This window comes from Streptomyces sp. WAC07094 (assembly GCF_036320405.1).
GTDB lineage: Bacteria > Actinomycetota > Actinomycetes > Streptomycetales > Streptomycetaceae > Streptomyces > Streptomyces lannensis.
Genome location: NZ_JAVMJZ010000001.1, coordinates 4,866,545 through 4,924,097, shown reverse-complemented (window position 1 = coordinate 4,924,097; position 57,553 = coordinate 4,866,545). Strand labels below are relative to the sequence as shown.

The 57,553-nt window shown below is 70.8% G+C and carries 46 protein-coding genes and 1 pseudogene (2 of these 47 cut by a window edge); 20 read left to right on the top strand and 27 right to left on the bottom strand.

Translation table 11 applies throughout. The features are described 5' to 3' along the window. The 6 genes from RCR19_RS21825 to RCR19_RS21800 form a co-directional block, all read right to left on the bottom strand. On the bottom strand, window positions 1-401 hold the 5' portion of the coding sequence (locus RCR19_RS21825; protein WP_331266660.1) for a nucleoside triphosphate pyrophosphohydrolase. The gene continues 607 nt to the left of window position 1, outside the view; the window shows 401 of its 1,008 coding nt (coding positions 1-401); its start codon is at window positions 399-401; its stop codon lies beyond the left edge, outside the window. Window positions 402-465: 64 nt separating this feature from the next. Further along, on the bottom strand, window positions 466-1,116 hold the full coding sequence (locus RCR19_RS21820; RefSeq protein ID WP_331266659.1) for a SurA N-terminal domain-containing protein: 651 nt from the start codon (window positions 1,114-1,116) through the stop codon (window positions 466-468). 137 nt (window positions 1,117-1,253) lie between these two features. Continuing rightward, window positions 1,254-2,081, bottom strand: a complete 828-nt coding sequence (locus tag RCR19_RS21815) for a glycoside hydrolase domain-containing protein (protein WP_331266658.1) — start codon at window positions 2,079-2,081, stop codon at window positions 1,254-1,256. Window positions 2,082-2,224: 143 nt separating this feature from the next. After that, the gene (locus RCR19_RS21810) at window positions 2,225-3,706 is read right to left on the bottom strand and encodes a serine/threonine-protein kinase (protein ID WP_331269514.1); all 1,482 of its coding nucleotides are present in this window, start codon (window positions 3,704-3,706) and stop codon (window positions 2,225-2,227) included. A 38-nt stretch (window positions 3,707-3,744) separates the two neighbouring features. Beyond that, window positions 3,745-4,302 carry a hypothetical protein gene (locus RCR19_RS21805; RefSeq protein ID WP_331266657.1) on the bottom strand — a complete coding sequence of 186 codons (558 nt, stop codon included), beginning with the start codon at window positions 4,300-4,302 and terminating at the stop codon, window positions 3,745-3,747. Between the two features lie 166 nt (window positions 4,303-4,468). Then, window positions 4,469-6,475 carry an N-6 DNA methylase gene (locus RCR19_RS21800; RefSeq protein WP_331266656.1) on the bottom strand — a complete coding sequence of 669 codons (2,007 nt, stop codon included), beginning with the start codon at window positions 6,473-6,475 and terminating at the stop codon, window positions 4,469-4,471. A gap of 261 nt (window positions 6,476-6,736) precedes the next feature. Between RCR19_RS21800 and RCR19_RS21795 the strand changes: the two genes are divergently transcribed. Continuing rightward, window positions 6,737-6,979, top strand: a complete 243-nt coding sequence (locus RCR19_RS21795; protein WP_331266655.1) for a hypothetical protein — start codon at window positions 6,737-6,739, stop codon at window positions 6,977-6,979. Between the two features lie 174 nt (window positions 6,980-7,153). After that, window positions 7,154-7,903, top strand: a complete 750-nt coding sequence (locus RCR19_RS21790) for a hypothetical protein (protein WP_331266654.1) — start codon at window positions 7,154-7,156, stop codon at window positions 7,901-7,903. A 220-nt stretch (window positions 7,904-8,123) separates the two neighbouring features. On the opposite strand, the gene RCR19_RS21785 is transcribed toward RCR19_RS21790, so the two are convergent. Both RCR19_RS21785 and RCR19_RS21780 read right to left on the bottom strand, forming a co-directional pair. Beyond that, a complete protein-coding gene (locus RCR19_RS21785; RefSeq protein ID WP_331266653.1) occupies window positions 8,124-8,921 on the bottom strand; it encodes an HNH endonuclease family protein in 798 nt (265 codons plus the stop codon). A gap of 227 nt (window positions 8,922-9,148) precedes the next feature. Beyond that, window positions 9,149-10,066, bottom strand: a complete 918-nt coding sequence (locus tag RCR19_RS21780) for a hypothetical protein (protein WP_331266652.1) — start codon at window positions 10,064-10,066, stop codon at window positions 9,149-9,151. Window positions 10,067-10,166: 100 nt separating this feature from the next. Here RCR19_RS21780 and RCR19_RS21775 point away from each other — a divergent pair, with 100 nt between their 5' ends. Continuing rightward, a complete protein-coding gene (locus tag RCR19_RS21775) occupies window positions 10,167-10,880 on the top strand; it encodes a TetR/AcrR family transcriptional regulator (protein ID WP_331266651.1) in 714 nt (237 codons plus the stop codon). A gap of 119 nt (window positions 10,881-10,999) precedes the next feature. Here RCR19_RS21775 and mfd read toward each other — a convergent pair whose 3' ends face one another. The 3 genes from mfd to RCR19_RS21760 form a co-directional block, all read right to left on the bottom strand. After that, a complete protein-coding gene (mfd, locus tag RCR19_RS21770) occupies window positions 11,000-14,539 on the bottom strand; it encodes a transcription-repair coupling factor (RefSeq protein WP_331266650.1) in 3,540 nt (1,179 codons plus the stop codon). A 271-nt stretch (window positions 14,540-14,810) separates the two neighbouring features. Further along, window positions 14,811-17,390: an FtsX-like permease family protein gene (locus RCR19_RS21765; protein WP_331266649.1), complete on the bottom strand. Its 2,580-nt coding sequence runs from the start codon at window positions 17,388-17,390 to the stop codon at window positions 14,811-14,813. Further along, on the bottom strand, window positions 17,387-18,175 hold the full coding sequence (locus RCR19_RS21760; protein WP_331266648.1) for an ABC transporter ATP-binding protein: 789 nt from the start codon (window positions 18,173-18,175) through the stop codon (window positions 17,387-17,389). Before RCR19_RS21760 ends, RCR19_RS21765 begins: the two co-directional genes overlap by 4 nt. 494 nt (window positions 18,176-18,669) lie before the next feature. Here RCR19_RS21760 and RCR19_RS21755 point away from each other — a divergent pair, with 494 nt between their 5' ends. From RCR19_RS21755 to RCR19_RS21745, 3 genes are all read left to right on the top strand, one after another. Then, window positions 18,670-20,163 (top strand): MFS transporter, encoded by a 1,494-nt coding sequence (locus RCR19_RS21755; RefSeq protein WP_331266647.1) that lies wholly within the window; start codon window positions 18,670-18,672, stop codon window positions 20,161-20,163. 251 nt (window positions 20,164-20,414) lie between these two features. After that, window positions 20,415-20,855 (top strand): DUF485 domain-containing protein, encoded by a 441-nt coding sequence (locus RCR19_RS21750; RefSeq protein ID WP_331266646.1) that lies wholly within the window; start codon window positions 20,415-20,417, stop codon window positions 20,853-20,855. After that, window positions 20,852-22,486 (top strand): cation acetate symporter, encoded by a 1,635-nt coding sequence (locus tag RCR19_RS21745; RefSeq protein ID WP_331266645.1) that lies wholly within the window; start codon window positions 20,852-20,854, stop codon window positions 22,484-22,486. The genes RCR19_RS21750 and RCR19_RS21745 overlap by 4 nt, the downstream gene beginning before the upstream one ends. 24 nt (window positions 22,487-22,510) lie before the next feature. Here RCR19_RS21745 and RCR19_RS21740 read toward each other — a convergent pair whose 3' ends face one another. From RCR19_RS21740 to RCR19_RS21730, 3 genes are all read right to left on the bottom strand, one after another. Next, window positions 22,511-23,395, bottom strand: a complete 885-nt coding sequence (locus tag RCR19_RS21740; RefSeq protein WP_331266644.1) for a DivIVA domain-containing protein — start codon at window positions 23,393-23,395, stop codon at window positions 22,511-22,513. Window positions 23,396-23,584: 189 nt separating this feature from the next. Further along, complete coding sequence (locus RCR19_RS21735; RefSeq protein ID WP_331266643.1) at window positions 23,585-26,200, bottom strand: SUKH-4 family immunity protein; 2,616 nt, start codon at window positions 26,198-26,200, stop codon at window positions 23,585-23,587. Between the two features lie 9 nt (window positions 26,201-26,209). Continuing rightward, window positions 26,210-27,220, bottom strand: a complete 1,011-nt coding sequence (locus RCR19_RS21730) for an SMI1/KNR4 family protein (RefSeq protein ID WP_331266642.1) — start codon at window positions 27,218-27,220, stop codon at window positions 26,210-26,212. 264 nt (window positions 27,221-27,484) lie between these two features. Between RCR19_RS21730 and RCR19_RS21725 the strand changes: the two genes are divergently transcribed. Together RCR19_RS21725 and RCR19_RS21720 are read left to right on the top strand one after the other, a co-directional pair. Continuing rightward, window positions 27,485-27,985 (top strand): YwqJ-related putative deaminase, encoded by a 501-nt coding sequence (locus RCR19_RS21725; protein ID WP_331266641.1) that lies wholly within the window; start codon window positions 27,485-27,487, stop codon window positions 27,983-27,985. Between the two features lie 85 nt (window positions 27,986-28,070). Further along, window positions 28,071-28,565, top strand: coding sequence for an SUKH-3 domain-containing protein (locus RCR19_RS21720; RefSeq protein WP_331266640.1), 495 nt, complete (start codon window positions 28,071-28,073; stop codon window positions 28,563-28,565). A gap of 60 nt (window positions 28,566-28,625) precedes the next feature. Here the strand turns inward: RCR19_RS21720 and RCR19_RS21715 are convergent, their stop codons facing one another. Next, window positions 28,626-29,945, bottom strand: coding sequence for a histidine kinase (locus tag RCR19_RS21715; RefSeq protein ID WP_331266639.1), 1,320 nt, complete (start codon window positions 29,943-29,945; stop codon window positions 28,626-28,628). Between the two features lie 167 nt (window positions 29,946-30,112). Between RCR19_RS21715 and RCR19_RS21710 the strand changes: the two genes are divergently transcribed. From RCR19_RS21710 to RCR19_RS21685, 6 genes are all read left to right on the top strand, one after another. Continuing rightward, entirely contained in the window at window positions 30,113-30,970 is an 858-nt protein-coding gene (locus RCR19_RS21710; protein WP_331266638.1) for a hypothetical protein, read from the top strand. Window positions 30,971-31,182: 212 nt separating this feature from the next. After that, a complete protein-coding gene (gene glmU, locus RCR19_RS21705; protein WP_331266637.1) occupies window positions 31,183-32,631 on the top strand; it encodes a bifunctional UDP-N-acetylglucosamine diphosphorylase/glucosamine-1-phosphate N-acetyltransferase GlmU in 1,449 nt (482 codons plus the stop codon). Window positions 32,632-32,763: 132 nt separating this feature from the next. Beyond that, complete coding sequence (locus RCR19_RS21700) at window positions 32,764-33,738, top strand: ribose-phosphate diphosphokinase (protein ID WP_331266636.1); 975 nt, start codon at window positions 32,764-32,766, stop codon at window positions 33,736-33,738. A 184-nt stretch (window positions 33,739-33,922) separates the two neighbouring features. After that, window positions 33,923-34,522, top strand: a complete 600-nt coding sequence (locus tag RCR19_RS21695) for a 50S ribosomal protein L25/general stress protein Ctc (protein WP_331266635.1) — start codon at window positions 33,923-33,925, stop codon at window positions 34,520-34,522. A 66-nt stretch (window positions 34,523-34,588) separates the two neighbouring features. Then, on the top strand, window positions 34,589-35,191 hold the full coding sequence (pth, locus tag RCR19_RS21690; RefSeq protein WP_331266634.1) for an aminoacyl-tRNA hydrolase: 603 nt from the start codon (window positions 34,589-34,591) through the stop codon (window positions 35,189-35,191). A gap of 125 nt (window positions 35,192-35,316) precedes the next feature. Continuing rightward, window positions 35,317-35,805 (top strand): hypothetical protein, encoded by a 489-nt coding sequence (locus tag RCR19_RS21685; RefSeq protein ID WP_331266633.1) that lies wholly within the window; start codon window positions 35,317-35,319, stop codon window positions 35,803-35,805. A gap of 103 nt (window positions 35,806-35,908) precedes the next feature. Here RCR19_RS21685 and ppc read toward each other — a convergent pair whose 3' ends face one another. Beyond that, window positions 35,909-38,641, bottom strand: coding sequence for a phosphoenolpyruvate carboxylase (ppc, locus tag RCR19_RS21680; RefSeq protein ID WP_331266632.1), 2,733 nt, complete (start codon window positions 38,639-38,641; stop codon window positions 35,909-35,911). 358 nt (window positions 38,642-38,999) lie between these two features. Between ppc and RCR19_RS21675 the strand changes: the two genes are divergently transcribed. Together RCR19_RS21675 and RCR19_RS21670 are read left to right on the top strand one after the other, a co-directional pair. Then, window positions 39,000-40,010 carry a fatty acid desaturase gene (locus RCR19_RS21675; RefSeq protein WP_331266631.1) on the top strand — a complete coding sequence of 337 codons (1,011 nt, stop codon included), beginning with the start codon at window positions 39,000-39,002 and terminating at the stop codon, window positions 40,008-40,010. Window positions 40,011-40,017: 7 nt separating this feature from the next. Continuing rightward, entirely contained in the window at window positions 40,018-40,683 is a 666-nt protein-coding gene (locus tag RCR19_RS21670; protein WP_059130705.1) for a TetR/AcrR family transcriptional regulator, read from the top strand. A 15-nt stretch (window positions 40,684-40,698) separates the two neighbouring features. Here RCR19_RS21670 and RCR19_RS21665 read toward each other — a convergent pair whose 3' ends face one another. Both RCR19_RS21665 and RCR19_RS21660 read right to left on the bottom strand, forming a co-directional pair. After that, entirely contained in the window at window positions 40,699-41,085 is a 387-nt protein-coding gene (locus RCR19_RS21665; RefSeq protein ID WP_331266630.1) for a VOC family protein, read from the bottom strand. A gap of 3 nt (window positions 41,086-41,088) precedes the next feature. Beyond that, on the bottom strand, window positions 41,089-41,895 hold the full coding sequence (locus RCR19_RS21660) for a trans-aconitate 2-methyltransferase (RefSeq protein WP_331266629.1): 807 nt from the start codon (window positions 41,893-41,895) through the stop codon (window positions 41,089-41,091). 190 nt (window positions 41,896-42,085) lie between these two features. Here RCR19_RS21660 and tamR point away from each other — a divergent pair, with 190 nt between their 5' ends. Continuing rightward, window positions 42,086-42,583 carry a MarR family transcriptional regulator TamR gene (gene tamR, locus RCR19_RS21655; RefSeq protein WP_115975461.1) on the top strand — a complete coding sequence of 166 codons (498 nt, stop codon included), beginning with the start codon at window positions 42,086-42,088 and terminating at the stop codon, window positions 42,581-42,583. Here tamR and RCR19_RS21650 read toward each other — a convergent pair. Then, complete coding sequence (locus tag RCR19_RS21650) at window positions 42,542-43,309, bottom strand: response regulator transcription factor (protein ID WP_331266628.1); 768 nt, start codon at window positions 43,307-43,309, stop codon at window positions 42,542-42,544. The two genes, tamR and RCR19_RS21650, sit on opposite strands and share 42 nt — an antisense overlap. Window positions 43,310-43,560: 251 nt before the next feature. Between RCR19_RS21650 and RCR19_RS21645 the strand changes: the two genes are divergently transcribed. Further along, window positions 43,561-44,067: a GNAT family N-acetyltransferase gene (locus tag RCR19_RS21645; protein ID WP_331269513.1), complete on the top strand. Its 507-nt coding sequence runs from the start codon at window positions 43,561-43,563 to the stop codon at window positions 44,065-44,067. Here the strand turns inward: RCR19_RS21645 and galK are convergent. From galK to galT, 3 genes are read right to left on the bottom strand one after another with little or no spacing between them, the layout of a single operon-like run. Further along, on the bottom strand, window positions 43,997-45,151 hold the full coding sequence (gene galK, locus RCR19_RS21640) for a galactokinase (protein ID WP_331266627.1): 1,155 nt from the start codon (window positions 45,149-45,151) through the stop codon (window positions 43,997-43,999). The two genes, RCR19_RS21645 and galK, sit on opposite strands and share 71 nt — an antisense overlap. Beyond that, window positions 45,152-46,120: a UDP-glucose 4-epimerase GalE gene (gene galE / locus RCR19_RS21635; protein WP_059130698.1), complete on the bottom strand. Its 969-nt coding sequence runs from the start codon at window positions 46,118-46,120 to the stop codon at window positions 45,152-45,154. It lies immediately after the preceding gene. Then, window positions 46,117-47,193 carry a galactose-1-phosphate uridylyltransferase gene (galT, locus tag RCR19_RS21630; RefSeq protein ID WP_331266626.1) on the bottom strand — a complete coding sequence of 359 codons (1,077 nt, stop codon included), beginning with the start codon at window positions 47,191-47,193 and terminating at the stop codon, window positions 46,117-46,119. Before galT ends, galE begins: the two co-directional genes overlap by 4 nt. 225 nt (window positions 47,194-47,418) lie before the next feature. On the opposite strand from galT, the gene RCR19_RS21625 reads away from it, so the two are divergent. Both RCR19_RS21625 and RCR19_RS21620 read left to right on the top strand, forming a co-directional pair. Next, entirely contained in the window at window positions 47,419-49,098 is a 1,680-nt protein-coding gene (locus tag RCR19_RS21625) for a sodium:solute symporter family protein (RefSeq protein WP_331266625.1), read from the top strand. 21 nt (window positions 49,099-49,119) lie between these two features. After that, window positions 49,120-49,431, top strand: a complete 312-nt coding sequence (locus RCR19_RS21620) for a hypothetical protein (RefSeq protein ID WP_331266624.1) — start codon at window positions 49,120-49,122, stop codon at window positions 49,429-49,431. Between the two features lie 120 nt (window positions 49,432-49,551). Here RCR19_RS21620 and RCR19_RS21615 read toward each other — a convergent pair whose 3' ends face one another. The 5 genes and pseudogenes from RCR19_RS21615 to RCR19_RS21595 form a co-directional block, all read right to left on the bottom strand. Then, window positions 49,552-50,244, bottom strand: coding sequence for a response regulator transcription factor (locus RCR19_RS21615; RefSeq protein ID WP_331266623.1), 693 nt, complete (start codon window positions 50,242-50,244; stop codon window positions 49,552-49,554). Between the two features lie 297 nt (window positions 50,245-50,541). Beyond that, window positions 50,542-52,296 (bottom strand): PQQ-binding-like beta-propeller repeat protein, encoded by a 1,755-nt coding sequence (locus RCR19_RS21610; RefSeq protein WP_331266622.1) that lies wholly within the window; start codon window positions 52,294-52,296, stop codon window positions 50,542-50,544. A 60-nt stretch (window positions 52,297-52,356) separates the two neighbouring features. Next, window positions 52,357-54,111 (bottom strand): PQQ-binding-like beta-propeller repeat protein, encoded by a 1,755-nt coding sequence (locus tag RCR19_RS21605; protein ID WP_331266621.1) that lies wholly within the window; start codon window positions 54,109-54,111, stop codon window positions 52,357-52,359. A 225-nt stretch (window positions 54,112-54,336) separates the two neighbouring features. Further along, window positions 54,337-56,142 carry an ABC-F family ATP-binding cassette domain-containing protein gene (locus tag RCR19_RS21600; protein WP_331266620.1) on the bottom strand — a complete coding sequence of 602 codons (1,806 nt, stop codon included), beginning with the start codon at window positions 56,140-56,142 and terminating at the stop codon, window positions 54,337-54,339. Window positions 56,143-56,165: 23 nt separating this feature from the next. After that, a pseudogene (locus tag RCR19_RS21595) lies at window positions 56,166-57,553 on the bottom strand (acyltransferase) (it continues 75 nt past the right edge of the window).

Genomic DNA, 57,553 nt, shown 5'->3' with positions numbered 1-57,553 from the left:
GCCCCGGGCAGGTCGTACGACGCGGGCAGCAGCTCGAGCTCCGGCATCCGCACCCGCCCCGAGCCCGCCAGCCGGGCCAGGCCGTCGGTGAGCCGGGGCTCTCCCTCGCCGGTCGCGACGACGACGACCGTACGGCCGCCGGCGCAGGCCTCGATCAGCTCCTGTGCGGACGGGGCGGCCTCGTCGACCACGATGCCCGCCTCACGCAGATAGGGCAGCTGGGGGTGCGCGCCGTCCGCGCAGCTGACCCGGTCGGCGTCCCGCAGCACCTGCCAGGCGGGCCAGGACAGCAGACCCGGTGCGACCCGGTGGCTGGTGGTGAGCAGGACGATACGGCCGACGGCCGCCTCGGAGGCTTCGGTCCCGTGCGGACCCTGGGCGCGGGAGCTGGTGGTGTTCACCCTTCGAACGTAACGCACGCCACCGACGGCCCGTACGCGGTCCACGGGCCCCGCACCGACCGTGCTACGCCTGCTGTCCGGGCGTCACGGTGACCTCCTTGACCCACGGCGTCCTCGCGTCCACGCGGCTGCTCTTCTGCACGTCCCAGGTGCCGTAGCGGGGATTGAGCTTGATGCCGAGCTCCTTGGACGCCTGCGCCATCGCCGTCCAGAACGCGGCCTTACCGTCGGTCGTGTTCATGTCGACACCGAGTGACCCTGCCAACTTCTGGGCCTGGACCTCGGTGCGGAGGCTGTCGTCGAGACGCTGGGGTGCGACCCCGTACTGCTGCAGCCACGCCGACTGCAGCGCCTTGCTGCCGCCCGCCTGCTGCTCCAGGCCCTGCCGCATCTGCTCGACGTCACTGCGGGTGACGCCGACGCCCGCCTCCTTGGCGGCACGGTTCAGGACCCGGTCGAGCACCATGGTGTGGAGCGTGTCCCGGGTGAGGCTGCTGGTCTGGGCGAGTGTCTGCTGGTACTGGGCGTCGTCGGTGGCGGCGGCGCGCTGCGCCGTGCGCACCTCGTTCACCCGGCTCTCCAGCTGTGCGACCGTGATCCGCTGCCCTCCGACAACGGCTGCGGCACCCGCATGGGGGGACCCGCCGCACGCGGTGAGGAGGGGAGCCGCGGCCAGGGCGGCGCTGAGGGCGATCGCGGTGCGACGGCGGTGCAAGGTGGCCTCCCGAGGAGATTGTGCGGCGATGCACAAGGTCTTGCGAAGATCGATGGTAGGCAGTGACCAGGCTCTGGCCAACCCATTCGAACCAACGATTCGCCGGGACTTCGGGCACCGCCGCGTCCGCCCCGGGCTCAGCCGGTGATGGCGACCGGCGCGTCCCACGCGTCCCGGTCCACGGTGAGCGTGTAACCGCCCCTGGTCTCCTTGCTGTTGACCATGTACTGATGACCGCGGCTGTGGCCGGTGTACTGGGTCTTGCCCCACGGCCAGTCCGTGGTGGTGGTGTTCTGCTTGTCCCACAGGGCGTACCAGAGGTTGCCCGGAAGGTCCGTCTTGTTCGTCGCGGTCGCGACGGCCTTGGCGCTGGAGCTGCTGAAGCCGTAGAAGCCGGCGCGGTACGTCTTGGCGCGCAGCGTCTTGGTGAAGGAGCGGACGTAGGTGAGCACCGCGTCGTTGCACGACTTGTTGGTGATGTCGTACGGCTCCATGTCGAGGTAGATCGCGCTGCCGGCCTTCATCCCGAGCGCCGAGGCCTTGGCCACCGCGTCCGCGCCGTCCTTCGTGCCGAGGGAGGCGGCCGTGGAGGCGGTCAGCTTCTCGGGGTTGGTACCGGTCTGGCAGGACGGCTGGGCGCCGACGTAGATCGGGATGAGCTTCCAACCGAGCGAACTGACCGACTTCACCCAGGACGCCGTGAGGTTGGGCTGGCTGCAGCCGCGGTTCTTGCCGCCCACGTACACGGCTGCCGCACCGTACAGACCGCCCTTCCATGCCTTCATCGCGGACAGCGAGGGCGCGGTGCAGGTGTCGAAGGCGCGGCCCGTGTAGGTCTTCTGGGCGGGCCAGGTCGTGGCCGCCATCGAGGTCTGCGCGGCGATCCCGGCCCCCGCGACCACGGCAGCGCCCGTCACCCCCCAGGCGATGTATCTGCGCTTCCTGGACAGCCGGTGATTCGACATGAAGGTCCCCACCCATGATCGATCGTGTATGACACAAACGGAGGCAACCTAGTGGTTGGTGCTTCCGTGATCGGAAAACGTAACCCCCCGGGCCCCACAAGATTTCTCCAAAGCCCGGCAAAAGCAAGGGCCTCGGACGTCGCTCAGCCGCGCACCTGCCCCAGCCACTGGAGCGTCCGTCGGACGTCCACGGCCAGCGGATGACCTGGGCCCCGCAGCCGTTCGACCTCGTGCAGGAGCCGTGCGAGCGTGTCGTGGGCGGCCGCCCGGTCGCCCAGTGCCAGCAGCAGATGGCCGATGCGGCGGCGGACGTCATGGGCGAGTTCGGGGTCGCCCGCCACGTACTGGTTCTCGTAGTACGGCAGCAGTGCCCGGTACTCGGCGAGCGCCGCGGCCGGATCGCCCAGTTGCTCGAGGCACTGCGCGGCGTCGAAGCGGAAGCGCAGGGCCTGAGGGTCCGCCTGGCCCACCTCGGCGGCGCGTTCGTCCGCGAGGCGGCGGAGTTCGGGCAGCGCCCGCCGGTACTGGCCGTCGTCCATGAGGGTCGCCGCGTACTGCTTGCGCAGCGTGCGGACGACCGGAGAGTGCTCGCCGTGCTGGGAGGCCGCCGCCGGGAGGATCGCGCCCAGTATGTCGACGGCCTGGGTGATGCGGCCTTCGCCGAGCAGCCGCTTGACCTCGTCGACGGCACCGGCGACATCGGGCTTCTCGACCGCGGGCGCCGCCTGCGGCCGGGGCGCCGGGGTGCGCGCCCGATCGGGCCATGGGGCGTACGGGCGCAGGAAGGGCCGGGTGGGGTCGAGCGGGGCGCCCGTGGGTATGCCGCGCGCCGGGAGCAGCGGAAGCAGGTGCTCGTACGTCTCCTGGGCCGAGGCGGGGCGGTGCTGCGGGTCCTTGGCGAGCAGACGCAGGACGAGCGATTCGAGCGGCTCCGGCACCTCGGGGCGCAGCCGGCGCACCGGAACCGGGGGCTCGTAGAGGTGGCGGTGCAGCACCCCGAGCGCGGTGGCGCCGGTGAACGGCACGTCCCCGCTGAGGAGTTCGTGCATGAGCACACCGAGGGCGTACAGGTCGGTGTACGGGCCGACGGCCCCGCCCATCGCCTGCTCGGGCGCCATGTAGGCCGGCGAGCCGATGGGGGAACCGGTATGGGTGAGGCGGGTGGTGTCGGTGTCCATGACCGAGGCCACGCCGAGATCCAGGACGGTGACCGTACCGTCCTGCTTGACCATCACGTTCCGCGGCTTGAGATCCCGGTGGATGATCGGCACGGCGTGCACCGCGGACAGCACGGCGCACAGTTGGGCGGCGACCGCCACCACCCACTGCCAGGGGTAGGGATCGTGCTCCGCGAGGTGGTCGGCGAGGTCGGCCCCGTCGACGTACTGCATGACGAGGTACAGCTCCTCCCCCTCGCTGCCGGCGTCGTGCACGGTGACCAGCCCCGGGTGGTCGACCTGCGCGGTCACCCGGCACTCCCGCGCGAAACGGCTGCGCAGTTCGTCGGCCTCGTGGCCGGCCACCTTGTCGGGACGCAGCAGCTTGACGGCCACCCGGCGGTCCAGCCGCTGGTCGTACGCCGTCCAGACCTGGCCCATACCGCCTTGGCCGATGAGCGTCGACAGTTCGTAGCGGCCGGCGACGACGCGTCCGGTCGCCACGCTCACCTACCGTCCTCGTGCTTGCGAAGGTAGTCGCTCAGTTCGTCCAGTTCGGCGCGTACCTGGTCGATGCGGGCAGGCGCGGGACGCTGCGGTGGCGGGGTCGGCGGCGTGTACTGCGGCGGATGCTGCGCCGCCTGGTACGGCTGGGGGACCGGTGGATATCCGTAGCCCTGCGGCGGCGGCTGCGGCGGCAGGTAGGCGCCCGTCTGCTGCGGTGCGGGGCCGAGGGGAGGCTGGGCTCGGTGGTGGCGTATGTCGAACACCAAGAAGTAGGCACCGCTGAACGCGCCGAGGATGAGGACCATCGCCAGCGCGACGTCGCCCCGGTGGTCGCTCTCGGGGACGGATCCGACGACGGCGAGGCAGCCGATGGCCACCGGAAGACTGATCCAGGCCAGCAGCCAGTCCGTCCGCCTGCCACGCAGCACTGCCACCCGGAACAGCGGCAGGCAGGAGAGCAGCCCGCAGCTGAGGAAGCCCGCGATGACGAACAGCACCCGCAGGGTGATGACGGTGCCCGACGTGCGGGTGGGCGGCGCCGCGCCGTGGCCGTACATGACTGCTCCTGGGACCGGGTGAGGACGAGCGTACGAGTGTCGAGGTCCGAGCGTATAGCCCGGCTCGGACACACGGTCACGGGTTGCACCGAACCGTTGTCCTTGTGATCCGGTCGAGGCGTCGGGCGGGGCGCGGGATGCGGGTGCGGCGGCCCGGGTGCGCCCGTCAGTCCGGCGCGACCCTGCCGTCCGTCAGTCCGTCGTACAGGCCGCGCACGAGTTGGTCACCTAGGCGGCCCGCGAGGCGCAAGGTGTCCTCGAACGCGGCGAGCGCCCGGAAGCGCGCGCCGTAACGGCGCTGCTTGTCGAGCGGCAGCCTCGGCAGTTGGAGCCGGCGCACGTCGAGCCGGGTCGCGGTGGAGGCGTAGCTGCTGGCCTGGCGGTTGTTGGCGGTGCCGCGCAGGAAACCGGCGAGGAACCAGGGATCGACGGCGGCCGGGTCGGGGCGCAGCAGCGTGAGGTTGCGCCCGAGCGCCGCCCCCGCGGTCGCCTCGTCGATCACCCGCGCGACGGCGCCGCCGCCCAGGACCGGGACGACCACGTCGCCCTCCTCGACGAGGACCGGGTCCTCCCCGGAGTCGGGCAGCGTGCCGGAGGGCGCGACACCGGCGACGACGTCGTGGTCGGTGAGCACACGCGCATGGGGGCCGTGTCCGCCGGTCCGCATCACCAGCGCGCCCGCACGGGCCAGTTCGCCGACCGTGGTGATCGGCCAGCGGCCCTGTTCGGTGGTGTCGGCGGCGGGCGGGGCGAGGTCGGCGGTGAGGCGGAGGGTCTCGTCCAGGCGTGCCCGCAGGGCACCGAGCTCCTCGGCGCCGCCGCCCGCCGCGGCAGGCGGCAGATGGCGGGCGGGGGCCAGATCGACGTCGTCGTCGAGGAGTTCGATGACGGGAACGGACCGGCTCAGGCCCGGCACCGAAGGTGCGCTGCCGTTGCGGGCGAACCGGCGCCAGGCGTCGAGCATCATCGAGCGCACCGCCTGCCAGTCGGGTCCGCCCCGTCCCTCGGCCGTGAGTGCCCCGGCGTCCGCGACCAGCAACTCGGGCTGTACGGCGGCCGATGCGGGGCGGCGCAGCACCCACAGGTGCAACGGGATGTTGTGCGGTGGTGCCGCACCGGCGGGCAGGGCGAGCACGGCCCGCAGGGCGCCGCGGCGCAGCAGATCGGCACGGATGCGGCGGCCGGAGCGCCGGGAGGCGGCAGCGGGCGGCATCAGCAGGACAGCGGTGCCGCCGTCCTTGAGACGGGCCAGCGCATGCTGCACCCAGGCGAGTTCGGACTCCATACGGGCCGGGAAGCCGTACTCCCAGCGGGGGTCGTAGGCGAGTTCGTCGTGGCCCCAGTTGCGCTCGTTGAACGGCGGGTGGCACAGCACGGCGTCTGCCCGGAGGGTGTCGAAGGCGTCGGCCCGGAGGCTGTCGCCCGCTGCGGTGCGCACGGCCGCCTTCGTGTGCAGCGTGAGGCGCAGCGCGCTGAGCGCGGCGAGATGCTGGTCGCTGTCCTGGCCGTGCAGTTCCTGGGCGGGAGCGGGAGCGACGGCCCGCAGCAGGGCGCCCGTGCCGCAGGCCGGGTCGAGAACCGTCCGGGCGGGGCCGGCGAGGTCCGCCATCAGGGCGGCGAGATCGCCCGGGGTGAGCGTGTACTGGCGTGGGTTGGCGTCGAGATGGCGTCCGAGCAGGAACTCGTATGCCCCTGGAGCGCCCAGCTCGGCGGCGAGCTGGGCGGCGGCGCGCAGCAGCGGGGCGGAGGGCAGGAGCTCGGCGGGTGTGGGGACCGGCACGCCCGTGCGGGGGGTGAGCACCTGCTCCAGGGCCGTGGGCAGCAGTTCCGCGAGTCGGGCGTCCGAACCGGCGCTCGCCTCCTTCCAGACCGTCGGCCGGTCGTGGACGAGCACCAGGGCGCAGCCCGCGTGCACCAGGGCCGTGACGGGTCCCTCCGGGTGGCCGGCGGTCTGCTGCCACACGCGCTCCCGCAGGGGCACCTCGGCCAACTTTCCCTGGCGGCGCAGCCATTCCTCGATGTCGGCGAGGGCGAAGGAGGGACTTGTCTCGGTGCCGCCGATCGGCTTGGGGAAGTCCGTATGGCGGCGGCGCCAGTTGCTGACGGCGGCGCGGCCGACACCCGCGAGCCGGGCGATCCCGGCGGCGGTCACCTCTGTCCCGTTGTCCTGCACCCGCCCGGCTCCCCTCTGCCCTGTGCGGTCCGACTGCCCGTGCGACGCCGTTGCCCGCGGTGGTCGTCGCGTGCGGTGCACCCGTCACATGGCGTCGAGCATACCGATACACGCAAGATCCACCCTTTCACGCGCGTGTACTCGACTCAAAAATGAGTTCGTGTTGACTCGGTTCACAAGCTCTGGTCTTATTGACTCATCGGACGAACGGCCGCCCGGGAAAGGCAGCGGCCACAGTCGGTACGGGGGAGGGGGACTGCCGTGGGCATCGGTACAGGCATCGTGTTGAGCGTCGTGACCTGCGACGTCGTCATCGGCAAGGCGTCGGCGAACGCGGATGCCCGAGCCGGCGGGGACGGCAGGGGGCCGTCCGCACCCGCGGGGCGGCGCTCCGGGCCATCACCGGACCGCACCGTGCGGACCTGCGCCCGGCGCTCCCGGCAGTGCGGCGAGAACGCCCCGCACTCCCCCGGGTCCGTCAAGGCGAACGCCGTCGTCACCTGAACCACCGTCGTCACCGTCGGCGTGCACGACGCCTGCTTCCGGGCGACGGACCGCCGGGCCGGGACGACGTCGTCCCGACTCGCCGCCCCACCGGGGCGGGCATGCCATCGCGCACCCGCACTCCTGCGGCTTCCACTCACTTCATTCCACGCCATCTCACCTCGAGGAACTCCCATGCGTCGCACCGCACTTGCCGCTCTCTGCCTCGCCGCCGCGGCCACCGCGGGACTCACCGGCTGCCTGCCCGGCCAGAACACGGCCGACGACAAGCCCAAGGGCCCGTTCGCCGGGATGACCGGGGGCGAGATCGCCGACCGGGCCGTGAAGGCCACCACCGATGCGACGTCGCTGCGTATCAAGGGCGATGTCCCCGACGACGAGAGCGCGGGCACGATCCGGATCGACATGGCCCTGAACAAGAAGGGCGAGTGCGCCGGCACGATGAACATGAGCGGACAGGGCAAGGCCGACCTGGTCAAGAGCGGCGACACCGTCTACATGAAGTACGACGAGGCGTTCCTGCGCGCCCAGGGCAAGGGCGAGTCCAAGGCCGACACCGACGCGGTGGTGGCCATGATGGCCGGCAAGTGGACCAAGATGTCGGCCAAGGGCCAGGACGCCAAGGACATCGCGGGCTTCTGCGACCTCAACACGGTGCTGGCCGACGCCCGGAACGTGAACTCGGACGCGACCCGCGGCCGGACGACCACGGTCGACGGCACTTCGGCGATCGTCCTGGAGGAGAAGGAAGGCAGCGACCGCTACACGCTGTACGTCGCCGCCGAGGGCAAGCCCTACCTCCTGAAGGTCACCAGCACCTCCAAGAAGGACCCGGGCACGATCGTCTTCACGGACTACGAGAAGCCCGTTCCGGCCGCCGCGCCCAAGGGCGACGTCCTCGACCTGGACAAGCTGGGCGGCTGACATGAACCGGGCGGTGCGGTCGGGGCCGAACGGAGGGGGCGGCCCCGCCCGCACCGACCCACGGCGCCCTTCACGACCGGAGCCCTGCCCGCATGTCGCGCCTCGGCGAAGGCACACCGTCCGGCGGTGCGGACACGCGGGCACAGGCGGCCGGACGGGCGGACGGGCGGGCGGCAGGGATCCGGCACCCGTCACACAGGGCACGCGCAGGTGGGAGCGGTCAGCCGCCGCACTGGGCCAGCATCGCCTGCTTGTCGGCGGCCGTGACGGGAAGGTCGTACTTCTGCGACACCTGGGCGAAGCGCACCGCGTAGGAACAGCGGATCCCCTTGCTCGGGGGCAGCCAGGCGGCCGGGCCCGAGTCGCTCTTGGAGCCGTTGGTGGGGCCGTCCACCGGGATCAGGTTGAGCGGGTCGTTGGCGATGTCCTCGCGCTTGCCCTTCGTCCAGTGCGCGGCGCCCATCTGCCAGTCGTAGGAGAGCGGCATCACGTGGTCTATCTGGATCGTGGTGGCACGGGACTTGGTCCACTCGATCGTCTTGCCAGTGTAGGGGTCGTGCAGCGTCAGGGAGGTGACGACGCAGTCCGAGCCCGACCGGAAGCGGACCTGCTCCCCGTCACGCTTCAGGAGATCGTTCCTGGAATCGCACCCGTTGTGCGCGAAGGGAATGCCGCCGGGGGCGGAGTCCATCCAGGCGTACCCGAACTTGTCCCGCTCGTAGCCCGTCTTGGGGCCGCGCCCCTTTGTGGCCACCTTCTCGATCAGCGTGCGCGCCTTCGCCTTGTCCGCCGCCGAGGTGATCGCGGCCAGTCCCGGCTTCGTGCCGTCGGGGTTGTCCAGCGGGCTCACCGCGCGACCGCTCTGTGCCGGGACACCGGCGCCCGAGGCGGAGCCGTCGATGGGGAAGTCGGCGCTGTCGCAGCCCGTGAGCAGCAGCCCGGTGCCGAGCAGGGCCGCGGACGCCACAAGGACGCGCCGGGTTCCGCCGATGTGCCTCATATGCCTCTCGGAACGCATGGCGCCCCGCCCTCCCCTTGCCCGTAGCACTCGTCCGAACCGCCCCCCGTGGGCACGGTTTCCCTGATCTCACCGTAGCGGCCGGGACGTCATGCCCACACCACCGCCCGGCGGTCGACCGGGTGCACGCCGGGCGCGTACGGCCGGCCGGGGCGCGCTCGGCCGGTCCCGGGGCCGGGGACTGCCCCGCCGAACCGTTCGGCCCCCGTCGCCGCCTTGGCGCTTCCTCATACCTTCCCGATGCCGAGCGTCGTCTCGGAGGGGAGCAGACCCGAGCTCAGCGCGGCCACCCAGAACTCACCCAGCAGGTCGGCCAGTTCGGCCGCCGCGGCCGGGCCCGACGCCAGCCAGGGCTGTGCGGCGAGCTCATCGGTGTGCTGCTCGACCCGGCGCCTCAGCTCGCGGCCGGCCTCTGTCGCCGTGCCGTCCTGGTTCACCAGGCCGCGGGCAACGAGCCGGTCCCGGGCCGCCGCCCACTCCTGGGACGTCCAGCCCCGGCTCTCGAAGCGCTCCACCGAAGCCGCGCCTATCGCGGCGAAGGAGACCAGGGACTCGACCGGGTCCAGGCCCGCGACGAGGAGGGCCGCGAGATGGCCGTCACCGCGGTGCTCGCGCAGGATCGTGGCCGCGTGCCACAGCTGCTGGTGCGGCGCTCGGGGCCAGGGCAGTTCGGCGTTGGCGGCGGCGAGGGGGCGGCCGGCGGTGTTCGCGGCCTCGGCCGCGCGACGGGCGAGCGCGGCGGCCCTCGCGAGTTCGGGGCTGTCGACACGGTCGCTCAGTATCGACCGGTAGACCCGGTCGACCGCCCGCTCCCGTGCCTTCAGCACGGCCTCCGGACGCGCGACGCGCCATGCGGGAACGATGTTCTCGGCGACCATGCGCGGGCTGAAGCTGTAGAAGGCGGAGGCCGCACGCTCACCGCCGACGGCACCCAACGGCGCGGCGCGGTACGGGAAGTAGCTCGGCCAGCGCTCCCCGATGCCGTACCCGAGCGCGGCCGCTTCCTCGAAGGCCTCGGGCGCGTAGTAGAGCAGTGCGTGCAAAGGCTCGAGCAAGTGCCACAACTGCCTTACCCGGCCCGGCTCGACCGCGTCGCGCTCCCCCGCGACCCCGGCGCTCGTCGGGCTCTCGACATTCCCGGACATGACCCACCCCTCGTCTCGGCCACCATGGAACTTGACACTGACTAGATTGCCGGACCCCACTGAACTTGTCAATGCCTAGATTCCGCGTACGCTGCTGGACATGACCGCCGCCAGGACCGCGAAGACCACCCGGACCGCGAACGACACCACGACCACGTCGGCCGCCGACCCCGCCGGGACCGAGGAAGCCGTGCGGGACGCGGGGACCGGCCGGGCCGAAGAGGCCGCGCGGCCCGAGGAGGCCGAAGGGCCGCCCTCCCGCCGCTACCACCACGGCGACCTGCGCCGCGCGATCCTGTCCGCGGCCCTCGACGTCATCAGCACCGACGGCCCGTCCGCGCTCAGCCTGCGCGATCTGGCCCGTCGCGCGGGCGTCTCGCACGCGGCTCCCGCCCATCACTTCAAGGACCGCACCGGCCTGCTCACGGCGATCGCGGCCGAGGGTTACGCCCTGCTCGCCGCGGCGCTCGGCGACGCCGACGGCCTGCGCGACGCCGGCGTCCGCTATGTGCGATTCGCGACCGGGCATCCGGCCCATTTCCAGGTGATGTTCACACCGGAGCTGCTGCGCGGGAACGACGTGGAACTGACGGCGGCCCGGGCTCTGGCGGGCGAGCGCCTGCGCACGGCCGTCGCGGACTCGGAGTCGGCGGGCCGTGCCGCCGACGCCCGCCTCGCCGGTGTCGCCGCCTGGTCCCTGGCCCACGGCTTCGCGACACTCCTCCTCGGCCACAATCTCGACGCCCCGATCGGCGACCGGGACCCCGAGGAGGTCTTCCGCACGCTGGCCGGGATGCTGTTCCGCTCCGGCTGAGAAGGCACCGGAGAACAGGGCGCCGACGGAACCGACGCCCGAGGGCGACACACCGGCGGACGGAAGGCCGGTGGGCCCCGGCGGTCCGCCGGGGCCCGCGGCCCGAACCGTACGGGCCCCTAGGACCCGAGGATCGAGGTCAGGAACTCCCCGACCCAGCCCAGCAGTTCCCGGCCGACCAGCGGCTTTCCGCCCACCTTCGCGGTCTTCGGGCGCGGCACCAGGACCTGGTGGGCCGTCGGCTTGATGACCGTGCCGGGGTAGAGCCGCTTGACCCGCAGCTCCTGGGACTCCCTCAACTCCACCGGGGCGAAGCGGATGTTGTTGCCCTGCAGCACGATCTCGCCGACGCCGCAGGCACGGGCGAGCATGCGCAGGGCCGCCACCAGGAGGAGGTTCTCGACAGGCTCGGGCAGCTTGCCGTAGCGGTCGACGAGTTCCTCGCGGACGGACTTGATGTCCTCCTCCGTGTTCACGGAGGCGATCGCACGGTAGGCCTGCAGACGCAGCCGCTCGCCCGGGGCGTAGTCGTGCGGGACGTGTGCGTCGACCGGGAGCTCGATCTTCACCTCGAGCGGCGGCTCCTCCTCCACCCCGCCGTCCAGGGACGCGCGGTAGTCGGCGACGGCCTCACCGACCATCCGCACGTACAGGTCGAAGCCGACGCCCGCGATGTGGCCCGACTGCTCGCCGCCGAGGAGGTTGCCCGCGCCTCGGATCTCCAGGTCCTTCATCGCCACGTACATGCCCGCGCCCATCTCCGTGTGCTGGGCGATCGTCGCGAGGCGTTCGTGGGCGGTCTCCGTGAGGGGCTTCTCCGGCGGGTACAGGAAGTAGGCGTAACCGCGCTCGCGGCCCCGGCCCACACGACCGCGGAGCTGGTGCAGCTGGGAGAGGCCGAAGTTGTCGCCACGCTCGACGATCAGGGTGTTCGCGTTCGAGATGTCGATACCGGACTCGACGATCGTCGTGGAGACCAGGACGTCGTACTTCTTCTCCCAGAAGTCGACGACCACCTGTTCCAGCGTCTGCTCCGACATCTGGCCGTGGGCCGTGGCGATCCGCGCCTCGGGGACGATCTCGCGCAGGCGCGCCGCGGCACGGTCGATCGACTCCACCCGGTTGTGGATGTAGAAGACCTGGCCCTCGCGCAGCAGTTCACGGCGGATGGCGGCGCCGATCTGCTTCTCCTCATAGGGGCCCACGAAGGTCAGGACCGGGTGCCGCTCCTCCGGCGGGGTCGTGATGGTGGACATCTCGCGGATGCCCGTCACGGCCATCTCCAGCGTGCGCGGGATGGGCGTCGCCGACATGGTGAGCACATCGACGTTCGCGCGCAGCTTCTTCAGCTGCTCCTTGTGCTCGACGCCGAAGCGCTGCTCCTCGTCGACGATGACCAGGCCCAGGTCCTTGAACTTGGTCTCCGAGGAGAACAGCCGGTGCGTGCCGATGACGAGGTCGACCGAGCCGTCCCTGAGTCCCTCCAGGACCGCCTTCGCCTGCGTCTCCGTCTGGAAGCGGGACAGCGCCCGCACGTTCACGGGGAACTGCGAGTACCTCTCGCTGAACGTGCCGAAGTGCTGCTGCACCAGCAGGGTGGTGGGGACGAGGACGGCGACCTGCTTGCCGTCCTGCACGGCCTTGAAGGCCGCCCTGACCGCGATCTCCGTCTTGCCGTAGCCCACGTCGCCGCAGATCAGTCGGTCCATCGGGACCGACTTCTCCATGTCGTCCTTGACCTCGGCGATCGTGGTCAGCTGGTCGGGCGTCTCCACATAGGGGAACGCGTCCTCCAGCTCCCGCTGCCAGGGCGTGTCCCCGCCGAAGGCATGGCCGGGTGCCGCCATCCGCGCGCTGTACAGCTTGATCAGGTCCGCGGCGATCTCCTTGACCGCCTTCTTCGCGCGGGCCTTGGTCTTGGTCCAGTCGGCGCCGCCCAGGCGGTGCAGCGTCGGGGCCTCGCCGCCGACGTACTTGGTGATCTGCTCCAGCTGGTCGGTGGGGATGTACAGCCGGTCGCCGGGCTGGCCGCGCTTGGCCGGCGCGTACTCCACCACCAGGTACTCGCGGGTCGCGCCCTGCACGGTGCGCTGCACCATCTCGATGTAGCGGCCCACGCCGTGCTGTTCGTGGACGATGTAGTCGCCCGGCTCCAGGGTCAGCGGGTCGATGGTCTTGCGGCGCCGGGCCGGCATGCGGGTGCCGTCGCGTCCGGCCGCCTTCTGCCCGGAGAGGTCGGTCTCGGTGAGCACGGCGAGTCCGAGCGCGGGGTCCACGAAGCCGTAGTCGATCGAGCCGCACGCCACATGCACGAGCGATGGGGACATCTCCCCGAGGTCGGCGTCCAGACGGGCCGCGATGCCCTCGCCGCCCAGCACCTCGACCGTGCGCGACGCGGGGCCGTGGCCCTCGGTCACGAACACGGCGCGCCAGCCGTCGGCGAGCCAGCCCTTGGTGTCGGCGAGTGCCTTCGCGGTGTCGCCGCGGTAGGTCTCGGTCGCGTGCATGCCGAGCTTGAGGGTGTCCCCGTCCAGGGAGTCCAGCTCGTCGTCGGCCGCGAACGGCGACACCGACCACCACAGCATGCCCAGCTCGCGGCCGCGCTCCCGGACGTCCGCGATGGACCACAGGGAGGCCGCGCCGACGTCGATCGGCGCCTCGCCGCCGCCCGCGGTGGCCGCCCAGGACGCCTGCAGGAACTCCTGGCTGGTGGCCACCAGGTCCGCGGCCCGGGTCCGCACCCGCTCGGGGTCGCAGACGACGGCCATGGCGCGCGCCGGCAGAACGTCCAGGAGGAGTTCCATGTCGTCGACGAGCACGGGGGCGAGGGACTCCATGCCCTCGACCGCGATGCCCTCGGCGATCTTGCCGAGCAGCTCGCCCAGCTCGGGGTGCGCCTCGGCGAGGGCGGCGGCCCGCCGCCGCACGTCGTCGGTCAGCAGCAGCTCACGGCACGGGGGCGCCCACAGGCCGTGCTCGGCGACCTCCAGGGAGCGCTGGTCGGCGACCTTGAAGTAGCGGATCTCCTCGACGTCGTCGCCCCAGAACTCGATGCGCAGGGGGTGTTCCTCGGTGGGCGGGAAGACGTCCAGGATGCCGCCGCGCACGGCGAACTCGCCGCGCTTCTCCACCAGCTCGACCCGGGAGTACGCGGCCGCGGCCAGCGCGCCCACGATCTCCTCCAGGTCGGCCCGCTGCCCGGTGCGCAGCGCGACCGGCTCCAGGTCGCCCAGCCCCTTGACCTGGGGCTGGAGCACGGAACGCACGGGGGCTACGACAACCGAGACCGGTCCGGTCTCCGGGTCGTCCGGCCTCGGGTGGGCGAGCCGTCTGAGGACGGCGAGCCGACGGCCGACGGTGTCGCTGCGAGGGCTGAGCCGCTCGTGCGGGAGGGTCTCCCACGACGGGTACTCCACCACGCCGTCGGGGGGCAGCAGGGAGCGCAGGGCAGCCGCCAGGTCCTCGGCCTCCCGGCCGGTCGCGGTCACGGCCAGCACGGGCCGGTCGGTCTCGCGGGCCAGGGCGGCGATCGCGAAGGGGCGTGCCGCCGGCGGGCCGACCAGGTCGACATGCATGCGGTTGCCGTCTGCGGCCGCCTGGATCGCTTCGGCGAGGGCGGTGTCCTTGACGACGGCGTCGAGCAGACCGTGCAGGCTCATGAAGGGGCATCCCGTCCCGGGTGGGCAACACGAACACCCGGCCGCGAGGTTTCGGGGGCCGGGGTTGTCCAGCGTACGACGCTGCGCGGGTGTACGCCGGGCCTGTGGACAACGCCCGCCGTCGCACGCCCGGCACGGAGTGCAACCGCCCCCCGGGGAATCCGCCGCGGCGGGGGGCTCGGAGCGGCCGACGCGCGAGGCCCGGTGCCGGGGAGCGGTCGCTCCCCGGCACCGGGCCTTCCCCCGTGCCCCCGTTCTCCCCGCCCGATGGCTACTCGGTGGCGATGGCGTTCAGCACGTTCATCCGGCCGGCGCGGAACGCCGGGATCAGGGCCGCGACCAGGCCCACGAACGCGGAGCCGATGAAGACCGCGATGATGGTGCCCCACGGGATCTCCAGGACCTGCAGCCCCTCCAGGGCCAGCAGCTTCTGGGCGGTCGCGCCCCAGCCCATGCCGAGGCCGAGGCCGAGCAGGGCACCGAAGAGGGCGATCACGACCGACTCCAGACGGATCATCCTGCGCAGCTGGCGGCGCGAGAGCCCGATCGCCCGCATCAGACCGATCTCCCGGGTGCGCTCCACCACGGACAGGGCCAGGGTGTTCACGACTCCCAGGACCGCGACGATGATCGCCAGTGCCAGCAGGCCGTAGATCATGTTCAGCAGCTGGCCGATCTGGTCCTTCAGTGCCTGCTTGTAGTCGGTCTGGTCCCGGACCGTGTACTGCGGATAGTCGTGCAGTGCCGACTTCAGCGACTTGTAGGCGGCCGTCTCCTGGCCGTCCTTGGCCGTGGCGAACACCAGGACGTCCAGCGGCATGCTGTCGGCCGGCACGTACTTCGCGGCCGTGGTGATCGACGCGTACATCGCGCCCTTGTCGATCACGACGTCGTCGCTGGTGATCGCGCGGACCGTCAGATCGGCCGTCCTGCCGTCCTTGAAGTCGACCTTCACGGTGGACCCGACCTTGATGCCGTGCTTCTTGGCGAAGCCTTCGAAGACGGACATCGAGTCCGGGCGGTAGGCGTCCGCCAGGTCTCCCGCGACCGTCTCGGTGCGCAGGTCCTGCGCGTAGGTCGGGTCGGCGGCGTTGATCGTCTCGTTCTTGGAGGTGCGTCCGTCGGGCGTGGTCAGTGCGGCGTCGAGCACCTTGTACTCGGTGACCCGTTCGAGATCCGGGGTGGACTTCACGGCCTTGACCGCCTGCGGGGTGATCAACTGCCCGCTGTCGCTCTGGATGATGAAGTCCGTGCCGACGCTCTTGTCGAGCTGGTCGGTCGCGGAGGCCACCATGGAGGAGCCGACGACCGAGAGGCAGGCCACCAGGGCCAGGCCGATCATCAGGGCCGCGCCCGTCGCGCCGGTGCGGCGCGGGTTGCGCAGGGCGTTGCGTTCGGCCATCCGCCCGACCGGGCCGAAGATCCGCAGGACGACCGCTCCGAGCGCCCGGACCACACCTCCCGCGAGCAGCGGTCCGACGGCGACGAAGCCGATCAGCGACAGGACCACGCCGAGGCCGAGCCAGAGCGAGCCGTCCGTGGCCTTGTCGGCCGCCGCCGCCAGGTACAGGCAGTAGCCGCCGGCGCCGGTGAGGAGCAGGCCGATCAGGGCCCGGATCCGTCCCGCCCTCGCGTCGGCCGGGGCACCCGCGTCGCGGAGCGCGGCCATCGGGGAGATCTTGCCGGCACGCCGGGCGGGCAGGTAGGCGGACAGGATCGTGACGACCACACCCAGCACGACACCGGCCACGGGGGTCGTCCAGGCGACCGTCAGATCACTGGTGGACAGATGCATGCCCATCGAGCCCATGAGCTTCATCAGGCCGACCGCGATGCCGACTCCCGCACCGACACCGAGAACGGATCCCGTCACCCCGAGCAGCAGGGCCTCGGTGAGCACCGAGCGGTTGACCTGGCGGCGCGAGGAGCCGATCGCCCGCATCAGACCGATCTCCCGGGTGCGCTGGGCGACCAGCATGGAGAAGGTGTTGATGATCAGGAAGATGCCGACCAGGAAGGCGATCCCGGCGAAGCCCAGCATCGCGTACTTCATCACGCTCAGGAAGCTCTCGACGTCCTTCTGGTTGGCGTCCGCGGTCTCCTTCGCGGTCTGCACCTTGTAGGCGCCGCCGATCCCGGCCGCCACGTTCTTCTTCAGCTGTGCGTCGCTGACGCCGCTGTCCGCGGTGACGTTGACGTTCGTGTAGACGCCGGTCTTCCCGACGAGCGCCTCCTGGGCTGTCCTGGTGTCCAGGTAGAAGATCGCGGCACCGGGGTTGGTGACGGTGAAGGTGGCGATTCCGGAGATCTTCGCGGAGTGCGTGCCGACGGCGCTGATCACGCCGATGTCGTCCCCGAGCTTCAGGTGGTGCTTGTCGGCGGTGTCGGCGTCGACCATGATCTGGTCGGTGCCCTCGGGCGCCGCACCCGAGGTGATCTTCATGGTGCGGGCGTCGTTGCCGTTCCAGCTGCCGACGATGGTGGGGGCGCCGCTCTTGGGCGACAGGTTGTTCTTGTCTGCGTCGACGACGGTCACCGAGGTGGAGAAGACCGTGCCCTCGGCGGACTTCACCCCCTGCGCCTTGCGCACCTCGCCGAGCACGGAGGCCGGCATGACGGGCGGCTTTCCGTTCCCGGACGTGGTCTCACCGGTGTCGGAGGCGCCCTTCGCACTGACCGTCACATCCGAGGACGTGACCGCGAAGAGTTTGTCGAAGGTCGTGTTCATCGTGTCGGTGAAGACGAGCGTGCCGCACACGAACGCCACCGACAGCAGGACGGCGACGGCCGACAGGGCCATGCGTCCCTTGTGCGCGAAGAAGTTGCGCATCGAGGTCTTCAGGACGGTCATGACGTACGCCCCCGGGCGTCGAAGTCCTTCATGCGGTCGAGGACGGTGTCCGCGGTCGGCTTGAGCATCTCGTCGACGATCCGGCCGTCCGCCAGGTAGAGCACGCGGTCGGCGTACGAGGCGGCGACCGGGTCGTGCGTGACCATCACGATGGTCTGGCCGAGCTCGTCGACCGAGCGGCGCAGGAAGCTCAGCACCTCGGCGCCGGCCCGTGAGTCCAGGTTTCCGGTCGGCTCGTCACCGAAGATGATCTCGGGGCGGGCCGCCAGGGCGCGGGCCACGGCGACACGCTGCTGCTGGCCTCCGGAGAGCTGGGTGGGGCGGTGCTTGAGGCGGTCGGCCAGGCCGACGGTCTCCACGACGCGGTTCAGCCACGCGCGGTCCGGCTTGCGGCCCGCGATGTCCATGGGCAGCGTGATGTTCTCGATCGCGTTCAGCGTGGGAAGCAGGTTGAACGCCTGGAAGATGAATCCGATGCGGTCCCGGCGCAGCTGGGTGAGCTTCTTGTCCTTCAGCCGGGTGATCTCGGTCTCGTCCAGGAAGATCTGGCCGCTCGTCACGGTGTCGAGCCCGGCGAGGCAGTGCATCAGGGTGGACTTGCCCGAGCCCGAGGGGCCCATGATCGCGGTGAACTGGCCACGCGCGATGTCCACGTCGACATGGTCGAGGGCGACGACCCGGGTCTCCCCGGAGCCGTACGCTTTGACGACCTGCCGCGCTCGCGCGGCTACGGCCGTACGCCCTCCAGTACCCCCGTGCCTGGGAATGGTCACGGCCGATGTCATGGCAAAGTCTCCTCTTGCGGTCGGTGGACGGGACGTGCGGTCCCGCGTCGCGGCGGGCGGTGCCCTGCCGCGTCGAACAGTCTGGTTCCGGGAGGGGCCCCGGCGCGCTGGTGCCCGGCCCCGTCTTCCGCTGGGGAAAACCCCACCCCTTCCGGTACGGCGGGCACGCCCCCGTGCGTCCCGGCCGCTCCCCAGCGGCGTAAAGCCAGGTTAAGAACGGACGGGGCGCGGCTCGTCCTCCGTCGGGACGAACCCTCCCCGAGCCCTGGTACGGAGCTACCCCTAGGGGCAGTCCACCGGAGGGTGGAGTCCTTCTCAGGGTGGGCTCCACCCACCTGCGGCATCAGGCTCCACCCTTCCGTCGCGTGAGGGTCAAGGATCTTCGGCTCCGGGGGGCGCCGGGGCCCTCACGGGCTCACGGAGTCGGCCTTACCGCGGGGTCCTGGTCGGTGAGAAACTTGCGTGCGGCAGACATGTGAAAGGGAGGGCATCCGGTGGGCAGTACAAGACCCGCGACACGAGAGGCCGTACGGCACACCGGATCCGCGAGGCGCGGCGCCGTCGTCGCCGCTCTGATGCTCGCGATGGCGCTCGCCGCGCTCGACTCGACGATCGTGTCGACCGCCGTGCCGCAGATCGTCGGCGACCTCGGCGGCTTCTCCGTCTTCTCCTGGCTGTTCTCGGGCTATCTGCTGGCCGTGACGGTGACGCTGCCCGTCTACGGCAAGCTCTCGGACACCATGGGCCGCAAGCCGGTACTGGTCGCGGGCGCGGTCCTCTTCCTGGTGGGCTCGCTGCTGTGCGCGGTCGCATGGAACATGGGTGCGCTGATCGCGTTCCGTGTCGTGCAGGGCCTGGGCGGCGGCGCCCTGCAGGGAACGGTGCAGACGCTCGCCGCGGATCTGTACCCGCTCAAGGAGCGCCCGAAGATCCAGTCCAAGCTGTCCACGGTGTGGGCGGTGTCCGCGGTCGCGGGCCCGGCGCTCGGCGGGGTGTTCGCCGCGTACGCCGACTGGCGGTGGATCTTCCTGGTCAATCTGCCGATCGGGGCGCTCGCGCTGTGGCTGATCGTCCGCCATCTGCACGAGCCGCACCGGGAACGGGGTCCCCGTCCCCGAATCGACTGGGCCGGGGCGCTCGCGGTGTTCGCCTGCGGTGGCGTCCTGCTGACGGCGCTGGTGCAGGGCGGGGTGGCCTGGCCCTGGCTGTCGGCACCCTCGCTGGCGCTGTTCGCCGCCGGACTCGCGCTGATCGCGGTCGTGGTGGCGATCGAGCGCCGGGCGGCGGAGCCGATCATCCCCGGCTGGGTGTGGCGGCGCCGTACGATCGCCGCGGTCAATCTGGCGCTCGGCGCGCTGGGGCTGCTGATGGTGGCCCCGTCGGTCTTCCTGCCGACGTACGCCCAGGCGGTCCTCGGCCTCGCCCCGGTCGCGGCCGGGTTCGTGCTCTCGGTGTGGACGCTCAGCTGGCCGGTGTCGGCGGCGCTCAGCCAGCACGTGTACCGCCGCATCGGCTTCCGGGACACCGCGCTGCTGGGCATCGGGCTCGCGGCGCTGATCCTGCTGGCCTTCCCCTTCCTGCCCTATCCGGGCTCCCCCTGGCAGCCGACGTTGCTGATGCTGCTGCTCGGCGGTGCGCTGGGACTCTTCCAGCTCCCGCTGATCGTGGGCGTGCAGTCGACGGTCGGCTGGTCGGAGCGCGGCACGACGACGGCGTCGGTCCTGTTCTGCCGTCAGACGGGCCAGACCGTGGGGGCGTCGGTGTTCGGCGCGATCGCCAACGGCGTCCTGGCGTCCCGGCTGGGCGGTGTCGGCGATCTGGACGCGGTGACGAGGGCCCTGGACAAGGGGTCCGTGCCGGAGGCGACCCGCCGGGCGATCGCGTCCGCGGTCCACTCGGTCTACCTGGGCGCGTCCTGCGCGGCCGCGCTCGCCTTCGTGGCCCTGCTCCTGCTGGCCCCACGCCGCTTCCCGGTGCTCAACGACTGACCGACGGCCGTGTCGACGCGGGCTCCCGCCGGTCCCGGCCCGCTGCCGCAGGGCCGCGCGGAGGCCGGCCAGGAGACGTTGAGTATTGAAGTAAACGTGGGTAACAACACAGGTCGGTGAAGGTAAGCGCATACCGACCGCTCAGTTCGGTGAAAAGCCCGCACGGTTCCCTACGCGCGGGTAACGTGCGTCGCCACCCCCCGCTCCCTGCGGTCCGCCGCCACGGACCCGAGCCGGCAAGGAGAATCGGGATGTCCGACGCCTTTCTGTCACCTCATTCGCCCCCCGAGTACACACCGCCGCACCACGCGCCACCGTCGCACGCGACCTATCCCTGGCAGCCGCACGCCGAACCGGTCCGCAGGCGGCTGCCACGCCACCAGCCGCTCGGACGCCACAGCGACCTGCGCGTGCTGCGCACCGCCTACCGCCGGCAGCGGCGCGTGGCCACCCTGACCGCGCTGGGCTACTTCACGTTCTTCCTGGTGCTGTCCGCGTTCGCGCCCTCCTTCATGACGGGCGAGGTCTCCGGCGGTCTCACCACCGGCATGCTGCTGGGCCTGATCCAGGTCCCCGTCACCTGCGTCGCGATCGCCGTCTACGAGTACACCGCCCGCCACACCGTCGACCCGATCGCCGACCGCATCCGCCGGCAGAGCGCGCTGGACGCCAAGCGGGAGGCCGCACGATGACCGCGGCCGCAGCCGGCGGGCTCACCGGATTCAGCAGTTCGGCGCAGACCATGTCGCTCGTGGCGTTCACCACAGTCGCCACCATCACGCTCCTGCTGTGCGTGATGACCGGCCCGGACCGGGACGATCTCGACGAGTTCTACACCGGCTACAGTTCCCTCTCCCCGATGAGCAACGGCCTCGCCATCGCGGGGGACTACATCTCCGCCGCCACCGTGCTCAGCACCAGCGGGATCATGGCGCTCACCGGGTACGACGGTGTCGTCCTCGCCCTGAGCACGGTCCTGTCGCTGATGCTGCTGATGTTCCTGCTGGCCGAACCCCTGCGCAACGCGGGCCGATTCACCATGGGCGACGCCCTGGCCCGGCGGATGCCGGGACGGGCTGTCCGCATGACCGCGTGCATCGTGACCCTCGCCGCGCTGCTGCCGATGATGCTCGTCCAACTCGCCGGGGCCGGGGACCTGCTGGCCTTCATCCTCGGCTTCTCCGGCGACTCCGTGAAGACGGGGTGCATCATCGGCCTCGGCACGCTGATGATCAGCTACGCGGCGATCGGCGGCATGAAGGGCACCGCCCTCATCCAGATCCTCAAGATCGTGATGCTGCTGGGCTCCGGCGCGACCGTCGCCGCGCTGATCCTGCGCCGCTTCGACTGGGACCCGGGCGCGTTGCTCACGGCGGCCGCGCAGAACAGCGGGGTCGGTTCCGCATTCCTGCACTCGGGACTCCAGTTCGCGGGCGGTCCCGCCCCCCGACTCGACATGATCAGTTCCGAGCTGACGGTGGTGCTCGGCGGCGCCTGCCTGCCACACATCACCATGCGCATGTACACGGCCAACAGCGCCCGGCAGGTGCGCCGCTCGCTGTCCTGGGCGGTGCCGTCGGTGACCCTGTTCGTGCCCATCATCACGGTCGTCGGGTTCGGCGCGACGGCCCTGATCGGGCGGGCGGCCGTCGCGGCCGCCGACCCGCAGGGCCGCACGGCCTATCTGCTGGGCTCCCGGGCGGCGTTCGGGCCGGACCTGTCCGCCGCCGCGACCCTGCTGTTCACCGCGGTGACGACGGCGATCTTCCTCACCCTGCTGGCGTCCGTGGCCGGAATGATCCTCGCCTGCGCCAACTCCCTCGCCCACGACGTGTTCGCCTCCCACGTACGGGACCTGACACCGCGCCGCGAGATGACGGCGGCACGCCTGTCGGCACTGGCGGTGGGCGCCCTGGCGATCCTGCTCGCCACCCTCGTCCAGCACCTGAGCCTTCAGCCGCTGGTGACGCTCTCGTTCTGCATCGGTGCGTCCGCGATCGCACCGGCACTCGTGTACAGCCTCTTCTGGCGCCGCTACACCCGAACCGGCCTGCTGTGGACGCTGATCGGCGGCACGGTGACGGTGGTGGTCCTGATGACCGGAACGAACCTGGTCTCGGGCTCCCCCACCTCGGCCTTCCCGAACGCCGACTTCAACTGGTATCCGTTCACCACCACCGGTCTCGTCTCCATCCCGCTCGGCTTCGCCTACGGCTGGCTGGGCACGATCGCCTCCGGCCGCCGCCAGGCCGCGGAGCAGCGCCGGCAGTACGAGGCGGTGGAGGGATGGATCCTGGCGGGGGCGGTGCGAAGGAGCGGCTGAAAAGGGGCACACCCGGAACCCGGACTACTCCGCGACGGCCCGGCCCGTCAGCATGGCGAGGCTGTTGCGCACATGGTCCATCTGGGCCTGCACACAGTCCCATTGCTCACCGTGTTCCCGCAGCACCCGTTCCGTCTCCCGGGCGATGCGCTCCTCCCGCAGGCGCGCATCGGCGATGATCTCGGCGGCACGCGCCCTGGCGTCCCGCTGGATCTGCCGGGCCGACTCCTCGGCCTCGCCGAACGCCTGCTTCGCCTGCGACAGTACGGCCTCCACCCCTGCCACCCGCTCGGCCTCCGCCGCGTCCAGCGCCGCGGCCCGCGCCTCCGCCGCGCGCTCCTCGCCCTCCTGGCGCTCGGCGTGCTCCCGCTCCTGCTCGGCGAGCAGCGTCTCGGTGCGCTGCCGTACCTCGCGCAGTGCGGCCAGCGCCTCCCCTCGACCCTCCTTCACCTCGCGCCGTGCCTGGATCCGAATGTCGTCGGCCTCGGCACGGGCCGCCAGCATCCGGGTGCGGACCCGCTCCTCGGCCTCGGCACGCACCTCGCCCGCGTGGTCCTCCGCGGCCTGCCGCATCCGTCCGGCCGCCTCCTCCGCCCCGGCGACCAACTCCTGCGACTCCCGCCGCGCCTCGTCCCGCAGGGCGCCGGCCTCCTCCCGCGCCATGTCGAACAACCGCCGGGCCCGGTCGCCGAGCGCCTCGTACGTCTGCGGATCGAGCTGCGACACCGTCTCGCGCAGCCGCTCCAGGTCCCCCTCCATCTCCTTGGCCAGCACGGTGAGCCGGGCGGCCCGCTCCCAGGCGGCGTCGCGGTCCTGCGAGAGGGCCGCGGTGTACGCGTCGACCTGATCGGGACGGTAACCCCGCCGCACGGACACGAAGCCGTGCGGCGACCCCGCTGCGCTGCTCATGGAACCCCTCTCCGCCCGACCCACAGGAGCCGATGATCGTGCGCACATCTTGATGGATCAGACAGAAGTGTTCATAACGCGACACTCCACATGTAAGCAACGGACAGCGGTGAAGATCACCTGAAAAAGGGGCTGGGCCCGGTCGTATGTACGACCGGGCCCAGCCCTTGACGAAACCTCAGAAACGGGTCAGAGCAGCCCGTCCCACATCTGTTCCAGCAGCACCGACCACCAGCTCTCCGGCGAACCGAGCGCCGCCGGGTCCAGGGAGGCGAGTTGGGCCTGGAAGTCCACGGTCCAGCGGCCCGCCTGCTCCTGGTTGAGCCCGAACCTCAGCCGCCACATCCGCCCGAGCAGCGCAAGACAGCGCACGAACTCCGGCAGGCCCGTGTTCACGAACTGCGGCGGAACGGAGACGGCACCCTCCACCGGCACCGCGACGATGTTCGCCGTGCCGTACTGCACACAGATCGCCTTGCCGAAGTCGCTGCCCATGACCAGGTACGAGGCCGCGTCCGGGGCGGGCTGCACGCCACGCTCCTGCGCCAGTTCGGCCAGCGTCGGCACCGGACGGCCCGGCTGGGCCTGCGCCCAGAAGAACGGGCCCATGTCCAGCGGCAGTCCGGCCACCACCAGGGTGTGCGACACGATCGGCGGCACACCCTGCCGGGAGACCGCGGCATGATCGAACCGGAAGATCCCCGGCCCGAAGGCGCCGGCCAGCTCCTGCGCGATGCCCTCCGGCGGGATCGGCGGCACGGGCTGCACCGCGGGCAGCGGCGCACGCACCGGGCCCGGACGCGCCGGACCGTCCGCCACCTGGTGCAACTCACCCTGATGCGCAAGCAGTTGCTGCATGCCCTGCTGACGCGAGGCGTGATCGGTGCCGTACGGGGCGATGCTGGTGATCCGCGCCTGGGGCCAGTTCTCCCGGATCATCCGCGCGCAGTAGGCCCCCGGCAGCTCGCACGACTCCAGCTCCGTGTGCAGCTCCAGCACCTGGTCCGGCGGGACGTTCATCGCCCGCAGCTCGTGGAAGATCTGCCACTCCGGATGCGGAGTGCCCGGCGCCGAACGCCGGATCAGCTGCTGCTCGGAACCGTCCTGCGCGCGGTAGCGCAGCACGGCCTGGTAGCCGGGACCCACCGTCGGCAGCCCGGAGGGCGGATACCCGTACGCCGGCTGCTGACCCGGCACCGGCTGTGGAACCCCGGGCGGCATACCCGGGGGCGGCGGAGGCGCGCCGGGCCCACCGGCCGGCGGCCCGGACAGCACGGTCTCGGCGTGGTGCACGACACCCGGAGCGGGCGCACCCGGGACGCCCGGAGGCATCCCCGGAACGCCCGGAGGCATCCCCGGGACGCCGGGGGCGGCCGGCGGCTGCGGGGCACCCGGGCCGGACGGACCGGCGAGCATCGTGGCCGCGTGGTGCACACCGCCGGGAGGCGTACCACCCGGCGTGTTCGGCGCGCCCGGAGTCTGCGGAGCACCCCCCGGCGGCCCCGGGGGAACCGGCGGCCCCGCGGGAGCTGCCGGCGCCGCGGGAGTGGCGGCGCCCGACGCACGCGGCGGCACACCCGGCGCGCCAGGGGCGCCCGGCGGCTGCGGAGCACCCGGGCCCGCGGCACCCCCCGGCCCGTCGGGCCCGAGCTGCGACACCAACTGGGTCGGCACATAACCGCCCGCCCCGGGACCCGGCGGCGGAGGCGGTACGGCACCCGGCCGCACCCCCGGCGCGCCGGGCTCACCCGGCGGACGGAGCGCACCCCCGGACCGCGCCCCCCGAGGAGGCGCCGCCTTGCTGGTCGCCGCATCGGCGATGTCCTCGGCGTTCGGCGCGAGCCGCGGGCCCGACGCGGCCGAAGCCGCCGGGGACTGCGCAGCGCCGGGCGCTACGGGAGCCTGCGGCCCATCCTGCCGGGGCGCGCCCGGCGCGCCACCGGGACCCTGCGGATAGCCGTACGCCGGAGCACCGGGACCACCCGGACCCTGCGGATAGCCGTACGAGGGCGCACCCCCGGGCGCGGCGCCCGCCCCCGGCTCCTCCACCACCGGAGCGACCGCCGTATGCGGCAGCCGGCTGCCGCCCTCCATCAACGTGGTCTCCGCATCCGGGACGGACGAGGGCGGCGGCGTACCGCCGTCGTCCGCGTCGGCCAACGGCGGCGCGAACACCGTCGCCGGCAGCGGAACCGAACGATCCTCGCCCGCATCGGCGTTGGTGTCCGTCCCCGTCCACGGCGTCGCCCCCGCAGGCACGCCCGGCCTCGCGTCCTGCGGCCCCTCCTGCCCGCCCCCGGCCGCGGGCCACGGCGTACCCGAAGGCGTCGCGGCAGCCGCACCGCCCTGGGACCCGCCCGCCGCGGCCGGACGCGAACCCGCGCCGTCCGACGCCCCGGACGACGAACCGCCGTCCCGGCGACGGTCCGGAACACCCATCCTGTCGGCCGCCTCCTGAAGCCACTCCGGCGGGCTCAGCAGGAACGACGTCTGGTTCAGATCCACCCGGGCCGGCGGCGCCGGCGCCTGCCGCGCCGCCGCGTCCACCACCCCGTACTGCTCCTCGTACCGGCGGATCACCTCACCCACCGCAAGGCCCGGCCACAGCGTGGCCTCACCGCTGTCACGGGCTATCACCAGCCGCTGCGCGCCACCGTCCGACCGCGGCCCCTCGGCCCGGTCCTCCGCCCACACCACGAAGCCGAGCTCGAACTCCCGCACCCGCACCTCACGATGCTGGTACGACGGCACATCACCGTTGATCCACTCTTCCGCGCGCTCCTGCGCCTGAGCGAACGTCACCATCGCTTCGACTCACTCCCCCACCGACGACATGGGCACCGCGCGCGCGAACCCACCGTCCACCATCAGGTTCGCCACGGTCTCCAACTCCGGCGGACCACCCGCGAGCCGCGACAGAAACCCGTCGAAGTCGTCACCGCACGGCAGCAACAACCGCCGCACACGCTCGGCCGCCGCCCACGACGCATCCACGTCACGCACGTCGTCATAGGCGCAGAACCAGACCGAACCGATCCCGTCGCCCTTCACCTTCACGGCCAGCAGACCGCCCTGCACGAACCCGACACCCAGATAGTCCTTCGTCAGATGGTCGCGCAGACACTTGTTCATATAGACAAGGTCGTTGACGGCCGCCTCGTCCCGCACCGTGAAGAACGGCTGGTCCACCAGCAGCCCCAACTCGGCGTCGAGCGCCACGCCCACCGGCGCCGAACCACCCGCCGCCTTCAGGAACGACCGGTACGCGCCCGGCAGCCGGTACCCCAGTTCCTCCTCGACCCCCAGCACCTGCTGCTCCGTCACCGCCACCGACGACTTCGGCAGCCCGAAGTGCGCGGGCCGCGTCTCCTGCAACGGACGCGTCCCCCGCTTGCTGTGATCGACGCGCGCCGTCGCCACCCCGCCGTGATGCCGCAACAGCGCCTTCACCTCGACCGGCACCAACTCCAGCCGCCGCGTGCCCCGGACGTGGTGCCACGTCCACCCGTGCGGAGTCGCCACCGCCGGGATCGTGTCCCACAGCTCGTTGCCGGACGCCGCCGACACCGCATTCGCCGACACGTAGTCCGTCAGCCGCAACTCGTCCACACCGAACCCCTCGGGCGGCTCCGCGATCTCCGCGGCCGCACGGGCATAGGGCGAGAAGTCGGGATACCCGAACTCGTCGACCTGCACCCCCCTGGGATGCCTAGCAGCCCTCACCGGGTCAGGAAAGTGCACGACCTGTCCGGCATAAGCCGCGTTCGGCGGCGCGGCATGTCCCCCAGCCCGAGGTACCCCCAGCCCGAGCCGACCTGTCGTCATGACGTTTGCCCCCTGCGGCGTTCTGTCTGGCCTCTACGGCAGTGTGGATCGCGGATGTCACCAGCCTATGCGGTACGACCGCGCCGGTCACCGGGCCACCGCTCACACACCGTGCCCGGCACGCCGCCACCGTGACCAGCCGTCACCCCACCGTGACCGTACGCCGAAGCCCTGGCGTGTCGCAGCGCCCCAGCTTCCGCAGCGGCCAGGGCATTTGGCAGTCTGTTTCCTCCCAGGGGGGATGCAAGGGAGGGGAAGACGATCATGAACGCAACACAAACAGGCACGTCGGGAGACCCACGCGTCGACTGGAGCACCAGCGACGCCGCCCCCGCCCCCACCCTCCACCACCGCCGCGACGGCATACTCCCCACCGTCGCCGCCGCCCTCTCCGTCCGCGGCGCCACCCTCACCGGCACCGCCGCCCGCGGCGACCAGCCCCCCGTCCTGCACCCCCTCGTGCAGGACTTCCTCGACACCCTCACCAGCGGCCAGCGCGACCGCTGCACCGGCAGATGCGCCGAAACGATCCTCATCTCCCGGCACATCGCCACCGCCGACGCGGCACGCACCAAACGCGCCGCACGCAAGGCCATGACCAACGGCGAAGCCCGCAAAGCCCTCAAACAGGCCAAGCTCACCGCCCGCCGCATCCGCGAGGACGGCGACCCCCTGCACGGCAGCTTCGCCGCACCCTGCCGCGCCTGCACCGCACTCAGCGACCACTTCGGCGTACGCATCGTCGACCCCACGGCGCAGGACTGACCCCACGGCGCAGCACCACCACCCCCACACCCCACCGCACGACGGCGCCCGCGCCGCGCCACCGCACTCGACGAACGAAGGGCAGATGCACGCCGACCGCACCTCCACCACACGCTTCTCCGTACCCGTCGACGCCGCACTGCGCGCCGCCGGCTGGCAACCGGGCCGCTGGGACATAAAGCAGGCGGAAGTCTGGGCCGACACCCTCCGCGGCCACACCTCCCCCGCAGGCCACCAGCACGCGGTCTTCCCCGCGGCCGTCGAAGCATGGGCGGAATTCGGCGCACTGCACATCACCGCACAAGGACCCGGCCGCGGGCTCGCCCCCGCCGCCCTCCACCTCGACCCCCTGCACGGCCTCCACATGGCCCGCACCCTCGGCGACCTCGGCCGGGCCCTGGACACCGAGGTCTGCCCCCTCGGCGAGGAGACCGACAGCCGCGCCGTCCTCGCCATCGACACCGAAGGCCGCGTCTACGCCCTCGACCACACCGGCGACTGGTACCTCGGCCCCGACATCGACCACGGCCTCACCACCCTGCTCACCGGGATCGAACCCGTACGGCTCACCCCCGGCTGACGACCGCCACCACCCACACGGGCCACGGCACACGAAAGCCGGTCCGCAACCGGGACCGCCTCACGCCACCTGGGCCGGAATGACCGCCGACACCCGGAACCCACCGGCATCCGTCGGCCCCGACACAAAAACCCCGCCCAACGCGCTGACCCGCTCCTTCATCCCGACCAGGCCGTTGCCCCCACTCGGCAACCGCGCCGACTGCGCCGAACCCGGCTCCGACGGCGGCTCGTTCTCCACCTGCATCGCGATCTCCGCCGAGCGATGCGCCAGCCGCACATGCGTCTTCGCCCCCGCCGCGTGCTTGTGCACGTTGGTCAGCGCCTCCTGCACCACGCGATACGCGGTCTGCTCCACCTCACGCGCATACGCGCGCACCTGACCCTCCACCGACAGGTGCACAACCATCCCGGCCGCCGCCGACTGCCCGATCAGCTCGTCCAACTCGGCCAGACACGGCCCCTCGGAGGAATCCCCCACCGCCCGGGACGCCGCCGCCGCAGCAGCCGCCCCGACAGCCGCAAGCGGCACATCGTCCCGCACCGACCGGCCCGCCAGCCCCTCCCCCGTACGCAGCACCCCGAGCATCTCGCGCAACTCCGTCAGCGCCTGCCGGCCCATGTCCCCGACCAGGGCGGCGTTCTTGACCGCCTTCTCCGGATCCTTCCGCGCCACCGCCTGCAGCGCCGCCGCATGCACCACCATCAGACTCACCCGGTGCGCGACGACGTCATGCATCTCCCGCGCGATCCGCGTCCGCTCCTCGTTCCGCGCCCACTCGGCCCGCTCCTCCGCCCGCTCCGCGAGCAGCATCAACTCCCGCTCCAGCGAGTCCGCACGCTCCCGCAGGCTCTCCATCAGCCGCCGCCTGGCCCCCACATACAACCCGAGCAACACGGGCGGAGCCGTCATCCCCAGCGCGGTGGTGACCGAAAGAAACGGGATGAACCCGCCCGCGATCGACAGATCCCCGCGCACCATCCCCTGATGCGCCCGCACATACGTGACGATGAACATCCCGACGAACGACATCCCCGCCAGCGCGCCGATGATCCGCCGGGGCAACTCCGAGGCCGCCAGCGTGTACAGCCCCACGAGACCCAGCAGGAAACCCATCTGCGCCGGAGTGATCGCGATCGACACGAGCACCACCGCCACGGGCCACTTCCGTCGCAGCAGCAACGTGACCCCGGCGAACAGCCCGAACGCCATCCCGACCGGAACGGGCAGCCCGGCATCCCTCGAGAACTGGACGCCCTCCAACGAGCACTCCACGGCGGACACCGCCGCGAGAGACATGTCGAGCACCGCACTACGCCACCGCGTCCACCACCACGGGCCGGTCACGGCCCCCTGGTGGACTTCCCCCGTCGTGGTCATGCCTCCAGCCTACGGGCGCAGGGCGGGGGTTTTCCGGCGAGTTTCCAGTGCTGCGTCACACCACCCTCCGTAATCGAACAGAAGCGAAACCGGCCGGAATCCCTCGAACTGCTGAATCACACAACGTTCGACCACGGACGACCACATTCCGCCCGGACGGTATGCCCATGGCAGACGCACAGGGCAAATACGCGAACTTCGAAGAACTGAGGGAACGGGCGGTCGCGCTACGGCGCTCGGGGCTCAGCCTTCGGCAGATCCGCGACCAGTTGAAGGTCTTCAACAACGACATCCTCAACCGGCTGGTGAAGGGAGAACCGCCCCCGGAGTGGACGAAGCGCCCGCAGGCCAAGGACGACCTGCGGGAGAGGGCACGGGAGCTGCGGCTCCAGGGCTGGACGTACGACCGCATCGAGACGGAACTGGGGTGCTCGAGGAGTTCGGTCTCGTTGTGGGTACGGGATCTTCCGAGGCCGGAGCGCAAGCGCAGCCGGGAGGAGGCCTCCGCGATCTCCAACCGGGGCTGGGAGGAGAAGCTCCGCATCCGCGACGAGGAGCGCCGGCGGGCGAAGAAGGCGGCCGAGCAGGCGATCGGCGTTCTGTCGCCCCGCGAGCTCTTCCTGGTGGGGGTGGGCCTCTACTGGGCCGAGGGCGGCAAGGACAAGCCGTACGACCGGCGGGAGACCGTCACCTTCGTCAACAGCGATCCGGGCATGATCGAAGTCTTCCTCGCCTGGCTGGACCTCGTCGGAGTCGAGCGCGGGCGGCTGCGCTTCACCGTGATGATCCATGAGAACGCCGACGTCGCGGGCGCCGAGCAGTACTGGGCCGGCCTCGTGGGGGCGGACAGGTCCGCGTTCAACAAGACGACGCTCAAGAAGCACAATCCCAGGACGGTGCGCAAGAACGTCGGCGACTCCTACCGAGGATGCCTGGTGATCAAAGTCCTGAAGGGAGCCGACTTGTACCGTCGCATCGAGGGGTCCTGGTACGGCATAGTGTTGGGTGCCGACCCGGCGGTCTGACCGAATGTCCGATTCAGCCAGGTTTCTTCCCCCATGGTGTAACCAGGCAGCACTGAGGGTTTTGGTCCCTTAAGTTCAGGTTCGAATCCTGATGGGGGAGCTGCTGGCGCCCGGGCCCTGACAGCACCGTCAGGGCCCGCTCTCATGTCGCACCGGAAACACCCCGGTATCCTGCGGTTGTCCACCCCACCATGAAGCCGAAGGGCATCTCCGTGAGCGCCAACCGCCCGGCCGCCGTCGTCGTTCTCGCAGCGGGTGAGGGCACCCGTATGAAGTCGGCCACACCCAAGGTTCTGCACGAGATCTGTGGCCGCTCCCTCGTCGGGCATGTACTCGCCGCCGCGCGCGAGTTGAAGCCCGAGAACCTCGTCGTCGTCGTGGGCCACGCCCGTGAGCAGGTCACCGCGCACCTCACCGGTATCGACCCGGAGGCCAGGACCGCGGTCCAGGCCGAGCAGAACGGGACGGGGCACGCCGTCCGGATGGCTCTGGAGGAGCTGGGCGGGTCCGTCGAGGGCACCGTCGTCGTGGTGTGCGGCGACACTCCGCTGCTGACGGGCGAGACGCTCCAGCGGCTCGCCAGCACGCACCAGCAGGACGGCAACGCCGTCACGGTGCTGACCGCGGAGGTGCCCGACGCCACCGGCTACGGCCGTATCGTCCGTGACGGCGGCACCGGTGTCGTGACCGCGATCGTGGAGCACAAGGACGCGAGCGACGCCGAGCGTGCGATCAAGGAGATCAACTCCGGTGTGTTCGCCTTCGACGGGCCTCTGCTCGCCGACGCCCTCGGGAAGGTCCGCACGGACAACAGCCAGGGCGAGGAGTACCTCACCGACGTTCTCGGGATCCTGCGGGAGGCCGGGCACCGTGTGGGTGCGTCCGTGGCCGGCGATCACCGTGAGATCGCGGGCATCAACAACCGGGTGCAGCTGGCGCAGGCCCGCCGCATCCTGAACGACCGGTTGCTGACCGACGCGATGCTCGCCGGGGTGACGGTCGTCGATCCCGCGACCACCTGGGTCGATGTGGCGGTGACGTTCGAGCAGGACGCGGTCGTGCTGCCGGGGACGCAGCTGCTCGGTTCGACCCACATCGGGCAGGGGGCCGAGGTGGGCCCGAATTCGCGGCTGAAGGACACCTCGGTGGGTGCGGGGGCGCGGGTGGACAACACCGTGTCCGACGGGGCGGTCGTGGGGCCGCAGGCCTCCGTCGGCCCGTACGCCTATCTCCGTCCGGGTACGCGGCTGGGCCTGAAGTCGAAGATCGGTACGTACGTGGAGACGAAGAACGCCTCCATCGGTGAGGGCACGAAGGTGCCGCATCTGTCGTACGTGGGGGACGCGACGATCGGCGAGTACACGAACATCGGCGCGGCGAGTGTCTTCGTGAACTACGACGGGCAGGACAAGCACCACACCACGGTGGGGTCGCACTGCCGCACCGGTTCGGACAACATGTTTGTGGCTCCCGTCACGGTCGGGGACGGCGCCTACACGGCGGCGGGGTCCGTGATCACGAAGGATGTGCCGGCCGGTTCGCTGGCTGTGGCCCGTGGTCAGCAGCGGAATATCGAGGGCTGGGTGGCCCGTAAGCGTCCGGGGAGCGCGGCTGCGAAGGCGGCCGAGGCGGCTGTCCGGGACGTGGAAGGCGAAGCCTGACCGGAAACAGGTGCGTCTGACACGGCGTACCGTGATAAGTGCACACCCGCACCCACCAGCTGAGACGGCCGTCGCACCCAGCCGCGGCGTCTGCCGGCATCGAGCTGAGAACACCTCTGAGGAGACAGTGCTGTGACCGGGATCAAGACGACCGGCCAGAAGAAGTTGATGTTCTTCTCCGGCCGCGCCCACCCCGAGCTTGCCGAGGAGGTCGCCCGCCAGCTGGAAGTCGGGGTCGTCCCGACGAAGGCCTTCGACTTCGCCAATGGCGAGATCTATGTTCGCTACGAGGAGTCGGCACGTGGTGCCGATTGCTTCTTGATCCAGAGCCATACGGCTCCGATCAACAAGTGGGTCATGGAGCAGCTGATCATGATCGACGCCCTGAAGCGGGCGTCGGCGCGTTCCATTACGGTGATCGTGCCCTTCTACGGTTACGCGCGGCAGGACAAGAAGCACCGCGGACGTGAACCGATTTCGGCTCGCCTGGTCGCGGACCTGATGAAGACGGCGGGTGCGGACCGCATCCTGACGGTGGACCTGCACACGGATCAGATCCAGGGGTTCTTCGACGGTCCGGTGGACCATCTGTTCGCGCTGCCGCTGCTGGCGGACTACGTGGGCGCGAAGGTGGACCGGGACAAGTTGACGGTGGTGTCCCCGGACGCGGGTCGTGTGCGGGTGGCGGACCGTTGGTGCGACCGTCTGGGTGCGCCGCTGGCGATCGTGCACAAGCGGCGTGACAAGGACGTCGCGAACCAGGTGACGGTGCACGAGGTCGTCGGTGATGTGAAGGGCCGTATCTGTGTCCTGGTCGACGACATGATCGATACGGGTGGCACGATCTGCGGTGCTGCGGACGCGTTGTTCGCGCACGGTGCGGAGGATGTCATCGTGACGGCGACGCACGGTGTGCTGTCGGGTCCGGCGGCCGACCGGCTGAAGAACTCGAAGGTGAGTGAGTTCGTGTTCACGGACACGCTGCCGACGCCGGGTGAGCTGGATCTGGACAAGATCACGGTGCTGTCGATCGCGCCGACGATCGCGAGCGCGGTGCGTGAGGTGTTCGAGGACGGTTCGGTGACGAGCCTGTTCGACGAGCAGTAATGGTGGTCCGGCCGGGCCGGTAGAGATCGTTTTGGGTGTGGCCTCCCGCTCCGAGTAGACTGCTGCAGTTGCTCGGCGAGGGAGGCCGTACTCATGGGTACGGCGGTCCGTTATCGACGCGCTCTTCGTAGCAGGCCGTTCGTGGCCGGGTGACCGTCCATTACTGCTTCTACGAGGAGTGATCATGTCCGAGGTGAAGATCGCCGCCGAGACGCGCAGCGAGTTCGGCAAGGGTGCCGCGCGTCGTATCCGTCGTGACAGCAAGGTTCCCGGTGTGCTGTACGGCCACGGTTCCGAGCCGCTGCACCTGACCCTGCCGGGCCACGAGCTGCTGCTGGCGCTGCGTACGCCGAACGTTCTGATCTCGCTGGACATCGACGGCAAGAGCAATGAGCTGGCGATTCCGAAGGCCGTGCAGCGTGACCCGCTGAAGGGTTTCCTCGAGCACGTGGACCTGCTGCTGGTCAAGCGCGGCGAGAAGGTCACGGTCGAGGTTCCGGTCCAGGCCGAGGGTGAGCTGGCCCCGGGTGGCAACCTGCTGGAGCACGTGCTGACGGCGCTGCCGGTGGAGACCGAGGCCACGCACATCCCCGAGGCGGTGACCGTTTCGGTGGAGGGTCTGCAGGCCGGTGCGTCCATCCACGCCAAGGACATCGTTCTTCCGTCGGGTGTGACCCTGGCTGTGGACGAGGACGCCGTGGTGCTGCAGGTTCTGGCCGCGCAGGCGGAGGAGGCCCCGGAGGGCGAGTCGGCCGAGGGCGAAGAGGCCGCCGTCGAGGCCTGATTCCCGTCGTCGTTCTGTCAGCCGCTGTTCCCGTGTGGGGCAGCGGCTGGCGCGTATCGAGGAGACATGGACGTGACCACCCCGGTAAACGGCCCTTGGCTCGTTGTGGGCCTCGGCAATCCCGGATCCGAGTATGCGATGAACCGGCACAATGTGGGGTTCATGGTGGCCGATCTGCTGGCCGAGCGGATCGGCGGGAAGTTCAAGCGGGCGGGCAAGGCGCAGGCTCAGGTCGTGGAGGGGCGGATCGGTCCGCCGGGTCCGGCGAACCGTCGGGTGATCCTGGCGAAGCCCATGTCGTACATGAACCTGTCGGGCGGCCCGGTGAGTGCTCTGCGGGATTTCTACAAGGTTCCGGTGGCGAACGTCGTGGCGGTGCACGACGAGTTGGACATCGACTACGGCATCCTGCGGTTGAAGCTGGGGGGTGGGGACAACGGCCACAACGGGCTGAAGTCGATCACTAAGGCGATGGGTGCGGACTATCACCGGGTGCGGTTCGGGATCGGTCGTCCTCCGGGGCGGATGCAGGTCGCGGATTTTGTGCTGAAGGACTTCTCGTCGGCGGAGCGCAAGGAGCTGGACTACTTCGTGGACCGTGCGGCGGACGCGGTGGAGTGTCTGGTGATCGAGGGGCTGGAGCGGGCGCAGGGCACGTACAACTCCTGAGTGCGGCCGGGTGGGTGTGGGTGTCGGGTGCTGGGCGGCGTTTCATGGGCACAACTCGGGACTTGTCGCACTCGGCGACGGGCCGGAGTTGACCGGGCGCAAGGCCATGGCCAAGGATCGCCGGCATGCCTTCTGCCGTCTCGTCCTCTCAGGGTGCGGTCGCGGTGCTGCGGTTCGGGCGGCTCGCGGCCATGGGTGCGGTCGCCGTCCTGATCGTGGTCGCCGGCGCCTGGGGTTCCTGGGGCACCGCGCAGTACGTGATGCTGACCAAGGGCCGTGAGCGCGGCACGATCGAGGTGACGCGGTGCGGCGCCGACACGTGCACCGGTCCCTTCACACCCGTCTCGCCGGGGGCGCGGGCGCGCGGGAGCGTGGTCATCGACAAGTCGGTCGCGGTGAAGCGCGGGCAGACGTACGCGGTGATCGTGAAGCCGGGTTCGGACGCCGTCTTGCGCTCCGGTCCGGCGGGTGTTCTGTATGCCTGGGTGCCGCTGGGCGGGGCGTTGCTGCTGGCCTCGGTCGTGGTGGCGGGCGGACTGCGTGCGGTGCGTGCGGCGTGGGTGCTGGCGGGGGCCGGGGTCGCGTTGCTCACGGCCGCCTTCGCCCTGCTGTGAGGGTGTCCGGGTGATGTCCGGGGTGGCCGTTTGCCGGGTGTGACGGTGCCCCCGTGCCCGCCTGCGGGGCAGGCACGGGGGCACCGTGGTGCGCGGGGTGGGTTCAGCCGGTGTTGCGCAGGCCCGCGGCGACGCCGTTCACGGTCAGCAGCAGGGCCCTCGCCAGCAGCGGGTCGGCCTCGGCTCCCTCGGCCGCCGCGTCGCGCTGGCGCTTGAGCAGGGCGACCTGGAGGTAGGAGATCGGGTCGAGGTAGGCGTCCCGGATGCCGAAGGTCTGCTTCAGGACGGGGTTGGCGTCGAGGAGTTCCTGCTCGCCGGTCACCCGCAGTACCTCACGGACCGTCAGTTCGTGTTCGGCCTCGATCGTGCCGAACACGTGCTTGAGCTCGTCGGGGACGAGGGTGTCGACGTAGTGGCGGCCGATCCTCAGGTCCGTCTTGGCGAGGGTCATCTCGACGTTGGAGATGAAGTTGCGGAAGAAGTGCCACTGTTCGTGCATCTCGTCGAGCACGGTGTCGAGGCCGGCTTCGCGCAGCGCCTTCAGGCCGGAGCCGACGCCGAACCAGCCGGGCACGATCTGCCGGGACTGGGTCCAGCCGAAGACCCAGGGGATGGCGCGCAGTCCGTCGAGACCGGCCCCGGAGTCGGGGCGCCGCGAGGGGCGGGACCCGAGGTGGAGGTCGGCGAGCTGGTCGACCGGCGTGGAGGCGAAGAAGTACGCCGGCAGGTCGGGGTCCTCGACGAGCCTGCGGTAGGCGGCGTGGGCGGCGTCGGAGACGACGTCCATGGCCGCGTCCCAGCGTGCGAGGGCCTCGACGGACTGGCGGGGTGCGGTGTGCAGAGCCGAGGCCTGGAGGGTGGCGGCGACCGTCAGTTCCAGGTTCTCCCGGGCCAGGGAGGGGATCAGGTACTTGTCGGAGATGACCTCGCCCTGCTCGGTCACCTTGATCTCGCCCTCCAGGGTCCCCCAGGGCTGGGCGAGGATCGCGTCGTGGCTGGGGCCGCCGCCGCGGCCGACGGTGCCGCCACGGCCGTGGAAGAGCCGCAGGCGTACGCCGTAGCGGTGGGCGACGTCGCGCAGCCGGCGCTGGGCGCGGTGGATCTCCCACTGGGAGGTGGTGATGCCGCCGAACTTGGAGGAGTCGCTGTAGCCGAGCATGACCTCCTGCACGTCTCCGCGCAGGGCGACGAGCCGCCGGTAGGACGGGTCGGAGAGCATGTTCTCCAGGAGGGTGTCGGCGGCCTTGAGCTCGTCGGTGGTCTCCAGCAGCGGGACGATGCCGATCTTGGCCCAGCCGGCGTGCAGGTCGACCAGTCCGGCCTCACGGGCGAGGACCGCGGCGGCGAACACGTCGTCGGCACCCTGGCACATGGAGATGATGTAGGACTCGATGACCTCGGGTCCGAAGACCTTCAGGGCCCGCTTGATCGTCTCGAACGTGCCGAGGGTCTTGGCGCCCGCGGCGTCGAGCGGGGCCGGGGTGGGCGCGAGGGGCCTGCGGGAGCGCAGTTCCTTGGCGAGCAGCCGGTGCCGGTACTCGCGCGGCATGTCGTCGTAGCGCCAGGACTCCTCGCCGAGCCGGTCGAAGAGCTGGCCGAGGGCGTGGTGGTGGGCGTCGGCGTGCTCGCGGACGTCCATGGTGGCGAGCTGGAGGCCGAAGGCGGCGATGGTGCGGATGGTGCGGGCGAGGCGGCCGTCGGCGAACAGGCCGCCCCGGTGGGCGCGCAGCGAGGCCTGGACGAGCCGCAGGTCGTGCAGGAGTTCGCCGGTGCCGAGGTAGTCGCGTCCGGGCTCGTGCTGGGTCCCTCTGGCGAGGCGCCGCTTGGTGTTGACGAGCTTCTGGCGGATGCAGGTGGCCTTGAGGCGGTAGGGCTCCTCGGCGTTCAGGCGCTTGTAGCGGGGGCTGATCTCGGGCAGCAGCTCGAGGTCGGCGCGGAGGGACTCCAGCAGGTCCTCGGTGGCGCCGGTGTAGCGGATCGACTGGGACAGCAGGCCGCGCAGTTCGTCGACCATCTCCAGCACGTCGTTGATGCCGTGCTCGTGCTGCAGGATCAGCACCTCCCAGGTGACCTCGGGGGTCACGTTGGGGTTGCCGTCGCGGTCGCCGCCGATCCAGGTGCCGAAGGTCAGGGGGCGGGTGCCGTCGGGGAGCTTGACCCCGACGCGCTCCAGTTCCGCGGTGAGGTCCTCCAGGACGTCGCCGACGGCGCCTGCGTGCAGTTCGTCCAGGTAGTAGATGGCGTTGCGGGCCTCGTCACTGGGCTCGGGGCGTACGACGCGCAACTCGTCGGTCTGCCAGACGAGGTCGATGTTCTCGGCCAGGCGGATGTCCTGGCGGCGCCGGTCGGACTCGAGGACGGGGGTCTCCAGGAGCGCGGCGATACGCCGGAGCTTGTTGAGGACGGAACGGCGCGCGGCCTCCGTCGGGTGGGCCGTGAACACCGGGCGGACGTTCAGGTGCGTGACGGTCTCACGCAGGTGCTCCGGGTCGGCGTCCTTGAGGCGGTCGGCCGTACGGGCGAGGAGTCCGCCCTCGGCGGCGCGCTTGGCACGCAGCTCGCGGCCGCGGTGGACCTGCTCGGTGACGTTCGCGAGGTGGAAGTAGGTGGAGAAGGCGCGTACCAGCTTGGCCGCGGTCTCCAGCTCGGTGCCGCGCAGGAGTTCCGCGGCGGCCTCTCCGTCCTCTCGGGTGAGCCGGCGTACCCGCTCGACCAACTCCAGGAGTTCGGGGCCCTCCTGCCGGACGAGGGTCTCGCCGAGCAGATCGCCCAGTCGGCGGATGTCGGCGCGCAGCTCGCTGCTGGTCGTCGTGGTCTGGTCGTCGGCACTGCTCACAGGTGCGGCTCCTTGCAGTATTCAGGAGGTGCGTCGCGTCAGCGACTCCCTGGAAGGGCGGTGGTGGGCGACGGGTGGGGGTCGTCTGGGAGGGAACCCGGATGGGTGCCGCGCGGTGGGTGCCGCATACGGAACGGGCATCCGGGAAGGTAACAATGCGGACCGCGCTGTCCGACCGACTCCAGGATAGGTGCCGGGCGGACGCGCAGGCCCACGGGCTCTTGCCGCCGGGCAACGCACTGCCATACTTACGATGCCGTAGGTTACGGAGACGTAGGGTCTCCCGTCAGATCACGGGAGCACCTTGGGGCCGTAATCCGGGCACCTGCCGCAACCCTCGACCCCACAGGGGACGCCCATGACCGCACGCTCCGATGTGATGGCAGACGCCGCACAGGCGAACGACGACACTCTGCTGCTCTCCGCGACTCTGGGTGGCGAGCAGAAGCGCTCGATCGAGCAGATCGCCCTGCTGCTGTTCATCACCGTCCCGTTCCTTGCGCTCGTCGCGGCGGTGCCGCTGGCCTGGGGCTGGGGCGTGAGCTGGCTCGACCTCGGCCTGATGGTCTTCTTCTACTACCTGGGCTGTCACGGCATCACGATCGGTTTCCACCGCCATTTCACACACGGTTCGTTCAAGGCCAAGCGGCCCCTGAAGATCGCGCTGGCGATCGCGGGTTCGATGGCCGTGGAGGGCCCCTTGGTGCGCTGGGTGGCCGACCACCGCAAGCACCACAAGTTCTCGGACGCCGAGGGCGACCCGCACTCCCCGTGGCGGTTCGGCGAGACGCTCCCGGCCCTGATGAAGGGCCTGTGGTGGGCGCACATCGGCTGGCTGTTCGACGAGGAGCAGACGCCTCAGGACAAGTACGCACCGGACCTGATCAAGGACCCGGCCCTGCGGGCGGTCTCCCGGCAGTTCGTGCTGTGGACCGTGGTGTCCCTGGCGCTGCCGCCGCTGATCGGCGGGCTGGTCACGATGTCCTGGTGGGGCGCTTTCACGGCGTTCTTCTGGGGCTCACTCGTCCGGGTGGCGCTGCTGCACCATGTGACCTGGTCGATCAACTCGATCTGCCACGCGGTGGGCAAGCGCCCGTTCAAGTCCCGTGACCGCTCGGGCAACGTGTGGTGGCTGGCGATCCTGTCGTGCGGCGAGTCGTGGCACAACCTGCACCACGCGGACCCGACGTCCGCCCGGCACGGCGTGGAGCGCGGCCAGCTCGACTCCTCGGCGCGGATCATCCGCTGGTTCGAGCTGCTCGGCTGGGCTTCCGACGTGCGCTGGCCGTCACGCTCGCGTATCGATTCGCGCCGCAGCACGGACGGGAACGGCTCCCGGCGAGGGAAGGCGACCGCCGACGCGGCATGATTGACGCGTGGCGACCGACTCCTCCAGCACCCCCAGCAATGAAAAGCCGCGGCGCCCCCGCCGCACCCGGATGACCGGTGCGGAGCGCCGCCAGCAGTTGCTGGAGATCGGTCGCACGCTGTTCGCCGCCAAGGGCTTCGAGGGCACATCGGTGGAGGAGATCGCGGCGAAGGCCGGGGTCTCCAAGCCGGTGGTCTACGAGCATTTCGGTGGCAAGGAGGGGCTGTACGCGGTGGTGGTGGACCGCGAGATGCGGCGCCTGCTGGACATGGTGACCGGTTCGCTGACCGCGGGGCATCCCCGCGAGCTGTGCGAACAGGCGGCCTTCGCGCTCCTGGACTACATCGAGGAGTACACCGACGGTTTCCGCATCCTGGTCCGCGACTCGCCCATCCCGCAGTCGACGGGTTCCTTCGCCTCCCTCATCTCGGACATCGCCACCCAGGTGGAGGACATCCTCGGCCGCGAGTTCAAGAGCCGCGGATTCGACCCCAAGCTGGCCCCGCTGTACGCCCAGGCCCTGGTCGGCATGGTCGCCCTGACCGGGCAGTGGTGGCTGGACGTGCGCCGGCCGAAGAAGGCCGAGGTCGCCGCCCACCTCGTGAACCTGGCGTGGCACGGCCTGGACGGGCTGGAACCGAAGCCGCGGCTGATAGGCCATCGCAAGAACTGAGGCGGGCCCGCCGGGTCACCCGTTGTGGTGATCCTCGTCGGCCGTGACCGGCTCGAGGAACTCCAGCCGGTTGCCCACCGGGTCCTGCGAGTAGAAGCGACGGTGACCGGGGAGGCCGCCGTCCCAGGTGACCTCGGCCCCTCGCGCCCGGAGCCGGGCCGCGTACGCCTCGATGCCCGTGACCCGCAGCCCCGGGTGGGCCTTCCTCGCGGGCCGGAAGTCGCTCTCGATCCCCAGGTGCAGCTGCACCGCGCCCGCCCGGAACCAGCAGCCCCCTCGGGCGGCGAGCACCGGCGGCTTGGGGACCTCGGTCATGCCGAGGACATCCGTGTAGAACGCGCGCAGCAGCTCCTCGGAGCCCGGCGGGGCGGCGAGCTGCACATGGTCGACGGCGGCGAGCATCCCTCACACCTCCCTCGTGGCGACGGCGAAGATGCGGCGGAACGGGAACACCGTGCCGTGCGCGGTCGCCGGGTACGCCTCCCGCAGGGCCGTGCGGTAGTCGGCGAGGAACTCCTCCGCGCCGTCCCCGAGCTCGGTCAGCACCGGGCGCAGTCCGGTGCCCTTCACCCAGTCCAGGACCGGGTCCTCGCCCTGGAGCAGATGCAGGTACGTCGTCTCCCAGGCGTCCACCGTGCAGCCGAGGTCGGCCAGGCGCTCCAGATAGGTCCCCGGGGTGAGCACGGCGTCGTCGTGGCGCAGTGTGCCGGCCAGACGGTCCTTCCAGCGGGGGGAGTGGGCCAGTTCCCGCATCAGCCGGTGGCTGGGCGAGTCGAAGTTGCCGGGGACCTGGAAGGCGAAGGTGCCGCCGGGAGCGAGGCCGGAGATCCAGTCGGGGAAGCGTGCGGCGTGCCCGGGCACCCATTGCAGGGTGGCGTTGCTGACGATCAGGTCGTACGGCTGCGCGGGCGTCCAGGTCCGGGCGTCGGCCGGCGCGAAGTCGAGGCGGCCGCCGCCCTGAGTGGGGCCTTCGTGCTCGGTGTGGGCCTTGTCGAGCATCTCCGGCGAGTTGTCGTACCCGGTGATGTACGCGGTGGGCCAGCGCTCGGCGAGCAGGGCGGTGACATTGCCGGGGCCGCAGCCGAGGTCCGCGATGCGGGGCGGGCCGCCGGGCAGATCGGGGACGCGGGCGAGCAGGTCGGCGAAGGGGCGGGCGCGGTGGCCGGCGTGGCGCAGGTACTGGCCGGGATCCCAGACGGGGGCGGCGGGCATGACAGGGCCTCCTCGGGGCGGGCGGACGGGGGAGCGGCGGAGCACCCTGCCCGGGTGCCCTCGTACGGAGGCGGCGCCCCCGTTTGACGTCGCCTCCGTACGGACAGCATCCTCGTACCCAAACTATCTCGACGTCAAGAGACTCCACGTCAAGAGACTTCATGTCGACACAACCACTACACTGATCGACATGGAGGACGAGGTCGATCGGCTGGTCGCTGCGTGGCGCCGGGAGCGCCCGGACCTCGACGTGGAACCGCTCGAAGTGCTCAGCCGGGTCAGCAGGCTGGCCCGGCACCTGGACCGCGCACGTCGGCTGGCGTTCGCGGAACACAGTCTCGAGCCCTGGGAGTTCGACGTCCTCACCGCGCTCAGGCGGGCCGGCGGCCCCTACCAGCTCTCGCCGGGCCAACTGCTGACCCAGACTCTGGTCACCTCGGGCACCATGACCAACCGCATCGACCGCCTGGCGAAGAAGGGCCTGGTCGAGCGGCTTCCCGACCCGAGCGACCGCAGGGGCGTGCTGGTACGCCTCACGGACGAGGGCCGGGACCGGGCCGACCAGGCACTCGCCGGACTGCTCGACCAGGAGCGCGCGATCCTGGCGGAGCTGAGCACCGCCCAGCGCAGTGAACTGGCCGCACTACTACGCCAGTTGACCGCCCCGTTCGACAACATCCCCGGCTAGGTCGACCGGTCCGACACCGGCGCGCCGGGCGAGGGCCACGGCCGCGAGGGTGGAGTGGACGCCGAGTTTGCCGAGGACGTTCTGCATGTGTGTGCGGACGGTGTGCGGGGAGAGGAACAGCCGCTCGGCGACGGCCTTGCGGCCGAGCCCGGCGACCATGCAGCGCAGCACCTCACGCTCCCGGGGCGTCAGGGACTCCACCAGCCGCTCGCTCTCGGTGCGGTGCTTGCGGGCCGCGGTCAGCTCGCGCAGCACACCGGTGAGCAGGGCGGGCGGCAGATGCGTCTCGTCCCGCAGCACACCCCGGATGACCGCCAGCAGCCGGGACAGCGAGCAGTCCTTGGCGACCCAGCCGGACGCCCCGGCCTGCAGGGCGAGCGCGGCACGGCGCGGGTCGTCCTTCTCGGCGAGGACGACGGTCCGCACCTGGGGCTGGCCGGAACGGACCCCGGCGACCAGGGATATGCCGTCGACGAGTCCGTCCTCGTCGCCCACCTGTACGGGGACCGCCGGGCGCGCGCCCGGGACGTTGCCCCCGAGGTCCGCGTCGACGAGCATCACGTCGAATCTGCGGCCCTCGGCGGCCGCCCGGTCGAGGCAGCGCAGTGCGGCCGGGCCGCTGCCGGCCGCGGACACTTCGACGTCGGGCTCGGCCGCCAGGGCGGCGGCGAGCGACTCGGCGAAGATGCGGTGGTCGTCGACGACCAGGACTCGGATGCGGATCACTGAAACCCCCACAGCTCGGGGGACGACCGGCGCAGGTACGGCGCCCGGAATGCTCCCCGGTCATTCACCTGGGACGGAGGCGACGCAGTCGCACGGCCGCCGCCGTGCTGGAACTGCTACCCCCACCCCGGGCGTCGTACCCGACTGTCTCGCCCCCTGATCAGCACCGGCCCCCACCGGCGCTGTTCACAGGGTAGGGCCAGGGACCGGGAGCGGAAGGAAATTTGCAGAACTGGTTGGCCGGCGCGCTTATGGTGTGCCGCATGTTTCGTATCGAGACGGAAGTCGACAAGACGCGGCGGGAACTGCTCATCACTCGGCTGCGCGAGACGAACACGGCGGCCTCCCCGATACTGCGCGCGCTGCGCGGGACCCCGACCGAACGCGAAGTCCCGCTCCACATATGGGCGTTGGACACGACTGGCGAACTGGCCGGCGGCCTGGTCGGGCACACCTGGGCGACGTGGCTGTACGTCGCCTACCTCTGGGTGGACGATCGCCATCGCGGCGCCGGCGTCGGCGGCCGGCTGCTGGGCGAGGCGGAGCGCGTTGCGAAGGAGGAGCGCGACTGCACGGCCGCGCGCCTGGAGACCTGGGACTTCCAGGCCCCGGAGTTCTACCGGAAGCAGGGCTACGACGTGGTGTGCGTGATCCCCGACTATCCGCCGGGGATCACGGAGTACACCCTTACGAAGCGCTTCGGCCGACCCGGTGCGCTCCCGCCGCAGGAACCGCCGGGAACACCCGGGGCGCCGTGAAACCGGCGGCGCCGAACGCCTCCTCGATCGCCTTGGCGACGGTGTCCGCCTCCGGGGCCTCCACCAGGACGATCGCCGAGCCGCCGAAGCCGCCGCCGGTCATCCGGGCGCCGAGCGCGCCGGAGGCGTTCGCGGTGTCGACCACCAGGTCCAGCTCCGGGCAGGAGATGCGCAGGTCGTCGCGCAGGGAGACATGGCCCTCGGTCAGCACGGGCCCGATCGCCCGGACGTCGCCCGCGTCCAGCAGGGCGACGACCCGGTCGACGCGGTGGTCGTCCGAGACGACATGGCGCACATAGCGGCGCAGCCGCTCGTCGGACAGGCGCTCGAGCGCCTGCTGAAGGTCCTCGTAGGCGATGTCGCGCAGATGCGAGACCCCGAGCTGCCGGGCGCCCTCCTCGCACCCCTCGCGCCGCTCGGCGTACGCCCCGTCGCCCAGCGCGTGCTTGACGCGCGTGTCGACGACGAGCAGCGCGAGGTCCTGGGAGGCCAGGTCGAAGGGGATCTGGCGGAGGGACAGATCACGGCAGTCGAGGTGGAGGGCATGGCCCTCGGTGCTGCAGGCCGACGCCATCTGGTCCATGACACCGCACGGCACGCCCACGAAGTCGTTCTCGGCGCGCTGGGCGAGCCGCGCCAGCTCGGGACGGCCGAGGCCGAGGCCGTACAGATCGTTCAGGGCGAGGGCGGTGACCACTTCGAGCGCGGCCGACGAGGACAGACCGGCGCCCGTCGGCACGGTCGAGGACAGATGCAGATCCGCGCCGGTGATCTCGTGCCCCGCCTCGCGCAGCACCCACACGACCCCGGCCGGGTAGGCGGCCCAGCCGGTGTCGGTCCGCGGCCGGAGTTCGTCGATGCGCAGTTCGACGACCGGGCCCTCGATGTCCGCCGAGTGCAGGCGCAGCACCCCGTCGGTGCGCCGCGAGACCGCCGCGACCGCCGTGTGCGGCAGTGCGAACGGCATCACGAACCCCTCGTTGAAGTCCGTGTACTCGCCGATCAGATTGACCCGGCCCGGTGCCGCCCAGACGCCCTCGGGAGCCGCCCCGTACAGCTCCTCGAAGCCCTCGCGTACGCCCACCTACTGCTCCCTTGTGATGTTCTGTGCGAACTCCCACGCGTCCGCGACGATACCCGCGAGATCCGCGCGGGACGGGTTCCAGCCGAGCCGCTCGCGGGCCGTGGCCGCGGAGGCGACCAGGACCGCCGGGTCGCCGCCCCGGCGCGGGGCCACGACCTCCGGGATCGGATGTCCGGTGACCTGGCGCACCGTCTCGATGACCTCGCGCACGGAGAAGCCGTTGCCGTTGCCGAGGTTGCAGATCAGGTGCTCGCCGGCGGTGGCGGCGTCCAGTGCCAGCAGATGGGCCTCGGCCAGGTCCGCGACGTGGATGTAGTCGCGCACGCAGGTGCCGTCCGGCGTCGGGTAGTCGTCACCGAAGACCGAGATCGCCTCGCGCCGGCCCTGCGCGACCTGGAGCACGAGCGGGATCAGGTGGGACTCCGGGTCGTGCCGCTCGCCGCAGGAGCCGTACGCGCCCGCCACGTTGAAGTAGCGCAGCGACACGGCGCCCAGACCGTGCGCCGCCGCCTCACCGGTGATCATGTGGTCGACCGCGAGCTTGGAGGCGCCGTAGGGGGAGGTCGGCGCGGTCGGGTCGGTCTCGGTGATCGGGGTGCTGACCGGCTCGCCGTAGGTCGCCGCGGTGGAGGAGAAGACGAGCTTGCGCACACCCGCCTCGCGCATGGCGCCGAGCAGCGCCATGGTGCCGCCCACGTTGTTGTCCCAGTACTTCTCGGGCTTCACGACCGACTCGCCGACCTGAGAGAACGCGGCGAAGTGCAGGACCGCGTCGAAGGAGGGGTCCAGCCACTTGGCGGCATCGCGGATGTCGCCCTCGACGAAGGAAGCGCCGGCCGGCACGCCCTCGCGGAAGCCGGTGGAGAGGTTGTCGAGAACGACGACCTCGTGCCCCGCCTCCAGCAGATGCTGCGCGACCACACTGCCCACATAGCCCGCGCCACCGGTGACCAGGTACTTCCCGCTCATGAACTCGCTACCTCTCGCAGTCGCTGGGCCGCGGCTTCCGGCGGCACGTCGTTGATGAACACGTTCATGCCGGACTCGGAACCCGCGAGGAACTTCAGCTTGCCTGAAGTGCGGCGAATGGTGAAAAGCTCGAGGTGGAGGGCGAAGTCGTCCCTGTTCACGCCGTCGAACTCCTCCAGCGTGCCGAACGGCGCCTGGTGCCAGGCGGCGATGTACGGCGTCGGCGACTCCTGCGCTCCCCCCTCGCTGTCGTCGAAGATCCGGTCGAAGCGCCTCAGGAGTTCCAGATAGACCTTGGGGAATTCTGTGCGCGCCGCCTCCTCGAGCGCCAGCAGATCGGGGACGCGGCGGCGGGGATAGAGGTGGACCTCGTAGGGCCAGTGCGCGGAGTAGGGCACGAAGGCCACCCAGTGCTCACCCTCGAGGACGACCCGCCCGTCGGCGAGTTCGCGTTCGAGGACGGCGTCGAAGAGGTTCTCGCCTCCGGTCGCCTCCTTGTGCGCGGCCAGGGAACGGAGCATCAGGGCGGTGCGGGGCGTGGTGAAGGGGTAGGCGTAGATCTGACCGTGCGGGTGGCCGAGGGTCACTCCGATCTCCCGGCCCCGGTTCTCGAAGCAGAACACCTGCTCCACGGCGGGCAGATGGGACAGTTCGGCGGTGCGGTCGGTCCAGGCGTCCAGGACCAGGCGAGCCTGCTCCTCGGTCAGGTCGGCGAAGGAGGCATTGTGGTCGGAGGTGAAGCAGACGACCTCGCAGCGGCCGGAGTCGCCGGCGAGCGAGGGGAAGCGGTTCTCGAAGACCACCACGTCGTACGAGGAGTCCGGGATCTCGCTGAGCCGCTCGCCCCGGGAGGGGCACAGCGGGCACTGGTCGGCGGGTGGGAGGTAGGTGCGGCCCTGCCGGTGCGAGGCGACGGCGACCGAGTCGCCGAGCAGCACATCGCGGCGGATCTCGGAGGTCGTGACGGTCCGCTCCAGCGGCCGGCGGTCCACTGCGTCCCGCACGGTGTCGTCGCGCAGGTCGTAGTAGATGAGCTCACGACCGTCGGCCAGCCGGGTCGAGGTCTTCTTCACGACACCTTGCCTTTCTGCTGCACTGCCGGACTCGCCGTCCGCACCCGAACGGGCTCGTCATCCGCACCCGTACCACTCTTCAAACATAACTCAACACAACAAACCACGAGCAACCACCAGCGTCAACATCACAATCCAACAAAGCCCATCATCGAAAGTGTTCAAATATCGAACACAACGGCGTAGGTTCCGCTCTGATTGATTCACGCAACGAAGCGAGTACGTATGCAAACCCCCACATATCTCGCCGCCGGGCTCCGTCTCCCCACAAACGGGCTCGACTACACGATCCTCGGGATCTACTTCGCCGTGGTCCTCGGCATCGGGCTGGCCGCCCGGCGCTCGGTGAAGACCAGCCTCGACTTCTTCCTGTCCGGACGCTCGCTGCCCGCCTGGATCACCGGCCTGGCGTTCATCTCGGCCAACCTGGCCGCCACCGAGATCCTCGGCATGGCCGCCAACAGCGCCCAGTACGGTGCCTACACCGTCCACTGGTACTGGATCGGCGCCATCCCGGCCATGGTCTTCCTCGGCCTGGTGATGATGCCCTTCTACTACGGCTCCAAGGTCCGCTCGGTCCCCGAGTTCCTGCTGCTCCGCTTCGACAAAGGGGCACACCTTCTGAGTTCGATCCTGTTCGCCTTCGCCGCCATTTTGATCGCAGGCGTGAACCTGTATGCACTGGCGATCGTCGTGGAGGCGTTGCTGGGCTGGCCGCAGTGGGTGGCGATCGTGGTCGCCGGGTTCTTCGTGCTCGCCTACATCACCCTCGGCGGTCTGTCCTCCGCGATCTACAACGAGGTGCTCCAGTTCTTCGTGATCCTGGCGGCCCTCATCCCGATCACCCTGCTCGGCCTGAAGAAGGTCGGCGGCTGGGACGGCCTGACCGACAAGCTCAGCGCGACCCATGGGCATGACTTCGTCACCGCCTGGGGAGGCACCGGAATCGGCCATGCCAACCCGCTCGGCGCCAACTGGCTGACGATCGTCCTCGGCCTCGGATTCGTGCTGTCCTTCGGCTACTGGACGACCAACTTCGCCGAGGTGCAGCGCGCCCTGTCCGCGAAGAACCTCTCCGCCGCCCAGCGCACCCCGCTCATCGCCGCGTTCCCGAAGATCTTCATCGTCTTCCTGGTGATGATCCCCGGCCTGGTCGCCGCCGTCCTGGTGCCGAAGATCGGCACCCCGGGCTCGGATCTGCAGTACAACGACGCGATCCCGTACCTGATGCAGGAACTGCTGCCCAACGGCGTCCTCGGCATCGCGGTGACCGGACTGCTGGCGGCCTTCATGGCCGGCATGGCGGCCAACGTGTCGTCCTTCAACACGGTGTTCACCAACGACATCTGGGCGAAGTACGTGGTCACGAACCGCGAGGACGCTTACTACGTCAGGTTCGGACGGCTCATCACCGCCATCGGCGTACTCGCGTCGGTCGGCACGGCGTTCCTCGCCTCGTCGTTCTCGAACATCATGAGCTACCTGCAGACGCTGTTCTCCTTCTTCAACGTGCCGATGTTCGTGGTCTTCATCGTCGGCATGTTCTGGAAGCGCGCGTCCGCGAAGTCCGGACTGTGGGGCCTGCTCGCCGGCACGGTCACCGCGATGGTGAACTACTTCGTCATCTACAAGCAGGGCATCATCGGCATCCCCACCGACCAGGGCGCCAACTTCGTCTCCGCGATCGCCGGTTTCGTGGCCGGTGCCGTCGTCATGGTGGCGGTCTCGCTGTTCACCGAGCCGAAGCCCGCGGAGAGCCTCCAGGGCCTGGTCTACGGCAGCCGCTCCCCCGGCGTGGCCGAGGCGCCCGCCGCGGGCGACGACGCCTGGTACCGCAAGCCCGCCCTGCTGGGCTGGGGCGCGGTCGTCCTCGCCGCCGCCTGCTACATCCCGTTCTCGCTCTGACCGCGGGAGGATTGAGAAACCATGTCCGAGTACTCCGAGCACGACGTCCACCGCGCCGTCACCGACCTCGAGGGCAAGTCCACGACCGCCGCCCGGATCTTCGACCTGCGCCGCATCATCGGCGGCCTGTTCGTGGTCTACGGGATCATCGTCACGATCGCCGGCTTCACCGCCTCCGACGCCGACATCCGCAAGGCCCAGGGCGTCAACATCAACCTCTGGACCGGCCTGGGCATGCTGCTCCTCGGCCTGTTCTTCCTCGTCTGGCTGAAACTGCGCCCGACGGCTCCGCCGCTTCCGGAGGAGACCGCGGACGAGAAGCCTGCGCCATGACGTGCCCCTCGGCGGGTGAACCGTCCGCGGCCTGAGCCGCAGCGGCACCCCGCGCCCCGGCAGGAGCGCGGGGTGCCGCCAGGCCGGTCGCGAACGGCCCGCGCGGCCATGGATCCGCGGCTACTGCGGCGCCGGGTCCGCCCCGGGCGGCCGCGCGTTGTCGAGCGGTCCCGCACGGTCCAGCAGACCCGTGCGGGCCGCGAGGGCCGCCGCCTCCAGACGGGAGCCCACGCCGAGCTTCATCAGGACGCGCTGGACATGGGTACGGGCCGTGGACGGCGCGATGCCCATGCCGGCCGCGATCAGCCGTGTGTCCTCGCCGTCGGCGACCCGTACCAGGACCTCCACCTCGCGCGGCGTCAGCATCTGCAGCAGGCGCTGCCCCTCGTCGTCGGGCTGGGCCGCCGGATTGAGCAGCTCGCTGAAGGCGCCCTGCAGCAACTGCGGCGCCACCGCCGCCTCACCCGCCCGCGCCTTCATGATCGCCCGCTCGACCCCCTCGATGCGCTCGTCGTGCCGCACATAGCCCGAGGCGCCCGCGGCGAACGCGGCGGCGATCCCGCGCGGACTGGGCACCGGTCCGAGGACCAGCACCGCCACCTGTGGGCGCTCCCGTTTGATCCGCACCACCGGGTCGAAGACCCCCGGCTCGGCCGGTGTCGCCGTCCCCAGCAGGCACACCTCGGGTGCCCTGGTGATCACCAGTTCCGCCGCGCCCGCGGCCGGCGCGGCCGCGGCGAGCACCCGGTGCCCCCGCAGCTTCAGTGCCGAGGCGAGCGCCTCGGCGAGCAGTCGGTGGTCGTCGACCACCATGAGCCGCACTCCCATCGAGCAACCCCCCAGTCCCCCCATGGATGCCCACTACGGATGCCCACTGGCCCGTACGGGCGAAAGCCCCCGCGCACCCCCGCCCTTCATGCCCCCGGAAGCTACACGCTTGTTCGACGTCGCGCGCCCCTACCGGTGAGAAGTGCCCCGGATTGCGGAAATCCCAACCATTCGGAAGGAACGAGAATACGCGTACGGCCCCGCCCTTGAACTGGGACGGGACCGTACGACCGAGACTCGGTCAGTTGTCCGGGCCGGTGATCTCGAACACCGGCCGGGCCGTCAGCCGGTGCCGAACGCGACGGCCAGGTACCTGCCGTCGCCCGAACCCGACAGCTTGTCCGCGAAGACCTGGGCCATATAGAGGTGGCCGCTTCGGTAACGGATCTCCGCGTAGTCCGGGGAGAAACGGCTCTCCGCGTTGCGGACCGACTCGGACGAGGGGTTCTCGAGGAGCTCGGTCGGCTTGAAGGAGCCGCCGTCGATGCTCACGATCTGGCCGCCCTTGTCGTAGGGCGGGCGCTTGTAGGCGATGATGTTGCCGCCGTCCATGCGCAGCGGGGAGAGGGTGTAGCCGTCACCCGCGTCCGCACGCTGGCCGTTCAGCTTCCCGGTACCGAGGTCGAAGGCGACGATCTCGTTGGTCTCGCCGTAGCCGCCCGCACTGCCCTCGTGCTCCTTGGTCGGCACATAGACCCTGTCGTTGCCGACGGCGATCTGGGTGCACGCCTCGGTCTGTGTGATCCCGTCGCACCTGGCCGCGTACGTCTTGGCGGGCAGCGAGATCTTCGTACGCAGCGCGCCGGTCTTGTTGTCGATGGAGAACAGGTCCGAGATGCCGCTGCCGGCCGCGGAGTCGCCGACGTCCGCGGCGACCACGAGCGGGTCCGTCGACACGACGCTGGCGTACTCGATACCGGTCGCCATCTTGTATTCGGACTTCACCTGCCCGGACTTCGGGTCGATGGTCTGGATGTGCAGCTGACGGGCGCCGTACTGACCGCACTTGCGGACGGCGACCAGGGCCGGCCCTCCGCCGTACCCCGCGTCGTAGCAGGTGTCGCCCGGCTTCGGGCTCCACAGCGACCGGCCGGTGGCCAGGTCGAAGGCGGCCCCGCCCGAGGTGCTGCCGAGGGCGACCGTGTTCCCGCTCTGGGTGATGTTGCCGAAGGAGATCTTGTCGTCACCGGCCTTGGCGGAACCGGTCCACAGCTTCCTGCCCGCGCCGAGGTCGATGGCGGCGACCTCGGTGCAGCCATAGGACGGCTTGTCCTTCGTCGGCATCCCCGACTGGTAGAGGATCGCCGTGCGGTCGTCCTCGCTGGTGTAGCGGCTCACCGCACACACCGGGCCGGGAAGCTTGATGGTCCACAACTTGGTGCCCTTGTCGGGGTCGTAGCCGTCGATCTCGGCCACCCCGCTCTTCACATACGCCTTGTCGGTGGCCCAGGACCCGGCGACCTGGACGCTGGAGTCGTTCTTCACCACCGGCATCGGCAGCTGGAACAGCACCTTGGCGGCGGTGTCGGTCGGGGCCTTCTCCTCGGCACCACCGGAACCGGAGCCGCCGGTGGGGCCCTTGCCGTCCTTGCCGCCGTCGGACGCGGAATTTCCGCCCTTGTCATCGCGGTCGTTCGCGTACCAGACACCGCCGCCGATGATCAGTGCGATGGCGGCGACCGCCGCGACGATGATCCAGACCTGGGCGGACAGCCCCTTGCGGCCGCCGCCCTGTGGGGCCTGCGCCCCCAGCGGAACGGTCGGCGCGGAGCCGTAGGGCTGCTGGTTCGGGTAGCCGTAGCCGGGCTGCTGCGGGTAGCCGTACGGCTGCTGCGGCGGGTTCGGCGCCTGCGGGTAGCCGTACCCCGGGCCCTGTGCCGGCGGCGGAGGGGTCTGGGGCGGGGGCGGGGTGCCGTATCCCGGGCCCTGCGCCGGCGGCGGATCCTGGGGAGCGCCGAAACCGCCCGGCGACGGATCCTGCGGGGCGCCGAAACCGCCCGGCGGCGGCTGGTTCGGGGGCGGAGGCGGCTGGCTCATGAAGGGGTACCTCGAAGGACGGAAGAGTGGTGGGCAGGGACGGAGGAGCGGGCAGCCGGGTCACTTGCCGTAGGCGAGCATCAGCTTCTCCTTCGACTGGTTGGTGCCGCTCAGCCGGGTCGTGGAGATGTAGAAGCGCCCGTCCACGTAGTCGACCGCCTTGGCGTAGAAGCCGCTCTCGACCTGCGCGGCACCCGACGGGTTCTGCAGCAGCCTGCTGACGCCGTGGCCGCCGCCGCTCGTCGGGATCGAGACCACCTGGCCGCCGGCGGAGTACGACGGCTCGACGTAGGCGATCAGCCGGGTGCCGTCCGTCTTCAGCGGGAGCATCGTCTCGTCCGCGGGGGACTTCACCCGCCACTTCTCCTTGCCGGTGTCGAGGTTGAACGCGACCACCTCGTTGGGGCCGCTCTTCGACTCGGTCGGCAGGTACAGGGTGGTCGCGTCGGCGACCGCGCCGGTGCAGCCCTGCAGGTCGCGGCTGAGGACGGCAAAGCCGCACTCGGGCGCGAAGGAGTCCTTCGACTCGACGTCCGAGCGGGGGCTGCCGTCGTTCTTCAGCGTGGAGATGGCCACGGCCTTCTTGTCGTCGTTGGTGAGATACAGGACGACGGGATCGACGGAGAAGGCGCGCGCCACCTTCCAGCCCTTCGGGATCGGCCTGGTCCACTTGGCCCTGCCGGTCGCCGGGTCGAGTTCCTGCACCTCGTCGTGCGCCTTGGAGTTGCCCGCGGCGCAGGAGGCCACGGAGATCAGCCTGCTGCCGCCGGCGAAGGCGGTCGGGAAGCAGGCTCCGGTGTACTCCCGCTTGTCCCACAGCTTCTTGCCGGTGCCGACGTCGTAGGCCGTGCCCGACTGCGAGCGGCCGACCACCAGGGTCTTGCCGGTGACACTGAGATCGAGGCCGAGGGTGCTGTCGAACAGGGCGCCGTCGGCGACCTGCGCCTTCCAGCCCAACGCGCCGGTGTCGAGGTCGATCTGCTGGAGCAGGTTGCACTTGGCGTTCTCGCTGACGCCGCTCATATAGGCCACGACGATCTTGTCGTCGGCCGTCTTGTGCGGGGTGACCGCGCAGATCTTCTGCGGGAACGAGACCGGCTGCCAGGCCGGGGCGCCGTCGCCGATGTTGTACGCGAACACCTGCTTGTACGCGGCCTTCACCACCGCTTTGCCGGTTACCCACATGCCGGGGGCGTCGGCGCCGGAACCGGGCGCCTCGGGCGCCTCCTTGTACCAGAGGACCTTCGACTCACCCGCCTTGCGGCCCTCGTTGAGGTTCTCGGGGTCCTCGCCGCCGTCGCCGCTGCCGTCGCCCTGGTCGACCGGTGTGGAGGCCGCCGCGGACGGCTCGGCCGGCCCGCTCTTACCGGCGGTGGGCTTCTTGTCCCCGCCGCCGTCACCGCTGACCGCGTACACGGTCCCGCCTATGACGAGCAGCACGGCGACCGCGGCGCCGACGGCCAGCGCCGGCCTGCCCTTGAAGGGGTTCTTGGAGCCGCCGGGAGGCGGGGTCGGGGCGCCCGGGAACTGGGGCGGTGCTTGCGGATACCCGTACCCGGGCTGCGGCGGGGCGTAGGGGCCCGGCTGCTGCGGATAGCCGTAGCCGGGCCGGGAGTTGTACGGGCCGGGCTGCTGGGCGTAGGGGCCCGGCTGCTCCGGTCGGCCGTACCCGGGTTGTGGCGGGGCCGGGGGCTGGGCGGGCGGCGAAGGCGTGGCCTGCCGGGGGTCCTGCGGAGCGCCGAAGCCCCCCTGCGGCGGTGGATTCTGCGGTGCTCCGAAGCCGCCCTGCGACGGCTGGTCGGGAGGCTGAGTCATCAGTGCGTTCCCCCTCTTAACTGATGTGTCCCCACACCCGCGGTGCGCAAAATCGCCCATACGCCGGTGGTACTCAGGCTGTTCTCAGACGGCCCTTTGTATCACTGGGACGCCCATGAACACCGGGCCGATCCTGCCCCTGTTCCCAAGGGAGGACCGGCCTGTGATGACCCCGTTATGGCCTTCACGCGGCCTTCACGCCGGGGTGCGGGCGCCACCGAACGGCTAGGCCTCGTCCGCCAGTTCCAGCCAGCGCAGCTCCAGCTCCTCGCGCTCGCCGACGAGTTCGCGCAGCTCGGCGTCCAGGCCGGCCACCTTGCCGAAGTCCGTGGCGTTCTCGGCGATCTGCCGGTGGAGTTCGGCCTCCCGCCCGGAGAGCTTGTCCAACTGCCGCTCGATCCGCTGGAGTTCCTTTTTCGCGGCGCGGGCGTCGGCGGCGGAGACGGCAGGCTTCTCGACAACGGGCGCCGGGGTCGCGGCGGCTGCCGCGACCTCCTCCATGCGGTGCCGCCTCTCCAGGTACTCGTCGATACCGCGGGGCAGCATCCGCAATGTGGCGTCGCCGAGGAGGGCGTACACCTTGTCCGTGGTCCGCTCGACGAAGAACCGGTCGTGCGAGATCACGATCATCGATCCGGGCCAGCCATCGAGGACGTCCTCGAGCTGGGTGAGGGTCTCGATGTCGAGGTCGTTGGTGGGCTCGTCGAGGAAGAGGACGTTGGGCTCGTCCATCAGGAGCCGGAGCAGCTGCAGCCGCCGCCGCTCACCACCCGACAGGTCCCCGACGGGGGTCCACTGCTTCTCCTTGGTGAAACCGAAGGTCTCGCACAGTTGCCCGGCCGTCATCTCGCGTCCCTTGCCGAGATCCACGCGCTCGCGCACCCGCTGCACGGCCTCGAGCACCCGCCAGGCCGGGTCGAGCTCCGCGACCTCCTGCGAGAGATAGGCGAGTCTGACCGTCTTGCCGACCGCGACCCGGCCTCCGGCGGGCTGCCGCTCCCCCGCGCTGCGCGCGGCCTCGGCCATGGCACGCAGCAGGGAGGTCTTGCCCGCGCCGTTCACCCCGACGAGACCGATCCGGTCGCCGGGACCGAGCTGCCAGGTGACGTGCTTGAGCAGCACCTTCGGGCCGGCCTGGATTGTCACGTCCTCGAGGTCGAAGACCGTCTTGCCGAGCCGGGAGCCGGCGAACCTCATCAGCTCGCTGCTGTCCCGGGGCGGGGGCACGTCGTTGATCAGTTCGTTGGCCGCCTCGACGCGGAATCGCGGCTTGGAGGTCCGGGCGGGCGCGCCGCGCCGCAGCCAGGCCAGCTCCTTCCGGATCAGGTTCTGCCGCTTGGTCTCCTCGGAGGCGGCGATCCGCTCGCGTTCGGCACGGGCGAAGACGTAGTCGGAGTAGCCGCCCTCGTACTCGTGGACAGTGCCCCGCTGCACGTCCCACATCCGGGTGCACACCTGGTCGAGGAACCAGCGGTCGTGGGTGACGCAGACCAGCGCGGAGCGGCGCTCGCGCAGATGGGCGGCGAGCCAGGCGATGCCCTCGACGTCGAGGTGGTTGGTGGGCTCGTCGAGCACGATCAGGTCCTGCTCGGCGATGAGCAGCTTGGCCAGTGCGATACGGCGCCGCTCACCACCGGACAGCGGACCGATGACGGTGTCCAGACCCTGCGGGAAGCCGGGCAGGTCGAGCCCGCCGAACAGCCCGGTGAGCACGTCGCGGATCTTGGCGTTGCCGGCCCACTCGTGGTCGTCCATGTCGCGGATGACCTCGTGCCGGACGGTGGCGGCCGGGTCGAGGGAGTCGTGCTGGGTGAGCACGCCGAGGTGCAGCCCGCCGGAGTGGGTGACCCGACCGGAGTCGGCCTCCTCCAGCTTGGCGAGCATCCGGATCAGGGTGGTCTTGCCGTCGCCGTTGCGGCCGACGATCCCGATCCGGTCCCCTTCGGACACGCCGAGTGAGACGCCGTCGAGCAGGGCACGGGTGCCGTACACCTTGCTGACGTTCTCGACATTGACCAGGTTGACGGCCATTTCTCTCCTGACGCGGGGATCGATCAGCCTTCAAGCCTAGGGCCTGCGGAGGTGGTGGCGGGACGTGAACGTATCGTCACTCTTCGTAGTGAGTTGGCGTGTGATCGGCGTCCGGCGTCGGCATCGACAGGAACGCCGTCGGCGACCTCCGGAACGGGTCGGACGGCCGCACCCCGGCCCCGGGCCGCCCGTTCCACCAGGAGCCACCCCGAGAGCGTCATCACGACCGCCGCGGGGGCGGTGACGTGCACGGCGATCAGCAGCGCCGTACGCCCTTGCAGAAGCCCGCCGAAGCCGACCGCCGACAGGCCCAGGACGCCGAACAGGCAGAAGGTGACGCCGAGCGCGGCGGCGGGTCCCGCCCAGGCGCGCGGCGCACTCGGCTCCCGCGCGCCCGAGGGTTTTTCGAAGACACGGAAGACGGCCACCAAGGCACCGGTGAGCGTCACGGCGGCCACGATCCGCCATGGTACCTGTATCCACCACGCACCCGAGCCGGGTTCCGGCAGTCGGACACCGAGGGCGAGCAGCGCGCCGTAGACACCGAGCAGTGCCGTCAGATGCCACAGAAAGGCGGTCATCGAGACGCCGTTCGCCGCCACGACCGTCCGCCACACACGCGGACGGTCCAGCCACCGCGCGGCGGGCGCGCGCAGCAGTTCCACGGCCCCGACCAGCCACAGCCCGTGGCACAGCAGGGCGAGCGTGGGCGGCGCCATGTTGGAGACCTTCTCGCCCGCATGCCCACCATCGACACCGGATACGGTCCGAGGGCCACCAGCAGCGCCGCGCCCGCAAGGCCCGCCCCGGCGAGGACGTACGGCCGGCCGAGCCGCCCGTCCGCGCGCAGGAAACCGAGTTGGTGGACGGCCAGCCACACGAACGCGAAGTCGAGGAACTCGACGTAGGGGACGCCGAGTCCGAAGCGGAGCAGGTCGACCAGCCCGGCCGCGGCGACGAGCCCGCCGAACGCCCCCCACCCGTATCTCTCGTGCAGCCCGAGCAGCGGCGGGGTGAAGGCGACCATCGCGAGATAGATCCCCACGAACCACAGAGGCTGCGCGACCAGCCGCAGAGTGACGTCGAGCAGCCCGCCGCCGTGCCCGGACATCTGGAGGGCCGCGGCCACCGCGCCCCACACCCCGATGAACACGACGGTCGGACGCAACAGCCGCTGGAGGCGTGCGCGCAGGAACACCGAGTACGCCCTGGTGGTCCTGCGGCGGGTCGACCGCCAGGAGAGGGCGTGCGAGAAGCCTCCGACGAAGAAGAACACCGGCATCACCTGGAAGACCCAGGTGAGCAGTTGGAGCCGGGGCTGGAGTGCGAGCAGGTTGCCGACCTGGACGCGTCCGTCCGCTTCCACGGACACGGCGGCCATCAGCCAGTGCCCGAGCACGACGGTGGCGAG

Coding starts and splice junctions, on each gene's coding strand:
- RCR19_RS21615 (WP_331266623.1), bottom strand. CDS start 50,244: ATGGTGGTCGACGACCACCGACTGCTCGCCGAGGCGCTCGCCTCGGCA.
- RCR19_RS21740 (WP_331266644.1), bottom strand. CDS start 23,395: ATGAGCAGCGCAGCGGGGTCGCCGCACGGCTTCGTGTCCGTGCGGCGG.
- pth (WP_331266634.1), top strand. CDS start 34,589: ATGGACGTGACCACCCCGGTAAACGGCCCTTGGCTCGTTGTGGGCCTC.
- RCR19_RS21660 (WP_331266629.1), bottom strand. CDS start 41,895: ATGCCCGCCGCCCCCGTCTGGGATCCCGGCCAGTACCTGCGCCACGCC.
- RCR19_RS21605 (WP_331266621.1), bottom strand. CDS start 54,111: ATGACTCAGCCTCCCGACCAGCCGTCGCAGGGCGGCTTCGGAGCACCG.
- RCR19_RS21600 (WP_331266620.1), bottom strand. CDS start 56,142: ATGGCCGTCAACCTGGTCAATGTCGAGAACGTCAGCAAGGTGTACGGC.
- tamR (WP_115975461.1), top strand. CDS start 42,086: ATGGAGGACGAGGTCGATCGGCTGGTCGCTGCGTGGCGCCGGGAGCGC.
- RCR19_RS21710 (WP_331266638.1), top strand. CDS start 30,113: ATGGCAGACGCACAGGGCAAATACGCGAACTTCGAAGAACTGAGGGAA.
- RCR19_RS21790 (WP_331266654.1), top strand. CDS start 7,154: ATGCGTCGCACCGCACTTGCCGCTCTCTGCCTCGCCGCCGCGGCCACC.
- RCR19_RS21695 (WP_331266635.1), top strand. CDS start 33,923: ATGTCCGAGGTGAAGATCGCCGCCGAGACGCGCAGCGAGTTCGGCAAG.
- RCR19_RS21745 (WP_331266645.1), top strand. CDS start 20,852: ATGACCGCGGCCGCAGCCGGCGGGCTCACCGGATTCAGCAGTTCGGCG.
- RCR19_RS21715 (WP_331266639.1), bottom strand. CDS start 29,945: ATGACCACGACGGGGGAAGTCCACCAGGGGGCCGTGACCGGCCCGTGG.
- RCR19_RS21685 (WP_331266633.1), top strand. CDS start 35,317: ATGCCTTCTGCCGTCTCGTCCTCTCAGGGTGCGGTCGCGGTGCTGCGG.
- RCR19_RS21780 (WP_331266652.1), bottom strand. CDS start 10,066: ATGTCCGGGAATGTCGAGAGCCCGACGAGCGCCGGGGTCGCGGGGGAG.
- RCR19_RS21645 (WP_331269513.1), top strand. CDS start 43,561: ATGGTGTGCCGCATGTTTCGTATCGAGACGGAAGTCGACAAGACGCGG.
- RCR19_RS21760 (WP_331266648.1), bottom strand. CDS start 18,175: ATGACATCGGCCGTGACCATTCCCAGGCACGGGGGTACTGGAGGGCGT.
- RCR19_RS21815 (WP_331266658.1), bottom strand. CDS start 2,081: ATGTCGAATCACCGGCTGTCCAGGAAGCGCAGATACATCGCCTGGGGG.
- RCR19_RS21765 (WP_331266649.1), bottom strand. CDS start 17,390: ATGACCGTCCTGAAGACCTCGATGCGCAACTTCTTCGCGCACAAGGGA.
- RCR19_RS21610 (WP_331266622.1), bottom strand. CDS start 52,296: ATGAGCCAGCCGCCTCCGCCCCCGAACCAGCCGCCGCCGGGCGGTTTC.
- RCR19_RS21750 (WP_331266646.1), top strand. CDS start 20,415: ATGTCCGACGCCTTTCTGTCACCTCATTCGCCCCCCGAGTACACACCG.
- RCR19_RS21725 (WP_331266641.1), top strand. CDS start 27,485: ATGAACGCAACACAAACAGGCACGTCGGGAGACCCACGCGTCGACTGG.
- mfd (WP_331266650.1), bottom strand. CDS start 14,539: ATGAGCCTGCACGGTCTGCTCGACGCCGTCGTCAAGGACACCGCCCTC.
- RCR19_RS21785 (WP_331266653.1), bottom strand. CDS start 8,921: ATGCGTTCCGAGAGGCATATGAGGCACATCGGCGGAACCCGGCGCGTC.
- RCR19_RS21805 (WP_331266657.1), bottom strand. CDS start 4,302: ATGTACGGCCACGGCGCGGCGCCGCCCACCCGCACGTCGGGCACCGTC.
- RCR19_RS21730 (WP_331266642.1), bottom strand. CDS start 27,220: ATGACGACAGGTCGGCTCGGGCTGGGGGTACCTCGGGCTGGGGGACAT.
- RCR19_RS21620 (WP_331266624.1), top strand. CDS start 49,120: ATGTCCGAGTACTCCGAGCACGACGTCCACCGCGCCGTCACCGACCTC.
- RCR19_RS21735 (WP_331266643.1), bottom strand. CDS start 26,200: ATGGTGACGTTCGCTCAGGCGCAGGAGCGCGCGGAAGAGTGGATCAAC.
- RCR19_RS21625 (WP_331266625.1), top strand. CDS start 47,419: ATGCAAACCCCCACATATCTCGCCGCCGGGCTCCGTCTCCCCACAAAC.
- RCR19_RS21675 (WP_331266631.1), top strand. CDS start 39,000: ATGACCGCACGCTCCGATGTGATGGCAGACGCCGCACAGGCGAACGAC.
- RCR19_RS21720 (WP_331266640.1), top strand. CDS start 28,071: ATGCACGCCGACCGCACCTCCACCACACGCTTCTCCGTACCCGTCGAC.
- RCR19_RS21775 (WP_331266651.1), top strand. CDS start 10,167: ATGACCGCCGCCAGGACCGCGAAGACCACCCGGACCGCGAACGACACC.
- galE (WP_059130698.1), bottom strand. CDS start 46,120: ATGAGCGGGAAGTACCTGGTCACCGGTGGCGCGGGCTATGTGGGCAGT.
- RCR19_RS21665 (WP_331266630.1), bottom strand. CDS start 41,085: ATGCTCGCCGCCGTCGACCATGTGCAGCTCGCCGCCCCGCCGGGCTCC.